At 63.5% G+C, this 40,634-nt stretch carries 40 protein-coding genes, 1 pseudogene and 1 riboswitch; of the genes and pseudogenes, 17 read left to right on the forward strand and 24 right to left on the reverse strand.

The features are described from left to right. Positions 1-106: 106 nt before the first annotated feature. The 3 genes from EOC94_RS13625 to EOC94_RS13635 all read right to left on the reverse strand — a co-directional run bounded on the left by EOC94_RS13625 (position 107) and on the right by EOC94_RS13635 (position 968). Positions 107-343 (reverse strand): DUF680 domain-containing protein, encoded by a 237-nt coding sequence (locus tag EOC94_RS13625; RefSeq protein WP_127291077.1) that lies wholly within the window; start codon positions 341-343, stop codon positions 107-109. Positions 344-415: 72 nt separating this feature from the next. Continuing rightward, complete coding sequence (locus EOC94_RS13630; protein WP_127206645.1) at positions 416-637, reverse strand: DUF680 domain-containing protein; 222 nt, start codon at positions 635-637, stop codon at positions 416-418. A gap of 127 nt (positions 638-764) precedes the next feature. Beyond that, on the reverse strand, positions 765-968 hold the full coding sequence (locus EOC94_RS13635) for a DUF680 domain-containing protein (protein ID WP_127291079.1): 204 nt from the start codon (positions 966-968) through the stop codon (positions 765-767). Positions 969-1,476: 508 nt separating this feature from the next. Then, positions 1,477-1,679, forward strand: a riboswitch (cobalamin riboswitch). 212 nt (positions 1,680-1,891) lie between these two features. Between EOC94_RS13635 and EOC94_RS13640 the strand changes: the two genes are divergently transcribed. Then, complete coding sequence (locus EOC94_RS13640; protein ID WP_126103957.1) at positions 1,892-3,139, forward strand: aromatic ring-hydroxylating dioxygenase subunit alpha; 1,248 nt, start codon at positions 1,892-1,894, stop codon at positions 3,137-3,139. Between the two features lie 24 nt (positions 3,140-3,163). Then, positions 3,164-4,264 (forward strand): hybrid-cluster NAD(P)-dependent oxidoreductase, encoded by a 1,101-nt coding sequence (locus EOC94_RS13645; RefSeq protein WP_126107274.1) that lies wholly within the window; start codon positions 3,164-3,166, stop codon positions 4,262-4,264. A gap of 72 nt (positions 4,265-4,336) precedes the next feature. Here the strand turns inward: EOC94_RS13645 and EOC94_RS13650 are convergent, their stop codons facing one another. The 6 genes from EOC94_RS13650 to EOC94_RS13675 form a co-directional block, all read right to left on the reverse strand. Then, positions 4,337-5,083: an FAD-binding oxidoreductase gene (locus tag EOC94_RS13650; protein WP_127291081.1), complete on the reverse strand. Its 747-nt coding sequence runs from the start codon at positions 5,081-5,083 to the stop codon at positions 4,337-4,339. Next, positions 5,080-5,691 carry a molybdopterin-dependent oxidoreductase gene (locus tag EOC94_RS13655; RefSeq protein ID WP_127291083.1) on the reverse strand — a complete coding sequence of 204 codons (612 nt, stop codon included), beginning with the start codon at positions 5,689-5,691 and terminating at the stop codon, positions 5,080-5,082. The genes EOC94_RS13650 and EOC94_RS13655 overlap by 4 nt, the downstream gene beginning before the upstream one ends. Positions 5,692-5,791: 100 nt before the next feature. After that, positions 5,792-7,330 carry a DegQ family serine endoprotease gene (locus tag EOC94_RS13660; RefSeq protein WP_127291085.1) on the reverse strand — a complete coding sequence of 513 codons (1,539 nt, stop codon included), beginning with the start codon at positions 7,328-7,330 and terminating at the stop codon, positions 5,792-5,794. 421 nt (positions 7,331-7,751) lie between these two features. Continuing rightward, complete coding sequence (locus EOC94_RS13665; RefSeq protein ID WP_127291087.1) at positions 7,752-8,477, reverse strand: MBL fold metallo-hydrolase; 726 nt, start codon at positions 8,475-8,477, stop codon at positions 7,752-7,754. A gap of 16 nt (positions 8,478-8,493) precedes the next feature. Then, positions 8,494-9,660 (reverse strand): diphosphate--fructose-6-phosphate 1-phosphotransferase, encoded by a 1,167-nt coding sequence (locus EOC94_RS13670; RefSeq protein WP_127291089.1) that lies wholly within the window; start codon positions 9,658-9,660, stop codon positions 8,494-8,496. A gap of 118 nt (positions 9,661-9,778) precedes the next feature. Next, positions 9,779-10,552, reverse strand: coding sequence for a L,D-transpeptidase (locus tag EOC94_RS13675; RefSeq protein WP_127291091.1), 774 nt, complete (start codon positions 10,550-10,552; stop codon positions 9,779-9,781). A gap of 205 nt (positions 10,553-10,757) precedes the next feature. On the opposite strand from EOC94_RS13675, the gene EOC94_RS13680 reads away from it, so the two are divergent. The 3 genes and pseudogenes from EOC94_RS13680 (at position 10,758) to xylB (ending at position 14,217) form a co-directional block, all read left to right on the forward strand. Then, entirely contained in the window at positions 10,758-11,381 is a 624-nt protein-coding gene (locus EOC94_RS13680; RefSeq protein ID WP_127291093.1) for a LysE family translocator, read from the forward strand. Between the two features lie 9 nt (positions 11,382-11,390). Then, positions 11,391-12,681 (forward strand): annotated as a pseudogene (locus tag EOC94_RS13685) (tetratricopeptide repeat protein). An 81-nt stretch (positions 12,682-12,762) separates the two neighbouring features. Beyond that, positions 12,763-14,217, forward strand: coding sequence for a xylulokinase (gene xylB / locus EOC94_RS13690; RefSeq protein ID WP_127291095.1), 1,455 nt, complete (start codon positions 12,763-12,765; stop codon positions 14,215-14,217). 194 nt (positions 14,218-14,411) lie between these two features. On the opposite strand, the gene EOC94_RS13700 is transcribed toward xylB, so the two are convergent. Then, positions 14,412-14,774 carry a nuclear transport factor 2 family protein gene (locus EOC94_RS13700; protein WP_095484430.1) on the reverse strand — a complete coding sequence of 121 codons (363 nt, stop codon included), beginning with the start codon at positions 14,772-14,774 and terminating at the stop codon, positions 14,412-14,414. 113 nt (positions 14,775-14,887) lie between these two features. On the opposite strand from EOC94_RS13700, the gene xylA reads away from it, so the two are divergent. Beyond that, the gene (xylA, locus tag EOC94_RS13705) at positions 14,888-16,213 is read left to right on the forward strand and encodes a xylose isomerase (RefSeq protein ID WP_127291097.1); all 1,326 of its coding nucleotides are present in this window, start codon (positions 14,888-14,890) and stop codon (positions 16,211-16,213) included. Between the two features lie 186 nt (positions 16,214-16,399). Further along, entirely contained in the window at positions 16,400-16,609 is a 210-nt protein-coding gene (locus tag EOC94_RS13710) for a hypothetical protein (protein ID WP_095484432.1), read from the forward strand. Positions 16,610-16,616: 7 nt separating this feature from the next. Here EOC94_RS13710 and EOC94_RS13715 read toward each other — a convergent pair whose 3' ends face one another. Next, entirely contained in the window at positions 16,617-17,597 is a 981-nt protein-coding gene (locus EOC94_RS13715) for a GlxA family transcriptional regulator (protein ID WP_127291099.1), read from the reverse strand. 126 nt (positions 17,598-17,723) lie between these two features. On the opposite strand from EOC94_RS13715, the gene EOC94_RS13720 reads away from it, so the two are divergent. The 7 genes from EOC94_RS13720 (at position 17,724) to EOC94_RS13755 (ending at position 25,627) form a co-directional block, all read left to right on the forward strand. Next, positions 17,724-18,635 carry a 3-keto-5-aminohexanoate cleavage protein gene (locus tag EOC94_RS13720; RefSeq protein WP_127204868.1) on the forward strand — a complete coding sequence of 304 codons (912 nt, stop codon included), beginning with the start codon at positions 17,724-17,726 and terminating at the stop codon, positions 18,633-18,635. Positions 18,636-18,661: 26 nt separating this feature from the next. Continuing rightward, complete coding sequence (locus EOC94_RS13725; protein WP_127204867.1) at positions 18,662-19,291, forward strand: HD domain-containing protein; 630 nt, start codon at positions 18,662-18,664, stop codon at positions 19,289-19,291. Next, entirely contained in the window at positions 19,288-20,385 is a 1,098-nt protein-coding gene (locus EOC94_RS13730) for a carnitine 3-dehydrogenase (RefSeq protein WP_127291101.1), read from the forward strand. Before EOC94_RS13725 ends, EOC94_RS13730 begins: the two co-directional genes overlap by 4 nt. Positions 20,386-20,389: 4 nt before the next feature. Next, entirely contained in the window at positions 20,390-21,553 is a 1,164-nt protein-coding gene (locus EOC94_RS13735; protein ID WP_127291103.1) for an acyl-CoA dehydrogenase, read from the forward strand. Between the two features lie 64 nt (positions 21,554-21,617). Next, entirely contained in the window at positions 21,618-23,696 is a 2,079-nt protein-coding gene (locus tag EOC94_RS13740) for an acetate--CoA ligase family protein (RefSeq protein ID WP_127291105.1), read from the forward strand. After that, positions 23,689-24,471 carry a carnitinyl-CoA dehydratase gene (locus EOC94_RS13745; protein ID WP_127291107.1) on the forward strand — a complete coding sequence of 261 codons (783 nt, stop codon included), beginning with the start codon at positions 23,689-23,691 and terminating at the stop codon, positions 24,469-24,471. The genes EOC94_RS13740 and EOC94_RS13745 overlap by 8 nt, the downstream gene beginning before the upstream one ends. Before the next feature lie 214 nt (positions 24,472-24,685). Further along, the gene (locus tag EOC94_RS13755; RefSeq protein WP_127291111.1) at positions 24,686-25,627 is read left to right on the forward strand and encodes an alpha/beta hydrolase; all 942 of its coding nucleotides are present in this window, start codon (positions 24,686-24,688) and stop codon (positions 25,625-25,627) included. A gap of 5 nt (positions 25,628-25,632) precedes the next feature. On the opposite strand, the gene EOC94_RS13760 is transcribed toward EOC94_RS13755, so the two are convergent. From EOC94_RS13760 to EOC94_RS13780, 5 genes are all read right to left on the reverse strand, one after another. Beyond that, entirely contained in the window at positions 25,633-27,291 is a 1,659-nt protein-coding gene (locus EOC94_RS13760; RefSeq protein WP_127291113.1) for an FAD-binding dehydrogenase, read from the reverse strand. Positions 27,292-27,393: 102 nt separating this feature from the next. Continuing rightward, positions 27,394-28,380, reverse strand: coding sequence for a Gfo/Idh/MocA family oxidoreductase (locus EOC94_RS13765; protein ID WP_127291115.1), 987 nt, complete (start codon positions 28,378-28,380; stop codon positions 27,394-27,396). 330 nt (positions 28,381-28,710) lie between these two features. After that, on the reverse strand, positions 28,711-29,286 hold the full coding sequence (locus EOC94_RS13770) for a YceI family protein (RefSeq protein ID WP_127291117.1): 576 nt from the start codon (positions 29,284-29,286) through the stop codon (positions 28,711-28,713). A 69-nt stretch (positions 29,287-29,355) separates the two neighbouring features. Continuing rightward, entirely contained in the window at positions 29,356-29,934 is a 579-nt protein-coding gene (locus tag EOC94_RS13775) for a cytochrome b (protein WP_127291119.1), read from the reverse strand. Between the two features lie 28 nt (positions 29,935-29,962). Beyond that, positions 29,963-30,853 (reverse strand): LysR family transcriptional regulator, encoded by an 891-nt coding sequence (locus tag EOC94_RS13780; RefSeq protein WP_127291121.1) that lies wholly within the window; start codon positions 30,851-30,853, stop codon positions 29,963-29,965. Between the two features lie 96 nt (positions 30,854-30,949). On the opposite strand from EOC94_RS13780, the gene EOC94_RS13785 reads away from it, so the two are divergent. Beyond that, positions 30,950-31,945 (forward strand): aldo/keto reductase, encoded by a 996-nt coding sequence (locus EOC94_RS13785; protein WP_127291123.1) that lies wholly within the window; start codon positions 30,950-30,952, stop codon positions 31,943-31,945. 303 nt (positions 31,946-32,248) lie between these two features. On the opposite strand, the gene pheT is transcribed toward EOC94_RS13785, so the two are convergent. The 8 genes from pheT to infC all read right to left on the reverse strand — a co-directional run bounded on the left by pheT (position 32,249) and on the right by infC (position 39,223). Then, on the reverse strand, positions 32,249-34,657 hold the full coding sequence (gene pheT / locus EOC94_RS13790; protein ID WP_127291125.1) for a phenylalanine--tRNA ligase subunit beta: 2,409 nt from the start codon (positions 34,655-34,657) through the stop codon (positions 32,249-32,251). After that, positions 34,654-35,091 carry a GFA family protein gene (locus tag EOC94_RS13795; protein WP_095484449.1) on the reverse strand — a complete coding sequence of 146 codons (438 nt, stop codon included), beginning with the start codon at positions 35,089-35,091 and terminating at the stop codon, positions 34,654-34,656. Before EOC94_RS13795 ends, pheT begins: the two co-directional genes overlap by 4 nt. Then, positions 35,088-36,173: a phenylalanine--tRNA ligase subunit alpha gene (gene pheS, locus EOC94_RS13800; RefSeq protein ID WP_127291127.1), complete on the reverse strand. Its 1,086-nt coding sequence runs from the start codon at positions 36,171-36,173 to the stop codon at positions 35,088-35,090. Before pheS ends, EOC94_RS13795 begins: the two co-directional genes overlap by 4 nt. A gap of 95 nt (positions 36,174-36,268) precedes the next feature. Next, the gene (gene rplT / locus EOC94_RS13805) at positions 36,269-36,670 is read right to left on the reverse strand and encodes a 50S ribosomal protein L20 (RefSeq protein WP_006201247.1); all 402 of its coding nucleotides are present in this window, start codon (positions 36,668-36,670) and stop codon (positions 36,269-36,271) included. A 38-nt stretch (positions 36,671-36,708) separates the two neighbouring features. Next, positions 36,709-36,912: a 50S ribosomal protein L35 gene (rpmI, locus tag EOC94_RS13810; protein WP_006201248.1), complete on the reverse strand. Its 204-nt coding sequence runs from the start codon at positions 36,910-36,912 to the stop codon at positions 36,709-36,711. Positions 36,913-37,088: 176 nt separating this feature from the next. Further along, entirely contained in the window at positions 37,089-37,745 is a 657-nt protein-coding gene (locus EOC94_RS13815; RefSeq protein WP_127291129.1) for an isoprenylcysteine carboxylmethyltransferase family protein, read from the reverse strand. A 145-nt stretch (positions 37,746-37,890) separates the two neighbouring features. Beyond that, positions 37,891-38,535, reverse strand: coding sequence for an isoprenylcysteine carboxylmethyltransferase family protein (locus EOC94_RS13820; RefSeq protein WP_126103981.1), 645 nt, complete (start codon positions 38,533-38,535; stop codon positions 37,891-37,893). Positions 38,536-38,686: 151 nt separating this feature from the next. Then, positions 38,687-39,223, reverse strand: a complete 537-nt coding sequence (infC, locus tag EOC94_RS13825) for a translation initiation factor IF-3 (RefSeq protein ID WP_095484453.1) — start codon at positions 39,221-39,223, stop codon at positions 38,687-38,689. A gap of 211 nt (positions 39,224-39,434) precedes the next feature. Here infC and EOC94_RS13830 point away from each other — a divergent pair, with 211 nt between their 5' ends. Both EOC94_RS13830 and EOC94_RS34560 read left to right on the forward strand, forming a co-directional pair. Further along, the gene (locus EOC94_RS13830; protein WP_126103982.1) at positions 39,435-40,199 is read left to right on the forward strand and encodes an alpha/beta hydrolase; all 765 of its coding nucleotides are present in this window, start codon (positions 39,435-39,437) and stop codon (positions 40,197-40,199) included. A 4-nt stretch (positions 40,200-40,203) separates the two neighbouring features. Further along, positions 40,204-40,634: benzoate/H(+) symporter BenE family transporter (locus EOC94_RS34560; protein WP_245465565.1), on the forward strand; the 431-nt coding region annotated here is incomplete at its 3' end.

Here is a 40,634-nt window from a genome sequence, read left to right on the forward strand (position 1 = left end):
CTGTTAGAGCGACGTGCGTCCAAGTGGACGCACAAAGTACGCTCTAACACTTTGAACCTACGCATCGTGCTTTCCGAAAATCGATTCCGATTTTCGGGCCGATGCGCTAGCGGCCGAACAGGTTCCGGTCGCTGCCTTGCGGGGCGGACTTCTGTACGTCGCCCGACGAATTGAGCAGCTTGTAGACCGGCGAGCCGGTGTTGCGTACCGAAGACGTCTGCGTGTTGTCGACGTTGACGGTCGCCTGCTTGTTGATGTCGGTCCCGCCAACATTGTCGTTGTTGGCAAAGGCGCTGCCGGCAGCAAGCAAAAGCGCGGCGGCGGTAAGAACGATCTTCTTCATTTCAGTGCTCCTGGATTTTCGTATCCCATCAGCGCGGCAGGCAAATGCCGCCGCTGCTGTTGGAACTGGCTGTTAGTTGTTGCCGAAGAGGTTACGGTCGCTGCCGTGGACGGGTTTCTCGTCGGACGGAACCGGATTCTGCGCCGAAGCGGAATTCTGAACCGAAGCCGTGTACGAGCTGTCGGCCGCAGCGGCCGGCTGGTTGGCGCCGTTCGATCCATAGTTGTCGCTACCGGCAAAAGCGCTGCCGGAGATGGCCAGAATGGCGGCGGTGGCAAGAACAATCTTCTTCATTTCCAATACTCCTGAATTTCTAAAGATCCCCAGCGGCGGACCTGCCGCCGCTCCGTCTTCTTGTTTGACCATGATCTTTTCCGAAAACCGGTTTCCACTTTTCGGGATCATGGTCTGGGATCAGCTGTTAATTGTTGCCGAAAAGGTTGCGGTCGGCGCCCTGGACGGCGGGCTTTTCAGCGTGAGCCGGCTTCTGACTGGAAGCAGTGTACGAGCTGTCGACCGCAGCGGTCGGCTGGTTGGCGCCGTTGGACCCATAATGGTCGCTGCCGGCAAAGGCGCTGCCGGTGATGGCCAGAACGGCGACGGCAGTAAGAGCAATCTTTTTCATTTTTGGTACTCCAGTATCTTAGTTTTCCGTCCGGCTAGCGGCGTGTCTTGGAAGGAATTCGCGTCGTTCGGACAGCCCCGATGTGGGAAGGCCATCCCGCAGATTCCAATCACGAAGTTGTTCCGTGTGGACCAAGAATCTACACCTTGAAATTGTACCAGACGCTTCTACAGGCGCTGCTTTATCTTTTATTTTCAAAGGTTTATGCCAAAGTCGCCATTTGACGATTTGACGGATTGGCGGACCTGCGTTCACAGCGTCATGCACGCATTGTCAACAGAAACGAACCGTTCGGTTCGATTTTAGAAGCGGCTAATAGTCACTTTTGGAAACTGTTAGCCTTCTTTGCCTCCGCCGCGGGTCGGAATTCGATGTCACGGCGGCCGACAATGGTGGCCGAAAAAATGGGTTTCAGCCCTGCAATTACCAACCTGCACGTTTCGCGGGCCGTGTCGCGCCGCATGGATACGATGTCGCTTTCATGCCGACAGTCAGCTGGCCGTCATGATTAGATGACGCCATCTCAGGTGCCGCTTGGTGACGACGAAGCGGAGAATTGGGAAGCCGGTCAAATCCCGGCGCTGCCCCCGCAACGGTGGTGGAGTTCAAGTCGCAACGGGAGACCACTGGGCCACAAGCCTGGGAAGGTGTCGCGACTGTCCGCAAGGACACTCCAGAGCCCGGAAACCAGCCCGAGGTGTCTAGACTCGACTGATCGCGGTGGGCGGTCAAGAGGTGGATGATGCATGTCTGGCCTGTCGCCGGCGTGCAAGCGATCCTTCCTCAATCACCACCAGTTCAGTCTTTGGAGCGACATGCGTCCATCTGGACGCATAAAGTACGCTCCAAGACTTTGAATTGCGCATCGTGCTTTCCGAATCGATTCCGATTTCGGGCCGATGCGACGGCTATGAGGACAGGACATGGATTCGCGCAACGACATGCTGAGGCTCTTGCACGGCCGCAGGCAAGGCTATTCGCTCGAGCAGCCCTTCTACACCGATCCCGATTTCTTCAAGCTCGACATGGAGCTGATCTGGTATCGCGATTGGCTGTTCATCGGCCACGATTGCGAGTTGCCGAAGCCGGGCAGCTACATCACCGCCCAGATCGGCGATTATCCGGTCGTGCTGGTCCGCGACCAGCAAGGCAAGATCAATGCCTTCCACAATTCCTGCCGGCATCGCGGCAGCCGCGTCTGCAACGCCGACAAGGGCACGGCGGCAAAGCTCGTCTGCCCCTATCACCAGTGGACCTATGAGCTGGACGGCCGGCTTTTGTTCGCTCGCCAGATGGCGGATGGCTTCGACAAGAGCCAGTTCGGCCTCAAGCCGGTGGCTTGCGAAAGTGTCGGCGGCTACATTTTCATCTGCCTGGCCAAGGAGCCGGCGGATTTCGCGCCGATGCGCGCCATGATCGAGCCTTACCTCCTGCCGCACCGACTGCGCGAGGCAAAGGTCGCCTTCGAATCGACCATCGTCGAGAAGGGCAACTGGAAGCTCGTCTGGGAAAACAACCGCGAGTGCTACCATTGCGCCGGCAACCATCCGGAACTGTGCAAGACATTCCCGGAAGCACCGACCGTTACCGGCGTGCAGGGCGCCGACAGCGATCCTGAGATGCTGGCGCACTGGGCCAAATGCGAGGCGGCGGGCCTGCCGAGCAAGTTCCGCATCGATCCGGCTGGGCAATATCGCGCCACCCGCGCACCGCTGCTGCGCGACGCCGTCAGCTATACGATGACGGGAAGGCGCGCGGTGAAGAAGAACCTTTCCGACAGCGTTTCGACCGACCGTGTCGGCTCGCTGCTGCTCTACCACTATCCGACGACCTGGAACCACATCCTCGGCGATCATGCCGTCACCTTCCGCGTGTTGCCGATCAGCGCCACGGAAACCGCCGTGACAACCAAATGGCTCGTCCATAAGGACGCGGTCGAAGGCGTCGATTACGACCTTGCCGAACTCACCCATGTATGGACCGAGACCAACGACCAGGACCGCCGCATCGTCGAGGAAAACGCCTTCGGCATCCTGTCGCCGGCCTATGAGCCCGGCCCTTATTCGGAACTGCATGAGGGCGGCGTCATCCAGTTCGTCGAATGGTACGCCTCCTTCATCGGACCGCGCCTTGCCGAGGACGGCCGGCCGGCGTTGCGCAGCGTCGCCTAGAGAAAGGTGAGAGGGATGAATGCGATGACGGACCTCGGGCTCTATCGCCATCTCGACGAAATGGCGCCCTGGAACGACCGGCTGCAGGTGCTGGAGGTGATCGGCGTCAGCGACGAGGCGCCCGACGTGAAGACCTTCACCTTCCGCTCCGACAACCAGACCTGGTTCCGCTATAAGCCGGGCCAATTCGTGACGCTGGAACTGCCGACCTCCGACGGCCCGCTGATGCGGACCTATACGCTGTCTTCCTCGCCGTCGCGGCCGTTCTCGATCGCGGTGACGGTGAAGGCGCAAGCCGGCAGTCTCGGCACGCGCTGGATGTTCGACAATCTGAAGCCCGGCGTTCACGTGAGGGCCTATGGTCCGACGGGTGACTTTTCGCTGCACAGCCATCCCGCGGCCAAGTATCTGTTCATTTCGGCCGGCTCCGGCGTGACGCCGATGATGTCAATGCTGCGCTGGCTGAACGACTGCGCGCCATGGACCGATGTCGGCTTCGTCAACTGCGCGCGAAAGCCCGAGGAGATCATCTTCCGCAAGGAGCTCGAACTGCTCGGCAGCCGCATGCCGGGTCTGACGCTTGGCTTCATGATCGAGGAACGGTCCAGCCGCGAGGGTTGGTTCGGCCATATGGGCCGGATCGACGCGATACGGCTGCCGCTGCTGGCGCCAGACTTCCGCGAGCGCGAAATCTTCTGCTGCGGCCCCGACCCGTTTATGCGTGCGGTGCGGCAGATGCTGGAGGCCACCGGCTTCGACATGGGCAACTATCATCAGGAGAGCTTTGCGGCCCCGATGGTGGAGGAAATACCGGCCCCGTTCGGTTCGCCGGCAGAGGGTGGGGTCGAAATACCTGCCGAAGCCGCAACGCCAATCCGCTTTTCGCTTTCGGATGTCGATGCCGACTGCGTTGCCGGCCAGACCGTGCTGCAGACGGCGCGCGCTTCGGGCGTGCGCATCCCGGCGGCCTGCGAGTTCGGCCTGTGCGGAACCTGCAAGGTGAAAAAGGTCTCGGGCACGGTCGAGATGAGCCACAATGGCGGCATCCTCGATCACGAGATCGACGACGGCTTCATCCTTGCCTGCTGTTCGAAGCCGCTGACGGCGATCGAGATCGAGGCATGACCGGCGGCCCTAAAGCGCGTCGCGTTTTGACCGGCCTTATGCGACGCGCTTTAGGTTGTTGCGCGACATGCATTAGACCCCGTAGCGCTCGGTGCGGATGAGGCTTGCCGGAACGCCGGCATCGATCAGCGCCTGGGCGGCGGCCGACACGAAGGCATTCGAGCCGCAGACAAAGGCGAACCTTGGTGGCGTGGGCAGCCGCACCATCGATTGCTCTATCATTGCAACGTCGATCCGCCGAGAATAGTCCGCCGGGCGCCGGGCCGGCTCGCGCGTCAGCGTCAGCACCAGATCGAAGCCGTCCCGGCGATCATGGAAATCGATCAGCTCGTCGCGAAAGATCACCTCGTCCCAGATCCGTGCGGAAAACACCAGCGTGGCAGGCACCGCCGATTTGCGTGCGGCGCGATGGCGGATCATCGCCATCAGCGGCACCACGCCCGACCCGCCGCCGACCAGCAGAAGCGGGCCGCCGTCACTGTCGGACCAGACAAAGTGTCCGCCGAGCGGTCCGCGCAGCTCGACCTCGTCGCCGACTGCCGCGACCTCGTGGAAGAATGGCGAGACCTCGCCATCATCGAGCCTTTCGATCGCCAGCTCGATCGTCTCGCCGGCTTCCGGCGCCGAGGCAATGGAGTAGGAACGGCGCGCCTGATAGCCATCCGGCGCCGTCAGCCTGACATCGACATGCTGCCCGGCACAATAGGCGAAGGGCCGTGACGGCCGGAGAAAAAAGCTGGTGACGCGCGGCGTGCGCTTTTCGATGCGGGTGATGGTGACCGTCTGCCAGGGCGATTGCGCCGCCGGGCCGTCGCTCATGGATCGCCCGTATAGCGCTGCTCGCGCCACGGGTCGCCATAGATATGATAGCCACGCAGTTCCCAGAAACCTGGCTCGTCGCGCTCGGTGAACTGCAGCCCGTTCAGCCATTTGGCCGACTTCCAGAAATAGAGATGCGGAACCAGCAGCCGCGCCGGGCCGCCATGGTCCGGCGTGATCGGCTTGCCTTCGTAAAGCAGCGCCACCATCGCCTTGCCGGCGGTGAGGTCCTTCGTCGGCACATTGGTGGTGTAGCCGTCGAAGGACAGCGCCAGCGTGAAGCCGGTCGGCGGCTCGATGCCGGCATCCGCCAGAATATCGTCGACCAGCACGCCTTGCCACGCCGTGTCGAACTTGGTCCATGCGGTGACGCAATGAATGTCGCGCGTCATCTTGGTCAAAGGCAGCGCGTTGAACTCCGTCCAATTCCACTTCTTGATCGGCCGCGGTCCGTGCTTGAGCGTGAACGACCACTCCTCGGTGCGCACACGCGGCGTCGGCCCGGCCGACAGCACCGGGAACCCTTGCTCGAGATACTGCCCCGGCGGGATGCGCGCAACCGCATCCGTCGGGGGCTTTCGTCCTGAAGAGAAGCCGCGGGTGACCATCGAGACAATCCATGCAGGTTGAAGCCAACCTGCGCTAGTCTTCTCGAAGATGCTCTGACGGGCAACCGAAATCTTGGCCGCGACCTCGCGCCAATGCGCTTCAGCCGGCGGCGAAGGGCACGGCGACGAAGATCTGCGCGTCGCCCCGTTCGACGAGCAGGAGCACGGACTTCTTGCCAGCCTTTCCGGCCTGCGCGATCGCCTGGTCCGCCTGCCTGGCGTCCCTCACCGGCGCCTGATTGACGGCGATGATGATGTCGCCCGGCTGGATCCCGGAAGCCGAGGCCGCCTTGTCAGGATTGACGCTCTCGACCAGCGCGCCGCGCTGGTTGGGCGCCAGGTTCATCGCCTGTCGGACATCCGGGGTGACGTCCATCAGGCCGAGGCCGATCGCAGGAGCACGAAGGCCTTGCTGTGCGGACGGTGTCTCTGGTCCGCCGCCGGCCGATGCCGTCTCCACATCGTCTCCATTGCGCCCGACATCGACGGAAATCTTCACATTCTGCCCTTTACGCCAGACACCCAGCGTTTCCGTCTCGCCGGGCGAGACATCGGCAACGGCACGCGACAGGTCCTTGGGATCCTTTATCTGCTGACCGGCGAAGCTGGTGACGACGTCGCCGGTCTCAATCCCGGCTTTTGCCGCCGGCGAGCCGTCGCTGACCTCGGAAACCAGCGCACCGCTGGGCTGACCGAGGCCGACGGCGCTCGCCACGTCGGGCGTCACCGGCTGAATCTGGACGCCGAGATAGCCATATTGGATGGAGCCGCCCTTCATCAGCTTGGCGACCACCTTTTGCGCCTGGTCCGACGGGATGGCGAAGCCGACGCCGACGCTGCCGCCATTCGGCGAAAAGATTGCCGTGTTGATGCCGACGACGTTGCCGCTCACATCCATCAGCGGACCGCCGGAATTGCCGTGGTTGATCGGTGCGTCGATCTGAATGAAGTCGTCAAACGGCCCGCTGTGCAGATCGCGGCCGCGCGCCGAGACGATGCCTGATGTAACCGTGGTGCCGAGGCCGAACGGATTGCCGAAAGCGAGCACCTGGTCGCCCGGCATGAGCTTGTCGGAATCGCCCCATTTGACGGTCGGCAAAGTCTTGTCGGATTTGATCTTGAGGACGGCGAGGTCGTTCTTGGCGTCGCGGCCGACCAGCTCGGCGGGAAGCTCGGTGCCGTCGTCGAGCGTCACCTTGATCGACGTGGCGCCATCGATGACGTGATTGTTGGTGACGATGGTGCCGTCAGCTGCGACAATGAAGCCGGAGCCGAGCGCCTCTGCGCGAGGCGCCTGCTGCTGCGGCGGGGTCCTGGGGCCGGGCAGCCCCTGGTCGCCGAAGAACTGGCGGAAATAGTCGTCGAAGGGTGAACCGTCGCCGAAGGGAGCAGCGTCGCTCATGGTCTCCGACTGTGCCTTCATGACGGTGGTGATCGTCACCACTGCCGGCTTGTCGGCCGCCACGATCGGGGCGAACGATCCATTGGGCACCGTCATGCCGGTGACGGGAGGGGTCACTGTTTCTGCCAGGGCGCCATTCAGCTTGGGGGCGAGCGGCAGGATGAAAGGGCTGACGATCAATGCGGCGCCCAGCAAGGCGGCGACGCGATGTCTGCGAAGAATGTGGATGGGTGACATGGCCGTTGTCCGGGCGAGAAATTGGTCGGGCACCGTGGCGTTCCGGCTGGGAAACCGCCCATTCGGCGTGTCGAGGGTCGCCTTGCCTGTCTCGCCTGGCAGGCAGCCGACCGATCGACAGCCCCCGCATCTAGGGCGGCGATCGTGGTTTCCAGATGATATTACGAAGATTTAATATAACGGCCTGGCACCGGCCTGCCGCGATGGCGCCGAAACCCGAAAACAAAAAACCCGCCTCAACGGCGGGTCGCTGGCGCAATCAGCACCGACCCGGCAAAAGAGCATGAACACCTCTGGCCCTGCTTCCGGCGTTGACGACTGGCGAAAGCCGTGGCGGCATCCAATCTCCCCCCTTGCGGAGGAGATCAGCAGCTTCGCCGACGGCGCCTGCCCGCATCTCTTCCCGTCCTGCCGGAGCCTCCTATGCGCCGATCCCGTCAGTCCGCCTGAGATAGCCGTTAGCGATCTCGCGCATCCGTTTGGCGTCGAAGCTCGGGCCGTGGCCGCCGTGGCCGACGCGTATCGGCAGGTCGAGCAGCCGCTGCATAGTTCGGCGATAGGCGACGCGATCGGAATCCGGCAGGTCGTCGATCAGCATGGCGTCGTAGATGGCGTCGCCGGCGAAGAACAGGCCGTCGGCCTCATCGAACAGCGCGATCGAATCAGGCGAATGGCCAGGCAGATGCAGCACGCGGAACCGCCTATCGCCGAGGTCGACCAGATCGCCCTCGTCAAGCGTCCGCGTCAGCGGCGCCGGTGGGATTTTGTAATCGGCTGCTTTCCAGCCGGGCGCCGGCAGCTTGGAGACGGCGCCGTCGAGATCGTGGAACATGTGGGCGTAGGTGACCGCCTCGTCCATGCTGTCGAAATGCGCGGCACTCATCCTCGGCCCTGCCCGCAACGGGAATTCGTGCAGCGAGCCGACATGGTCGAGATGGATATGGGTGGCGACGACGAGCAGCGGCTTGCCGTCAGGCGTGTCGATCTCAGGCGCCAGCGGCCGGATGCCCATGCCGGTGTCGACGAGCAGGTCGACGTCGCGGCCGCGCAGATGCCAGATATTGGCGCGCACGAAATCATGCACGAACGGCTCGGTCAGCATCGTCGTATGGGCGTCGACTTCCGTCTTGCTGAACCAGTCAAGCATCAGGAGATATCCGGCATCAGACGAACGGCTTCCCGACCTTGTATTTTTCGGGGACCAGGCGCTTCAGATAGGCCATGCCCGCATCGGAGAGCTGGTTGACATCCGGCAGCATGAAATCGTCGGGCATGTGGCGCGTCTTGCCGGCGACGTTTTTCAGCGGCACTTTCCTCAGCACGGTTTTCTTGCCGTCATATTGCAGCGCTACCGATCCGCCGCCCTCCTCCGCCACCTTGACGGCGAAAGCGCCGGCGTCGAAGGCTTCCTGCGCATCGACGGCGCTGATGGCGCCGACATAGCCGCGCGGCATGTAGCCGAGCGCATCGACGCGCGCCCGCTTGCCCGGCAATCCTTCGGCCAGCGCACGCTCGAGAGCGGCCGGCAGGTCGCTGCCCGACAGCTTGACGTTGCCATGCGCATCGCGCTCCAGTTTGTCCGGCGGCACCAGACTTTCGACTAGCGCCTTGCCGTCGGCGGTGCTGACGCCTTCGGAGACGGCGACGATACAGCGCTTATGGCGATCGAGCGTGGCGCGAACATCGTCGATGAAGGCCGCAGCCGAGAACGGGCGCTCCGGCACATAGACGAGATGCGGGCCGCTGTCGGGGTCAAGCTGCCATGCGGCAGCGGCGGCGGTGAGGAAACCGGCGTGCCGGCCCATGACGATGCCGACATAGATGCCGGGCAGGGCACGGAAATCGAGGTCGACCGAGAGAAAGGCGCCGGCGACAAACTCGGCCGCCGAAATGAAGCCGGGCGTGTGGTCGTTCTCCTCGAGATCGTTGTCGATGGTTTTCGGCGCATGGACGAAAGCCATCTTGCCGCCGGCGGCGTCGGTCAGGATCTGCTGCGTGCCCGACGTGTCGTTGCCGCCGATGTAGATGAAGGCGTCGGCGCCGGCCTTCTTCAGGCCGTTGAGGATGACCTCGCAATAGGCGGCATCCGGCTTGTCGCGGGTCGAGCCAAGGGCGGCGCTCGGCGTTGCCCCGATCAGCCGCAACCGGTCCTCGGCAATGGCGGAAAGATCGACATAGTTGCCGTCACGAATGCCCCGCACGCCATGGATGGAGCCTAAAACCTTGGCGCCGGGATGCCGCTTGCGGATCTCGAGCGCGGCGCCCACCATCGTCTGGTTGATGACGGCGGTCGGGCCGCCGCCTTGCGCGATCACAAAAGTTCCGGACATGCTTCACGTCTCCCGAGCAGTGGCTTTGCAGGCACATTCGCCTGTCTTGCGAGATCACGCAACGGGAGAGTCGAGCGGCCGCGCCAGCCGCTATGAAGTCAGACGACAACCGGGAGGGTCAGACGACGACGACCGGGTTCTTCCTGGAGACGCGGCTGTAGAGGTCGATGATGTCCTGGTTGATCAGGCGAACGCAGCCGGACGACATCGCCTGGCCGATGCTCCACCATTCGGGCGAGCCGTGGATGCGGTAGCCGGTGTCCTGGCCATTCTGATAGATGTAGAGGGCGCGCGCGCCGAGCGGATTTTCGAGGCCGCCGGGTTGTCCGCCTTGCCATTTCACCAGCTCCGGCTTGCGGGCAATCATCTCGGCCGGCGGCGTCCAGACCGGCCATTCCTTGCCGTACTGGATGTTGGCGCGGCCGGACCAGCGGAAGCCTTCCTTGCCGATGCCGACGCCGTAACGGATCGCGTCACCGCCGGGCTGCACCAGATAGAGCAGCCGCTCCTGCGAATGGACGACGATGGTGCCGGGCTGCTCGCCGGTCGGGTCGACGACGATCTGGCGGCGGAATTCCGGCTTGACCTTGAGGTAGGGCACTTCCGGCAGCGTGAAGCCGCCATCGGTGACGGAGGCATACATCACACCAGGGCCGGTGATGTTCTTGTCGACGCTGATGCTCGGGCGGATAGGGGTGATCGCGCCAGTGGTGACGCCGTCGAGCTGCAGCGATGGCAAATCGAGCGTCTGGCTGCAGCCGGCAACCCCGAGCAGCGCCAGCGCACCGGCGCCGGACAACACCGCGCGGCGGGAAAGCTGGTTTTCGGAAATTTCGATTTCGACGGCGTCGCCATTGTACGGCGGCGTCAGACCTTGCGGCAACTCACGCATGTACCCAAACCCTACGCTATCGGCGGGAAACACGGTCCGGCCGGATCGATGGTATTTTCACCAATCATGGTTGAAAAAGCGTGAAGACGTCTTGCCCTACCTTAACCTCTGGCCGAGCCCGTCGTGCCGTCTATTTCAATGCTGCCCCTTTACATCTTCGCGGGGTCGAGGATTTATCCTCTTCTTTGAGCTCAAGGAGACGAGCATGTCCTTCGAAAACTGGGCCGCCTTTGCCGCGGCCTCGACGATCCTTCTTGTCATTCCCGGCCCGACCATCCTTCTGGTCGTGTCCTATGCGCTCGGCCAGGGCTGGCGCACGGCGCTGCCGATGGCGGTCGGCGTGGCGTTTGGCGACCTCACGGCGATGACGCTGTCGATGCTGGGCATCGGCGCGCTGCTGGCGGCGTCGGCCACCGTGTTCACGGTGCTGAAGGTGATCGGCGCCGGCTATCTGATCTATCTCGGCGTAAAGCTGTTTCGCGCCGGTGGCACGCTCAGGGCCGAGCCGCGCCTGGATGCGGTGTCGTCGGCCAAGATGATGGCGCATGCCTGGCTGGTCACCGCGCTCAACCCGAAAAGCATCACCTTCTTCGTCGCCTTCTTGCCGCAGTTCCTCGACCGGCATGGCGGTTTCTGGACGCAGATGCTGATCTTCGAAACCACCTTCCTGGCGCTCGCCTTCGCCAATGCCTTCGGCTATGCGCTGATCGCCGCAAGGGCGCGCAACGTGGTGCGCAATCCCCGGGCGATCCGTATCTTCAACCGCACCGGCGGCACGCTGCTGGTCGGCGCCGGCATCGCCACGGTGGCGATGCGCTCGGGCAATTGAGGACATGACATGGCAGTCAGGGACGCATTCGGCCTGACTTTTTCGGGCGCGACCGAAGCCGGGTTCTCGCCCTACAGCCAAGCTGTCCGCGAACTGCAATGCTTCATCGGCGATCCGGTCGGCTCGGTCGACCGAGCCATCGCCGAGGATCCCGGCTTCGTCATGGCGCATGTGTTCAAGGGCTATCTCTTCGGCCTCGCCACCGAGCGCGAGGCGACTGCTGTGGCCAGGACATGCCACGAGGCGGCGCTGCCGCTTGCCGCGACGACGCGTGAGCAGGCGCACGTCGCAGCACTCGGCCATCTTGCAGCAGGACGCTGGCATGAAGCCGCCCGTCTGCTCGAGGATATCGCGATCGAGTTTCCGCTCGACGCGCTGGCGCTGCAGACCGGGCACCAGATCGATTTCTTCACCGGCAACGCCCGCATGCTGCGCGACCGCATCGGCCGCGCGCTGCCGTCGTGGCAGAACGGCATGCCCGGCTATCACGCCATACTCGGCATGCAGGCGTTCGGGCTGGAGGAAATGGGCGACTATGCGCGCGCCGAAAAGCTTGGCCGCGCAGCAGTCGACATCGAGCCGCGCGACGGCTGGGCGCAGCACGCCGTCGCCCATGTCATGGAGATGCAGAGCCGGCAAAAGGACGGCATCGCTTGGATGCGCGCCAACCCCGAAGCGTGGACGCAAGAGAGCTTCCTGCAAGTGCACAATTGGTGGCATCTGGCGCTGTTCCACTACGATCTCGGCGAGACCGACCAGGTGCTGGCGCTTTATGATGGGCCGATCTACGGCGAGCGCTCGACGCTGGCGCTCAATATGGTCGACGCCTCGGCGATCCTGTGGCGATTGCATCTCGGCGGCGTCGATATCGGCGATCGCTGGGCGGCGCTTGCCGCCAACTGGGCCAAGGCAAGCGCCGGCAACTATGCCTTCAACGATGCCCACGCGATGATGGCCTTCGTCGGCGCCGGCCAAGAAGCGCCGGTTCGCACCTTGCTCGAGGCGCAGCGCGAGGCCATGCACGGCAACGACGACAACGCCGCCTTCACCCGGGACGTCGGCCATCCCCTGACGCTCGCCGACAGTGCGCCTCATCCGGCCAATCCGGGCGATTGCCCACCGCTTCGGCGGCAGCCACGCGCAACGCGACGTCATCGACCTGACGCTGATCGAGGCGGCGCTGCGTTCCGGTGACCTAGCGTTGGCAAGGGCGCTTGCTGCGGAACGAGCGCTGGCGCGGCCGGACAGTCCGCTGTCGGCACTGTTCTCGCGGCGGGCGGCCGATTTGTCGGAGAATTGACCGGAGGCGGATCTTGTCTTAAAAACTGCCAAGTCAGATTTTTTCGAGATCCGAAAAAATTAATGGCATTGGGAGGACACCATGTATCTCGGCCTCGATCTGGGCACGTCGGGCGTCAAGGCGCTTTTGATCGATGCCGGGCAGACCGTCATCGGCTCCGGCCATGCTTCACTCGACGTGTCGCGGCCGCATCCCGGTTGGTCGGAGCAAAATCCCGCCGACTGGATCCGCGCCTGCGAGGAAGCGATCGCCGAGCTCAAGGCATCGCATCCAGGGCAGCTCGCCGCCGTGAAGGGCATAGGCCTGTCCGGCCAAATGCATGGCGCCACCTTGCTCGACGCCGGCGACCAGGTGCTGCGTCCCTGCATCCTGTGGAACGATACGCGCAGCCATGCCGAGGCGGCCAAGCTCGACGCCGATCCGCGCTTTCGCAAGCTCACCGGCAACATCGTCTTCCCCGGTTTCACCGCGCCAAAGCTGGTCTGGGTGAAAAACAACGAGCCTGATATTTTCGCCAAGGTGGCAAAGGTCCTGCTGCCGAAGGATTTCCTGCGGCTCTGGCTTTCCGGCGAACACATTTCGGAAATGTCTGACTCGGCCGGCACATCCTGGCTCGATGTCGGCAAGCGAGGCTGGTCTTCCGACCTGCTCACTGCCACGTCGCTTGATGAGAAGCAGATGCCGTCGCTGGTCGAAGGCACTGAGAAGGCTGGCGCCTTGCGCAGCGAATTGGCCTCGAAATGGGGGATGCAGGCCGGCATCCCGATCGCCGGCGGCGCGGGCGACAATGCGGCCTCGGCCTGCGGCATGGGCACGGTCGCAGCCGGCCAGGCCTTCGTCTCGCTTGGCACGTCAGGCGTGCTGTTCGCCGCCAACGCGTCCTATCTGCCAAACCCGGAAAGCGCGGTGCACACGTTCTGCCATGCGCTGCCCGGCACCTGGCACCAGATGGGTGTCATCCTGTCGGCAACCGATTCGCTCAACTGGCTGTCGGAGATATCAGGGAAAGGGCCCGGCGAGCTGACCGCCGAACTCGGCGATGCGCTGAAGGCGCCGACCGGCGTGTCCTTCCTGCCCTATCTCTCCGGCGAGCGCACGCCCCACAATGACTCGGCCATTCGCGGCTCGTTTACCGGGCTCGCGCATGAAACCAGCCGTACCGTGTTGACCCAGGCCGTGCTGGAGGGCGTGGCTTTCGCCTTCCGGGACAGTCTCGAAGCCCTGGCCAAGGCCGGCACGACGCTGACGCGGGTGACGGCGATCGGCGGCGGCTCGCGCTCGCGCTACTGGCTGAAGGCCATCGCCACCGCGCTCGGCCTGCCCGTCGACGTTCCCGCCGACGGCGATTTCGGCGCTGCCTTCGGTGCAGCCCGGCTCGGCATGATCGCGGCGACAGGCGCCGATCCGCTCAGAGTGTGCACGGCGCCGGCCACCGATGCCACCATCGAGCCGGTCGCCGCGCTAAGCAACGCCTATGCGGATGCCTATCAGCGCTACCGGGCGCTTTATCCGGCGATCAGGGCTGTAACCGCGTGAGCGAGGGTTTACCCCCCTCTGGCCTGCCGGCCATCTCCCCCTCAAGGGGGGAGATCGGCAGCGTCGACGGCTATGCCAGTCTTGCGAGATCGGTGATTGGCGAAAGCAGAAAAGACAGCCCATCTCCCCCCTTGAGGGGGAGATGGCCGGCAGGCCCGAGGGGGGTGCTTGGCGCCCGCCTTACCCAGAAGTCTTCACTGCGCCGGAACCTTGTCGAGAAAGCCGGTGACGCTTTTCAAGCGGCCATTCTCGATGACGCCGATGTCGGTGCCTTCGATGACAGAATCAGTGCCTTCCGGCCCGAGATTCCACGAGAAGCGGATCGTGTCGCCAAACCCGTCCGGCTTGCCCTTCAACGAAAACCGGAAGCCGGCAAAACGCTGCTGGACGCCATCGATCAGAGCGGCGACGCCGTCATGGCCGTCGCCCTGCATGATCGGGTCGCGGTAGCTGACGTCCTCGGTGAAGGTTGCCTTGAGCAAGGCTTGCCGGCGAGCCGCATCGCTCTCGTTCCAGGCGGTGATGTAGTTTTCGGCGATCGTGTTGAGGTCGGTCATGGTCTGTCTCCGTTGTTGAGTGGCTTTGACACGACCCTTTTCACCCAGCGCCAGCGCGAAACCAATTACGCCTGAGGTAATCAGGACAGAACCATGCGAGAGGACAGACAAACATGACCAGCGGCTTTTTCGGCGACATCATGACGATCAAATACGAAGGACCGGATTCTACCAATCCGCTAGCCTACCGCTTCTACAACCCAGACGAGGTGGTCGCCGGCAAGCGGCTGGAGGACCATCTGCGCTTTGCCGTCGCTTACTGGCATTCGTTCGCCTGGCCGGGCGGCGATCCGTTCGGCGGACAGACGTTCGAGCGGCCATGGTTTGCCAAGGCCGGCGGCACCGACACGATGGAGTTGGCCAAACTCAAGGCCGACGTCGCCTTCGAGATGTTTTCGCTGCTGGGTGCGCCTTACTTCTGCTTCCACGATGCCGATGTGCGGCCGGAAGGAAAAGACTTTTCTGAAAGTGCCGCGCGGCTCGACGAGATCGCCGATTACTTTGCGACGAAGATGAAGCAGACCGGCGTCAAGCTGCTTTGGGGAACAGCGAACCTGTTCTCCAATCGCCGCTTCATGTCGGGGGCGGCCACCAATCCCGATCCGGATGTGTTTGCCTACGCGGCAGCGACGGTGAAAAGCTGCATTGACGTCACCAAGCGTCTGAAAGGCGAGAACTACGTGCTGTGGGGCGGCCGCGAGGGCTATGAGACCCTGCTCAACACCGATCTTGCCCGCGAGCAGGAACAGGCTGGCCGCTTCCTCAACCTGGTCGTCGACTACAAGCACAGGATTGGCTTCAAGGGCACCATCCTGATCGAGCCGAAGCCGCAGGAGCCCACAAAACACCAGTACGACTATGACGTCGCCACGGTCTACGGCTTCCTGAAACGCTTCGGACTTGAGAAGGAGGTCAAGCTCAACATCGAACAGGGCCATGCGATCCTGGCCGGCCATTCCTTCGAGCATGAACTGGCGCTGGCCAATGCGCTCGGCATCTTCGGCTCGATCGACATGAACCGCAACGACTACCAGTCGGGCTGGGACACCGACCAGTTCCCCAACAATGTGCCGGAGATGGCGCTGGCCTATTATCATGTCCTGCAGGCCGGCGGCTTCAAGACCGGCGGCACCAATTTCGACGCCAAGCTGAGGCGTCAGTCGCTCGATCCGCAGGATCTTTTGATCGCGCATATTGGCGGCATGGATTGCTGCGCACGCGGCCTCAAGGCCGCCGCGCGCATGGTCGAGGACAAGGCGCTGTCGGGACCACTGGCCGAACGCTATGCCGGCTGGAACTCCGCCGAGGCCAAGGCAATGCTTTCGGGCAAGCGCACGCTGGAGGAAATTGCCGAGCGCGTCGTCAAGAAAAAGATCGAGCCGCAGCCCAGATCCGGCCGCCAGGAACTGCTCGAAAATATCGTCAATCGTTATGTCTGAAGTGCCGTACCGGCGGGTTTCCTGACTGATCCGCCGGCCGAAACAGCATTGCAGCGAGGGCAGAACCGACGACAAGGTTTTGCCTCGCACCGCCCCTCAATCGCCTCGCTCTTGCCTTCAAACAGCCGTCACGAACCTCCTATAGTGTGGCTCGTGGCGGGAACAGAAAGAAGGAGGCGAAACGATATGCAGCACGAACGCGAAATCGACGCCCTGCTCTCATCTGGCGAGGCCGGATCGATCATCGACCGGCTGATGGCGCTGCCGCATCCGAAGCATGGTGCGCGCAGTGCAAACGAATGGGATCGCGCGGTCGCCAGCCGCTTCGAGACCCACCTTGCGAGACAGATGCGCTCGCAGATCGACGGCAACAGCGACCGCCAGGACGCTGCCTAATCCCCCATTATCTCTGACGCAGCCTGACCGGCGCTTCGCCGAAAGCTCTTGAAAACGCCCTGGAAAATGCCGCGGCGGACGAGAATCCTGTCCGCCCGGCAATATCGGCCATGGCCACGCGCGTGTCGACCACCAGCCGGCGCGCGGCACCCAGCCGCAGCCTGAGATAATAGGCGCCCGGCGTTTCGCCGATCGATTTGCGAAAAATGCTTTCCAAGGTTCGCGCAGTCACCCCGGCGCGCTTTGCCACCGCGGCAATGGTCAAAGGCTGGTCGACATGGGTTTCCATCAGCCGGATGGCTTGCGCCAGCCGCGGATCGTAGCCGTCGAGGCGGCCGAGCGAGACCAGCGGCTGCGCATCGGTCGCCGCCCGCGCCTGGTCGTAGATGAAGACACTTGCCACATCGAGCGCGACGGCCATGCCGAGCCGCGTGCGAATCAGATGCAGCATCAGATCGAAGGTCGGCGAGGCGCCGCCGGAGGTGAAGACCGGCCCGTCGATGACGTAGCGGTCCGGGCGTACATCGATGCCGGGAAAAGCCGACGAGAAATCCTCCATGTCCTCCCAGTGGGTGGTGGCGCTGCGCCCTTCCAGCAAGCCCGCGCGGGCAACCAGCCACGTACCGGCCTCGACACCGCCGCAGGCGCGCGCGGCGCGCGCCGCACGGCGCAGGCCGGAAAGCAGAGCTGATGTGGCATAGTTCTGCGTGCCGAAGCCGGCGACCACAACAAGCATATCGGTTGTGTCCGCTGCATCGAAGCGGCCGCTGACCGCAACCGGCAGGCCGCATGTTGTGAGCGGCGCTTCGCCGGTCACCGAAACCAGCCTGAAATCGAACAGCGTCTCGCCGGCAATACGGTTGGCGGCGCGCAGCGGATCGACGGCCGATGCAACGCACATGATCGACGAGCCGGAAAACACCAGCAACGTCACCTTGAGCGGCGCGCGCTCAGCGCGAAAGATCGACGGCTTTTCGCTTTTTATCATATGGCCTTCGTAAAACGCAAAACAGTTTCCGGCAAGTCAGGCATTGTTGCCATCTGCTCGATTGGGCCCATGTTTGATTGGGCCATGTTTGATCGGAACCGTCTGTGCTGATTGGGAGAAAAGTCCATGCCGCTTGCGATGAACCGTGAGGTTTTCATTACCTGTGCCGTGACCGGGTCCGGCAGCTCGCAGGACCGCAGCCCGCATGTGCCGCGTTCGCCCAAGCAGATCGCCGATTCGGCCATCGATGCGGCAAAGGCGGGTGCGGCGATCGTGCACTGCCATGTGCGTGATCCCGAAACCGGCAAGCCTAGGCGTGACGTGCATCTCTACCGCGAAGTGACCGAGCGCATCCGCGCGGCAGACGTCGACGTGGTGCTGAACCTGACCGCCGGAATGGGCGGCGACATGGTGTTCGGCTCGCCGGAAAACCCGCTGCCGCTGAACGAAAAAGCCACCGATATGGGCGGCGCCACCAACCGCGTGGAACACGTGCGCCAGTGCCTGCCGGAAATCTGCACGCTCGACTGCGGCACCATGAATTTCGCCGAGGCCGACTACGTGATGACCAACACGCCCGGCATGCTGCGCACCATGGGCGGCATGATGACGGCGCTCGGCGTCAAGCCGGAGATCGAGGCCTTCGACACCGGCCATCTGTGGTTTGCCAAGCAATTGGTCGAGGAAAAGGTGCTGGATCCGGATGCTCTCGTGCAATTGTGCATGGGCGTGCCATGGGGCGCGCCGGATGATCTCAACACCTTCATGGCCATGGTCAACAACGTGCCGTCGAGCTGGACCTGGTCGGCCTTTTCCATCGGCCGCAACCAGATGGCCTATGCCGCCGCCGCGGTGCTGGCCGGCGGCAATGTCCGCGTCGGGCTCGAGGACAATCTCTGGCTCGACAAGGGCGTGCTGGCCACCAACGCGCAGCTGGTCGAGCGGGCGGTCAGCATCGTGTCGAACATGGGCGCGAGGGTCATCGGCCCGGATGAAGTGCGCAAGAAGCTCAACCTGACGAAGCGCGCGCCGCTTTGAAGGGAATCGGTAGGGAGGAGCCGCCGATGAAGACCGTGAAATTCACCGCCATGAAGGACGGCGACCGCGAGGATTACGCCTTCCTCACCGAGCACGAGATCGACTATGCGGCGAAGACCGGCGAGCGGCTGCTTGACGCGCTTGTCCAGCTCGACGAGGGGCTGTCCGGCTACAAGATCACCCGGCTTGGCCATTCGCTGCAGGCGGCGACGCGCGCATGGCGCGACGGCGCCGATACCGACTGGATCGCCTGCGCGCTGCTGCACGACATCGGCGACATCTACGCACCCTACAATCACGACGAATATGCGGCTTCGATCCTAAAACCTTTCGTGCGCGAGCAGTGCACCTGGGTGGTGGAAAAGCACGGCGACTTCCAGCGCCTCTATTACGCCCACCATCTCGGCGGCAATCCGCATGCGCGCGACCGGTTCGCCGGCCATCATTATTTCGACGACTGCGATGAGTTTTGCGAGGGCTGGGACCAGTCGAGCTTCGATCCGGACTACGAGACGCTACCGATCGACTTCTTCCGGCCCTTCGTGCTCGAAGTGTTTGCGCGCAAGGCCTATGACCCCACCGTGATCCGCGCCGGCGAGCGAGTGCCTCTCATCGATTCCAAAGTAGCCAGGACAAGAACCGGAGCCTCCGCATGAGCATCATCACCAAGGCAGCCGCCATCGGCGGCGGCGTCATCGGCGCCGGCTGGGTGGCGCGGCTGCTCTTGAACGGCATCGACGTGGCGATCTTCGACCCCGACCCGGAAGCCGCGCGCAAGGTCGGCGAAGTGATGAAAGGCGCACGCCGCGCCTACAAGCAGATGCTGCCCGGCGGCCTGCCAAAAGAGGGCAAACTGACCTTTGCCAAGACCATCGCCGACGCAGTCGCCGATGCCGATTTCATCCAGGAAAGCGTGCCCGAAAGGCTAGACCTGAAGCACCGCGTGCTGGCCGAGATCGACCTTTATGCGCCGGCCAACGCCATCGTCGGCTCGTCGACCTCCGGCATCAAGCCGACCGACATGCAGGTGGCGATGAAGAAGCATCCAGAGCGGCTGGTCGTCGGTCATCCGTTCAACCCGGTCTACCTCTTGCCGCTGGTCGAGATCGTCGGCGGCCAACAGACCTTTCCCGAGGCGATCGAGGTTGCCAAGGAGATGTATGCCTCGATCGGCATGAAGCCGGTGGTGATCCGCAAGGAGATCGAGGCGTTCGTCGGCGACCGCCTGCTGGAGGCGGCATGGCGCGAGGCGCTGTGGCTGATCAAGGACGGTATCTGCACGGTCGAGGAACTCGACGACATCATGCGCTATGGCTTCGGCCTGCGCTGGGCACAGATGGGCATGTTCCAGGTCTATCGCGTCGCCGGCGGCGAGGCCGGCATGCGCCATTTCATGGCGCAGTTCGGGCCGTGCCTGAAATGGCCGTGGACCAAGCTGATGGATGTGCCGGAATTCAACGACGAGCTGGTCGACCTGATCGCCACCCAGTCGGACGACCAGGCGCATGGACTGTCGATCCGCGAGCTCGAAAAGATCCGCGACGACAATCTGGTCGCCATCATGGATGCGCTGTCGAAGCAGAACAAAGGCAAGGGCTGGGGCGCCGGCGCCTTGCACAAGGACTATACCAAGCAACTCGCCAAGCTTGCGGCGAAGAAGCCCGCCACTTCCAAGGCGGCCGAGAAGGCTAAGGCGAGCAAGCCGGTGAAGGCCAAAGCTGAAAAGCCGAAGAAAAAGAAGAAAGGCTGAGACCATGGATTTTGGTCTTTCGGAAGAACAGAAACTCATCGTCGAGACGACGCGCGCCTTCGTCGAGAACGAACTCTATCCGCATGAGCGCGAAGTCGAACGTACCGGCGTGCTGCGTCGCGAGCTGATCGAGGAGATCAAGGCCAAGGCGATCGAAGCCGGGCTCTATGCCGCCAACATGCCGGCGGATGTCGGCGGCGCCGGGCTCGATACGGTGACCTGGCTGCTCTACGAAAAGGAGCTTGGCCGTGCCAATTATGCGCTGCACTGGACCTGCGTGGCGCGGCCCTCCAACATCCTTTTGGCCGGCACGCCGGAGCAGCGCGAGAAATACCTTTATCCCTGCATTCGCGGCGAGAAATGGGACTGCCTGGCGATGACCGAGCCGGGCGCCGGCTCCGACCTGCGCGGCATGAAGGCGACCGCGGTCCAGGACGGCGACGACTGGGTGTTGAACGGCACCAAGCATTTCATCAGCCATGCCGATCTCGCCGATTTCGCCATCGTCTTCATGGCCTCGGGGGAGGAAGAAACTTCGCGTGGAAAACGCAAGAAGATCACCGCCTTTTTCGTCGACAAGGGCACCAAGGGCTTTGCCGTGCGCGACGGCTACCGCAACGTGTCGCATCGCGGCTACACCAATGCCATCCTCGAATTCGACGATTGCCGGCTGCCTGGAACCCAAGTGCTCGGCGAGGTTCACAAGGGTTTCGACGTCGCCAATTCATGGCTCGGCGCAACCCGCCTGCAGGTCGGCGCGACCTGCCTTGGCCGTGCCGAGCGGGCGCTTGGCCATGCCATCGAATACGCCGCGCAGCGCCAGCAGTTCGGCCAGCAGATCGGCAAGTTCCAGGGCGTGTCGTTCAAACTTGCCGACATGGCAACCGAATTGAAGGCTGCCGATTTGATGGTGTTCGAAGCCGGCTGGAAGTACGATCAGGGCACCGTCACCGATCAGGACATGGCCATGGCCAAGCTGAAGGCCACCGAAATGCTCGCCTTCGTCGCCGACGAGGCGATCCAGATCCACGGCGGCATGGGGCTGATGGACGATTTGCCGCTGGAGCGCATCTGGCGCGACGCCCGCGTCGAGCGCATCTGGGAAGGCACGTCGGAAATCCAGCGCCACATTATCTCGCGGGCGCTGCTGCGCCCGTTTGGGGCTTAGAGCATGATCCCAAAAAGTGGAATCCGGTTTTTGGAAAAGATCATGATCAGACGAAAAGATGACCATGCACAGACTTGAACGTCTCCTGCGTCCACGCTCCATTGCCGTGTTCGGCGGCGCGCAGGCGGCTGCCGTCGTCGCGCAATCGATCAAGATGGGCTTTGCCGGCGAGATCTGGCCGGTGCACCCGACCAAGGACGAGGTCGCCGGGCGCAAAGCCTATCGTTCCGTGGCCGACCTGCCCGGCGCTCCCGACGCTGCCTTTGTCGGCGTCAACCGGCATTTGACCATCGAGGTGGTCAAGGCGCTGGCCGAACGCGGCGCTGGCGGCGCCGTCTGCTTTGCCGCCGGCTTTCTCGAGACCGAGGCCTATGACGAGGACGGCGAGCGGCTGCAGGCCGAACTGGTCGCAGTGGCCGGCCAGATGCCGATCATCGGGCCGAACTGCTACGGCCTGATCAATTATGCCGACGGCGCGCTTTTATGGCCCGACCAGCATGGCGGCATCAGGCTGGTCGAGGGTGGCCGCGGCGTTGCCATCATCACACAGTCCTCCAACATCGCCATCAACATGACCATGCAGAAGCGCGGCCTGCCGATCGCCTTTCTAATGACCGCCGGCAACCAGGCGCAGACCGGCCTTTCCGAAATGGCGCTCGGCCTGATCGAGGACGACCGCGTCACTGCGCTCGGCCTGCATATCGAGGCCTTCGATTCGGTGGCCGGCTTCGAAAGGCTGGCGGCGCGGGCGCGTGAGTTGAGAAAACCAATCATCGCCATGAAGGTCGGCCGCTCCGAGCAGGCGCGGCAAGCGACGGTCACGCATACCGCATCGTTGGCCGGCTCCGATGCAGCTTCCGGCGCCTTCCTGAGGCGACTCGGCATCGCCCGCGTTGATTCCATCCCTGCCTTCATCGAGGCACTCAAGCTCTTGCACGTCACCGGCCCCCTGCCCGGCTACCGGCTGTCGTCGATGAGCTGTTCGGGCGGCGAGGCATCGGTCATGGCCGACAGCGCCGAAGGCCGCTGGGTGAACTTCCCGGCGCTGACCGCCGAGCACCGTGCGCACGTCAAATCGACGCTCGGGCCGCTGGTTGCAGTGGCTAACCCGCTCGACTACCACACCTTCATCTGGAACAACGAGCCGGCGATGACCGCCACCTTCACCGCCATGGTGTCGGGCGGCTTCGACCTCAACATGCTGGTGCTCGACTTCCCGCGTCCCGACCGTTGCTCGGACACCGACTGGTGGGCGACGCTACGTGCCTTCGAATCGGCGCTGAAGACCAACAAGGCGCGGGGCGCGATCGTCTCGTCGCTGCCGGAGAACCTGCCCGAGGAATACACCGCCGGACTGACGGCGCGCGGCATGGTGCCGTTGTTCGGCATTTCCGAGGCCATGGACGCCGCCCAGGCGGCAGCCTTTATCGGCTGGGCCTGGCGCGAGCCGCAGGCGCAGCCGATCGACACCTCCGCTTCCGGTGCACCGAGTGGCGACCATGTCACACCTGATGAGGCCGAGGCGAAAGCACGGCTGATCGAGGCCGGGCTTCCCGTGCCCAGGGGCGAACGCGCCGGCAACGCCGTCGAGGCGGTGATCTCGTCGATGGCGCTCGGCTTTCCGGTAGCGCTGAAGGCATTGGGCGTCACCCACAAATCCGAGCTTGGCGCGGTGCGGCTCAACCTCAGGGATGCCGAATCCGTCAGCACCGCCGCCCATGATCTCGAGCCGCTCGGCACCGGCCTCTATGTCGAGCGCATGGTGCGCGACGGCGTCGCCGAGCTGCTCGTCGGCTTCACCCGCGACCCGATGTTCGGCGCGGTGATGACGCTCGGCACCGGTGGCGTGCTGGTCGAGCTGTTGCGCGACAGCGTCACGCTGATGCTGCCGGCGACACGCGACGACATCGAGGCGGCCCTGCGCGGGCTCAAATTGTTCCCGCTGCTCGAAGGCTATCGCGGTCGGCCGAAGGCCGATGTCGCGGCGGCCATCGATGCAATATCAGGCATCGCCGCCTTCGTGCAGGAAAATGCCGGCGAGATCGAGGAACTCGACATCAATCCGCTGATTGTCTGCGCGCAAGGCAAAGGCGCCTGGATCGCCGACGCGCTGCTGGTGCTTGGAGAGAAAAAGAATGTCTGACGTCATTTCAACGCGCCGCGAGGGCACGATCCTAGAAGTCACGCTCGACCGGCCCAAGGCCAATGCCATCGATCTGAAGACCTCGCGGCTGATGGGAGAGACGTTCAAGGCGTTCCGCGACGATCCGGATCTGCGGGTCGCCATCGTCAGGACTGCCGGCGACAAGTTCTTCTGCGCCGGCTGGGACCTGAAGGCTGCGGCCGGCGGCGATGCGGTCGACGGCGACTATGGCGTCGGCGGGTTCGGCGGGCTGCAGGAACTGCGCGACCTCAACAAGCCGGTCATCGCCTGCGTCAACGGCATGGCGGTCGGCGGCGGCTTCGAGCTGGCGCTGTCCTGCGACCTCATCTACGCCTCCGATCATTCCTCCTTCGCGCTGCCCGAAATCCGCGCCGGCACGCTTGCCGATGCGGCGACGATCAAGCTGCCGAAGCGCATCCCCTATCATGTCGCCATGGATCTTTTGCTCACCGGCCGCTGGATGGATGTCGCAGAGGCGCATCGCTGGGGCCTGGTCAATGAGGTGCTGCCTAAGGACAGGCTCGAGGACCGCGTCTGGGAGGTCGCACGGCTGCTGGCCGGCGGTCCGCCGCTGGTCTTCGCCGCGATCAAGGAGACGGCCCGGGTCGCCGAATCGCTCACCTTCCAGGACGCGATGAACCGGGTGACGCGCAGGCAGCTGCCGACCGTCGATGTCCTCTACGGTTCGGAGGACAACATGGAAGGTTTTCGTGCCTTTGCGGAGAAGCGCCAGCCTGTGTGGAAGGGACGATAACGTCGGAGATGATGGCGCGAGGCACCCCCCTCTGCCCTTCCGGGCATCTCCCCCTCAAGGGGGGAGATCGGATGTCGCGAAGGCTTTCGTCAATCTTCTATGTCGCAGGGAAAGCGCCGAGCCCGAAGCTGCCAATTTCCCCGCTTGAGGGGGAGATGCCCGGCAGGGCAGAGGGGGGTGCCTGGGCGCCGTCGTCGCAGGTTGGTCTCCTCCCATGACCGACTACAATAAGCTGATCGACGCCGAGACCTGGGCCTTCATCGAGCGGACCAATTCCTATTACCCGCCTGACACGATCGACTACACGATCGATCAGCAGCGTGAAATCTACGACCGCATGTGCCGTGAGTTCTCTGCCGGCTATCCCCAAGGCGTGACGGCGGAGACCACCGCCATTGCCACGCCCTCTCATCCCATCCCGATCCGCGTCTATCGCACACCGGCGCCGGAAGCGGCGGCGATGGTGCTTTATTTCCATGGCGGCGGTTTTATCCTCGGCGGACTCGACAGCCATGACGACGTCTGCGCCGAGCTTTGCAGCCGCACCGGCTATGAAGTGGTTTCGGTCGACTATCGGCTAGCGCCGGAACATCTTCATCCGGCTGCCTTCGACGATGCCATCAGCGCCTTCGAATGGGCGGCGACAACTTATAAGCGCGCGATCCTGCTTTGCGGCGACAGCGCCGGCGGCAATCTCTGCGCCTCCGTCAGCCACGCAACACGCGGCCATGCGCGAAGGCCGATCGGCCAGGTGCTGATCTATCCCGGTCTTGGCGGCGACCGCTCGCAAGGGTCCTACGTGGCCCATGCCGAAGCGCCGTTGCTGACGGTGCGCGACCTCGATTTCTACACGAATATCAGGACTGGCGGCGAGGACCGCACCGGCGATCTCACTCTGTCGCCGCTGGCCGATGCCGATTTTGCCAATCTGCCGCCGACCGTGCTGATCACCGCGCAATGCGATCCGCTGTCGTCAGACGGAGAGGCCTATCGCGACCGCATCGTTGCGGCGGACGGCCACGCCTACTGGTTGGAGGAGCCGGGGCTGGTGCATGGCTATCTCAGAGCCAGGCATACGGTCGGCCACGCCCGTTCGAGCTTCACCCGCATCGTCGACGCTGTGTCGGTTCTGGGACGCGGCGAATGGATCTGGTGAGGGCTCTACCCCACCCCGCGTGACGCGGCGCGGCCGGCGCTGCGGCCGGAAAAAATGCAGCCACCGAGAAACGTGCCTTCCAGCGCTGCATAGCCATGCATGCCGCCGCCGCCGAAACCGGCGGCTTCGCCGACGGCATAGAGCCCTTCGATCGGCTGGCCCTCGGCATCCAGCACTCGGCTGCCGAGATCGGTCTGCAAGCCGCCCAGCGTCTTGCGGGTCAATATGTTGAGCCTGACCGCGATCAGCGGGCCATTGGCAGGATCTAGCATCTTGTGCGGCCTGGCCGTGCGGATCAGCCGGTCGCCGAGATAGGCGCGAGCGCCGCGCAGGGCGGTGATCTGCATGTCCTTGGAGAACGGATTGTCGAGCTGCCGGTCACGGGCGCGGATTTCGCGCTCGACCTGGCGAAGCTCAAGCAGCGGCTCGCCACCGACAAGCGCGTTCATGCGGGCGACCAGCGCCGGCAAATCAGGCTCGACGATGAAATCCTCGCCCTTCTCCATGAATGCCTTCACCGGACCGGGAACGCCTGATGTTGCGCGGCCGAGCACCTGGCGCCAGCTCTTTCCAGTGAGATCGGAGTTCTGTTCGGAGCCCGACAGCGCGAACTCCTTCTGAATGATTTTTTGGGTCAGGATGAACCAGGAATAGTCGAAGCCGGTGCCCATGATGTGGCTGAGCGTGCCCAGCGTGTCGAAGCCGGGATAGAGCGGCACCGGCAGGCGCTTGCCGCGGGCGTCGAGCCACAGCGATGACGGGCCGGGCAGGATGCGGATGGCATGGTCGGTCCAGAGCGGCGCCCAGTTCTTGATGCCCTCGACATAGTGCCACATGCGGTCGCGGTTGATGATGCTGCCGCCGGCCGCCTCGGTGATCGCCAGCATGCGGCCGTCGACATGGTCAGGAACACCGCTGATCATGCGCCTGGGCGGCGTGCCCAGCCGCTGCGGCCAGTTTTTCCGGACAAGCTCGGGATTGCCGCCGATGCCGCCGGAAGCGACGATGACCGCTTGCGCCTTGAGCTCGAAATCGCCAGCGATTTCGCGCGAACTCTTGCGGCCGCGCTCGACATCGCTCGGCGCCAACATGTCGCCGCGAACGCCGTCGACGACGCCGCCCGTCCTTGTCAGTTCATTGACGCGGTGGCGGAATCTGAAGCGGACCAGCCCGCTCTTCTCGGCCTCGCGCACGCGCTGAACGAACGGCTCGAGCACGCCGGGCCCGGTACCCCAGGTGACGTGGAAGCGGGGCACGGAATTGCCATGGCCGACGGCGTTGCCGCCGCCGCGCTCCGCCCAGCCGACCACGGGAAAGAACTTTATGCCGCGCTGCATGAGCCAGGAGCGCTTTTCGCCGGCGGCAAAGCCGACATAGGCCTCGGCCCAGCGTCGCGGCCAGAGATCTTCCGGGCGGTCGAAGGCGGCGGTGCCCAGCCAATCCTCGAGCGCCAGATCATGCGAATCGCGGATGCGCATGCGCCGCTGCTCGGGCGAATCGACGAGGAAGATGCCGCCAAGCGACCAGAATGCCTGGCCGCCGAGCGACTGTTCCGGCTCCTGGTCGACGATGATGGTCTTCTTGCCGGCTTCGGCCAGCTCGGCCGCGGCGACGAGGCCGGCAAGGCCGGCGCCGACAATGATCACATCGGCATCGTCAGCCATTCTCTCCTCCCCGGGGCTCTCCTCTCCGGCTTTGATTCTTTGGTTTGTCGCAGGTTCTTGTCGCAAAACCGTGGGGACACTTTTGCGGAACCTGCTTAGTTATCAGACCGTCTCCCAGCCTTCCTTCTCGCCGGCGCGGAAGATGGCGTCGATGACCTTCTGGTTGAGCACCGATTCTTCCAGCGTGAAGACGCGGTCCGTGCCGCCCTGTGCCGCCCGCGCGAAGGCCTCGACCTCCAGCCGGTACTGCTGCATGCCGGGGAAGCGGAACACTTGCGCCTCGCTGTGTTTCTGGTTGTGCAGCTCAATGCGATGATGATCGTAGATACCGGCGTTGAATGGCGAAAGCACCTCGATGAAGCCCTTCTCGCCGTGGAACACCATCACCTGCCGCGCCGCCATCTGCGTCGACAGGTAGAACGACAGTTCGAAGTCGCCGAAATCAGCGCGGATCGAGGAGTAGATGTCGGTGCCGAACGTCTTGTCGCGCTCGATCGTCGCCTGGACGCGCAGCGGCTCCTTGCCCGTCGAAAAGCGCGTCGACACTGTCGGATAGACACCGATGTCGGGCAGCGCGCCGCCGCCGAGGTCGAGCTGGTTGCGCATGTTGGCGGGATCGACATTGTAGTAGGAGAACGCGCCCTGGACATGGCGCAGCCGGCCGATGGCGCCGTTGGCGATCAGCTCGCGCACCTTGATCCATTGCGGGTGGTAGACGACCATGAAGGCTTCGCAGACCAGCACGTTTTTGGCATCGCGCAGCTTGATTAGCGGCGGAATGTCCTTGGCATCGAGCGCCAGCGGCTTTTCGACCAGAACATGCTTGCCGGCTTGAATGGCCTTCGCAGTCCATTCGACATGCTGCGCGGTCGGCAGCGGAATGTAGACGCCGTCGACCTCCTTGGATGCGAGCAGCTCGTCATAGGAACCGAAAGCATGGGGCGCGCCGAAACGATCGGCCAGGGCACGGGCCTTCGACAGGTCACGGCTGGCGATGGCGGACAGCACGCCGTTCTCCGCCTCGACTATTGCGGGCAAAAGATGCTCGCGGCCGATCTTGGCCGTCGACAAAACACCCCATCGGAACATCCGGTTTCTCCCTCTCGATTGCAGACGACGAGGTTTGCCCTAATTCAGGAGAAAAGCCAATCAGACACTGGCTCGTCGATCCGCACTTTCGTCATCCTCGGGCTTGACCCGAGGATCCATGCCGCGACAGTCGCCGAGGAATGCGACGAAACAGAATTCTGAACCGTTGCAACGCTTTGATGTCCCGGCATGGATCCTGGGGTCTGCGCCGCGTCGCTTCGCTCCTTGCTCCGCCCCAGGATGACGAAGTGAGAGATGTCTCTGCCAATAGCGAAAGTATGCGATGTGCGAACGAAAGGAACGACCAGTCAAACCCACCGCGCAGAGGTACTAACCTCGCCTGCCGGTCAGCGTCATGTCGAAGTCGACGACGTTTGAATAGATCGGTGTGCCGACATCCATGCCGTAGCGCGACCGCAGCACCTTGCCGGTGACATGGAATTTTATCGTGCCCGCCTTGAGGCCGCTAAGCTCGGCAGTGAACTTTTCCGGAAAAGTCTTGCCGCGCGCCGTCAGCCGGCCGGTGATAAGGGCTGACGTCTCGCCGGTGCGTTTCACGCTGGTCGAGCGGAACTGGATTTCCGGGTTGTTGGCGGCGTCGACCACCGCGTCGGAGCGAAGGAAGGCGTCGATGCGGCTCTGGCCGGTGCCGACGCTTTCGGGAAAGATGGTGATATTGACACGCGAGCGCCCGACATCGCTGTTGTCGATGCGGATGCTGCCCTTGAAACGGGCAAAGGCGCCGTCGAATCCGCCGCCACCGAGCTTGCCGATCGAGAAGCGAATGCTCGAACCGGCCGGGCTGATCGTGTAGCTGCCGGCGGCATCACCAAGGGTGACCGCCGCGAAAACAGGCATGGCAAGACAAGTGGCGACCGCCGCAAATCCGAGGATGCGCGCATACATGGATTGATCCTTTTCTTGCAGGCAACGCGTTCTCCGCGCCTCACCCCGTGAACGAATGAACCGCTAGCTCTATTCCGCCTCGTGATTTGACGAAGGCCGGACCATGCGCGTCAGCACCGCGTCCTTCAGCCAGAAATGATGGCGCAGCGCCGCGGCGATATGCAGGGCGACAAGTCCGATGCCAGCATAAGCGAGATACCAATGCGTTGAGATCCAGAAGCTTTCCGCCGTGTCCGATTCCGCGAGTGGCAGGTCCGGCATGACGAACAGGTTGAACGGCACGCTCGGTATCTCCAGCATCGACACTGATACCAGCGCCCAGCCGGACAGAGGCAGCGCAAGCTGAAACGCGTAGAGCGCGAAATGAACGAGCGGCGCCGCCCGGCGCTCGAAGCGTCCGACTGAGCGTGGCAGCGCCGGCACCGCATTGCCGAGCCGCCAGGCAATGCGCAGGATCACCAAGCCGAGCAGCAAGAAACCGAAAGATTTGTGCTGCTGGATCAGCTCGAAGGCGGTGCGCTGGCTGGACACCCGCATCATGACGAAGCCGAGCACGAACTGGCCGATGACGATCGCGGCGATCAGCCAATGGAGGACGATCGCCGCCCAGCCATAGCGGGTGGTGTCGTTTGTGATCAATGCGGGCATGGGAAGTGAACGCCGGCGAGCCCGGCTTTCATCCGGCTATCTTGAAGAAATCGACAAAGGCCCTGAGCGCCGGCCGCATCTGGCGGCGGCTCGGATAGTAGACGAAAAAACCGTCGAAGGACGGGCACCAGTCCTCCAGCACGCGAATGAGTCGGCCGGTGGCCAACGCCTCGCGGACATAGTCCTCGAACAGGAAGGCAAGGCCGGCACCGTCGACTGCCGCATTGGCGACCAAATGATCCTCATCGAGGATCAGTGGCCCCTGCACCGCCATCTCGATCGCCTCGCCGTCCTTCTCGAACTCCCAGCGGTAGAGGATGCCGCTGGAGAAACGGAAACGGAGGCAACGATGACCTACGAGATCGTGCGGATGGCGCGGTCTGGGCATGGTCGCGAAATAGGATGGCGCGCCGACGACGGCGCCGCGAAGGTTTGGCCCGATGCGCACCGCGATCATGTCGCGCTGCAGGCTCTCACCGAGCCGTACGCCGGCGTCGAAGCCGCCTTCGACCACATCGGTGAAGCGATCCTCGATGACGATCTCCAGCACGACGTCCGGGTAGGCCGATGCAAAGGCGCCGAGCCGCGGCGTCAGCGCCAGGTGGGCTGCGGTGCGCGGCACGGTCAGCCTGAGATTGCCGGCCGGCCGGTCGCGCGCCTCGACCGCCGCTTCCAGGGCGAGGTCGATTTCGGACAATGCCGGCCTCAGCCGCTCGAGCAGCTGGGCGCCTTCCTCGGTCGGGGCGACGCTACGCGTGCTGCGCGCCAGGAGCCGCACGCCAAGACGTGCTTCCAGGCTCGATACAGCATGGCTGACTGCGGATGGCGCGATGCCGAGTTCCCTGGCGGCGCCGCGAAAGCTGCCGCACTGGGCGACGGTTGCCAACACTACAAGCTGTGAGAGGTGAGTTCGGTTCATTGCTCTATTCTTTAGAACAGCCCGTGCGAAAGAGAGCCGATTATCGAACGCGCTGCAAGGCGCTATCTCCGCCGCATCACAACAAGGAGACGCGTGATGCAAACCCGCAAGCTTGGAAATGAACTTGACGTCTATCCGGTCGGCCTCGGCTGCATGGGGATGAGCTTCGGCTATGGCGGCCAGCCGGAGGCCGGCGCGATCGCCACGCTGCGCCGCGCCGTCGAGATCGGCGTCAATTTCTTCGACACGGCCGAGGTGTATGGGCCTTACGAGAACGAGATCCTGCTCGGCAAGGCGTTGAAGCCGGTGCGCGACGAGGTGACGATCGCGACAAAGTTCGGCTTCAAGATCCTGGAAGAAGGCAATGGCGTCGAGCGCATGGCCGGCGTCGACAGCCGTCCCGAACACGTCAAGGCAGTCGCCGAAGCCTCATTGAAGCGGCTGGGCATCGAGGTGATCGATCTCTACTACCAGCATCGTGTCGACCCCAATGTGCCGATCGAGGATACGGTCGGCGCCATGGCCGAGCTGGTGCGCGAAGGCAAGGTGCGCGCGCTCGGCCTGTCGGAGGCGAGCGCGGCGACCATTCGCCGGGCGCATGCCGTGCATCCGATATCAGCCGTGCAGAGCGAATACTCGCTGTGGAGCCGCGATCCGGAAGAAGAGGTGTTTGCCGTCTGCCGCGAGCTCGGCATCGGCTTTGTGCCTTACAGCCCGCTCGGCCGCGGCCTGCTGACCGGCACGATCGCCAAGCCAGAGGCTCTCGGCGCCGACGACTGGCGCCTCACCCTGCCGCGCTTCCAGGCCGACGCCATGGCCGCCAATGCGGCTGTTATCGCCACGCTGGAGACAATGGCGGCGGAGAAGGGCGTCACGCCGGCGCAGTTGGCGCTCGCCTGGGTGCTGCATCAGGGCGATTTCATCGTGCCGATCCCCGGCGCGCGAAAAATCCGCCATCTGGAGCAGAACGCGGCAGCGGCACAGGTCGCGCTGAGCCAAGCCGAGGTGGCGGCCATCGGCGACGCGTTGTCGCCGGAAAAGGTGGTCGGCAAGCGCTACACCGAAGCGGCGCTGGCGCTGGTGAATGGATAAACGGCGGGCTGGATGAAAATTCAAAGGGGGCGGCTTCGGCTAGGGCAATCGCCTCAGGCTTGAGTTCGCCCCCCTCATCCGGGGCGAGCCGCTTGTCTCGCCGCCGTCCAGCCTCGCGCGGCTCTCCCTTCTCCCCTTGTGGGAGAAGGTGTCGCCGAAGGCGACGGATGAGGGGTGCTCCAGCTTGGCACCGCCGCACTCCGTCCAACACCCCTCATCCGTCTTGGCGCTGCGCGCCAATCCACCTTCTCCCACAAGGGGAGAAGGCAAAAGCCGGCGCGGCGCCCCTTCTTGTTTCCAAATTTATGCTCGCAGCACGCCACCGGTCTGCTTGTGCACATTCTCAACGATGCGCTTGGCCAGCGCCTCGAAATCCTCGTCGGTCAGCGTCTTCTCCACCGGCTGGATCGACACCTCGATGGCGATCGATTTCTTGGCAGCACCCAGCGATGCCCCTTCGAACACGTCGAAGACCGAGACATTGGTGATCAGCTTCTTGTCGGCGGCAAGGGCGGCGCGGGTTAGCGTGGCGGCTTCGACCGCTTTGTCGACGACGAAGGCGAAATCGCGCTTGACCGCCTGGAAGGCGGACAGCTCCAGCTTCGGCTTTGTCCGCGTCGGCTTGGCCTTCGGCTCGGGCACGGCGTCGACGAAAACCTCGAAGCCGCAAAGCGGGCCGGAGACATCCAGCCCCTCCAGCGTCTTCGGATGGAATTCGCCGAACGTCCCCAAAATGACTTTAGGCCCGAGCTTGATCGTGCCGGAACGGCCGGGATGATACCAGGCCGGCCCGCCGGCCTCGATCTGCAGCCGCTCGACCGGCGCGCCGCAGGCTTCGAGCGCGGCGATCGCGTCGGCCTTGGCGTCGAACACGCCGACCGGACCGGCATTGCCGGCCCAGTTGCGGCCGGAGCCGTCGAGCTTGGCCGTGCCGCGCCGCACACCGGCAGCGACGCGCCGCTGCTGGTCGGCCGCATCGCCCTCATAGGTGCCCGACACTTCGAACAGCGCGACATCGCCGACGCCCTTGTCGGCATTGCGCTGGGCTGCGGCGATCAGGCCCGGCAGCAGCGACGGCCGCATGTCCGACATGTCGGCGGCGATCGGATTGGCGAGCTTGAGCGCTGTTTGGCCGCCACCGAACAGTTCGGCATGTTTTGCCGGAATGAACGACCAGGTGACGGCCTCCATCATGCCGCGCACCGCCAGCGCCCGCTTGGCCGCCCGGGTGCGGATCTGCAGCACGGTCAGGATCTTGGCGTTGACGGCATCATGGGCGCCGAGCGGCTGCGGCGCGATATTGTCGACGCCATGGATGCGCATGACCTCTTCGACCAGGTCGGCCTTGCCGTCGACATCCGGCCGCCAGGACGGGACCGCCACATTGACGACATCGCCCGCGCCTTCCGGCTTGAAGCCGAGGCGGTTCAGGATGCCGAGGCTCTCGTCCCTCGGCACCTCGATGCCGGTCAGCCGCTTCACTTCCGACAGCGGGAAGGAAACGATCTTCTCGACATGGCCGGCATAGCCGACGACTTCGGTTTCGGTCGGCGTGCCGCCCAAGAAATCCAGCACCAGTCTGGTCGCCAGCTCCACGCCGGGCACCATGAATTCAGGGTCGACGCCGCGCTCGAAGCGGTAGCGCGCGTCGCTGATGATGCCGAGCGTCCTGCCGGTGCGGGCGGTGGTGATCGGGTCCCAAAGTGCCGATTCGATCAGCACGTCAGTGGTGTTCTCGTCGCAGCCGGAATGCTCGCCGCCCATTATGCCGGCGATCGACTCGACGCCGTCCTGGTCTGCTATCACGCACATATCAGGCGTCAGCGTGTATTCGCGGCCGTCGAGCGCCAGCACCTTTTCGCCGTCGCGCGCTCGGCGCACGACCAGGTTGCCGGCGACCTTGTTCGCGTCGAACACATGCAAGGGCCGGCCGCGGTCGAAGGTGACATAGTTGGTGATGTCGACCAGCGCGCTGATCGGCCGCAGACCAATGGCGATCAGCCTTTGCTGCAGCCATTTCGGCGACGGGCCGTTTTTCACACCGCGCACCAGGCGCAGCGCAAAACCGGGGCAGAGCTCCGGCGCCTCGATCGTCACCTTGACCGGCGTCTCGCCCTTGCCGGGGATCGCCTCGACCGGCGCTGCCTTCAGCGTGCCGAGCCCGCTTGCCGCGAGATCCCTGGCAATGCCGTACACGCTGGTCGCATCCGGTCGGTTCGGCGTCAGGTTGATCTCGATCAGCGGATCGTCGAGATGCGCATAGGCGGCGTAGCTGATGCCGACCGGCGCATCTTCCGGCAGATCGATGATGCCGTCATGCTCGTCAGAAAGCTCGAGCTCGCGCTCGGAGCACATCATGCCATGACTTTCTACGCCGCGGATCTTGCCGACCGTCAGCGTCACGTCGATGCCGGGAACATAGGTGCCGGGCGCTGCAAAGGCGCCGATCAGGCCCGCGCGGGCGTTCGGCGCTCCACAGACAACCTGCACCGGCGGCTTGCCGTCGCCGGTGTCGACGGTCAGCACGCGCAGCCGGTCGGCGTCGGGATGCTGCACCGCCGTCAGCACCTTGGCGATGACGAAGGGTTTCAGGCTCGCCTTGTCGTCGACATGCTCGACTTCGAGGCCGATCGAGGTCAGCCGCTCGACGATTTCGGCCAGCGAGGCGTCGGTCTCGAGGTGGTCCTTGAGCCAGGAGAGAGTGAATTTCATGACTGTGTTCCGTCTGGTCTTTGCCCGTCAGGCCTGGGCACGCTGGTCTTCAGATGGCGCGGCAAGTCGTCCGGCATGTGCACGAAGGGAAGCTGCTCGCGTACATGGGCGTGGTGCATCGGCTTGAAATAGGCCGGCATGTCCATGGCGCCGAGCATAAAATAGATGTGGTCGGCCAGCCGCTCGTCGACATAGGCGATCGGCGAGCCGCAGACACCGCAAAAGGAGCGCGTCACCGACCCGTTCTCGAACATCTTCAGCGCCTTGCCCGTAAAGGCGACCTGCTCAGTCAGGAACCCGACGAAGGCCGACACCGGCGCGCCACTGGCCCGCCGGCAATCGCCGCAATGGCAATAGCTGACATGGTGCGGTTCGGCCGAAGCCTCGAACCGCACGGCGCCGCAGCGGCAGCCGCCGGTGTGGGCCGCTGTCATGCGCTCAAGCCTGCGAATAGCGTCGGCATGTCGAGCGGCCGGAAGCCGTAATGCGACAGCCAGCGCACATCGGCGTCGAAGAAGGCGCGCAGGTCCGGCATGCCGTATTTCAGCATGGCGATGCGGTCGATGCCCATGCCCCAGGCAAAGCCCTGATACTCGTCGGGATCGAGCCCGCCATATCTCAACACATTGGGGTGGACCATGCCGCAACCGAGGATCTCCATCCAGTCGGAGCCTTCACCGAAGCGCACCTCGCCCGGCCGCGAACGGTCGCACTGGATGTCGACCTCCATGCTGGGTTCGGTGAACGGGAAGAAGGACGGCCGGAAGCGCATCTTGACCTGTGGCACCTCGAAGAAGGCCTTACAGAACTCCTCCAGCACCCATTTCATGTTGGCGACATTGGCTGTCTTGTCGATCACCAGACCCTCGACCTGATGGAACATCGGCGAGTGGGTGGCATCGGAATCCTGCCGGTAGGTTTTTCCGGGAATGACGATGCGGATCGGCGGCTTCTGCGCCTCCATGGTGCGGATCTGCACCGGCGAGGTGTGGGTGCGCAACAGCTTGCGCTCGCCCTTCTCGTCCGGCTGGAAGAAGAAGGTGTCGTGCATCTCGCGCGCCGGATGGCCTTCCGGGAAATTCAGCGCGGTGAAATTGTAATAATCGGTCTCGATATCGGGACCTTCTGCGATGGCAAAGCCGAGGTCACCGAAGATGGCGGCGATCTCGTCGCTGACCTGGCTGATCGGATGGATACGACCGCGCTCGGCCGGCGATTGCCGCACCGGCAGCGTGACGTCGACCTTTTCCGCCGCGAGCCTGGCTGAGATCGCCACGTCCTTCAGCTCGGCGCGGCGCGCTGTAAGCGCCTCGGTGACGCGGTTCTTGAGGCCGTTGATAGCCGGGCCTTTTATCTGGCGCTCTTCTGCGCTCATCGAGCCGAGCGTCTTCAGCATTTCTGAGACCGAGCCCTTCTTGCCGAGCGCTGAAACACGCACGGCTTCGATCGCCTGCTCGTCGGCGGCCGACGCAATGTCGGTCATCAGGGAATTTTCGAGAGTTTCCATGTCACTCATGTTTCAGACTCGATTGGAAGCAAAGAAAACCCGCGCCAGCCGTGCCAGCGCGGGTTCCCCAAAATCAGAATTGCGAATGCTTGGGAAGCGCTGGCTTAGGCGACAGCGCTTTCAAAAGCGTTCGGCGTGGTGTTCTTGAGGTATTCAAGCGCGACCTTCGCCTTAGCCACAAGTGCGGCAAATGCCTGCGGCTCGTGGATGGCCATATCCGACAGGATCTTGCGGTCGATCTCGATGCCGGCCTTGTTGAGGCCGTCGATGAAGCGGCCATAGGTCAGGCCATGCTCGTGGGTCGCGGCATTGATGCGCTGGATCCACAGAGCGCGGAACGAACGCTTGCGGTTCTTGCGGTCGCGGTAGGCATACTGCAGCGACTTTTCCACCGCCTGCTTGGCGATGCGGATGGTGTTCTTGCGACGGCCGTAGAAACCCTTGGCGGCTTTCAGGACCTTCTTGTGCTTGGCGTGCGAGGTGACGCCTCTTTTTACGCGTGCCATGTCATGATCTCCTTAAAACGCTGTCCAGACCGAATGCCTTAGAGGCCGTTCGGCAGAAAATTCTTGATGACCTTCTTGCCATCCGGTTCAGCCAGAACCATCGTGCCGCGGGCATTTCGAATGAACTTGTTGGAACGCTTAATCATGCCGTGACGCTTGCCGGCCGCAGCCGACAGGACTTTACCCGTACCTGTGATCTTGAACCGCTTCTTGGCGGCTGACTTGGTCTTCATCTTGGGCATTTTGCTACTCCGTTTATATGCGCATCATCGCGCTTTTTGTTCGCTTCAGGCCGACCAAAGCCCGAAAAGCAAATGAAACCGCCACGGCATGCCCTGCCGGGCGGTTTTTGGGAACGGCGGTCCTATACGTCAAAGCGGGCCGGCGCGCAACACCCAGTGCTCAGCAACACCAGCACTCATGGGAAACGGAACAGCACCGGCAGTATGCCCGACTGTTGGGCGCCGTCGATCAACTCGAAAAACGGCAAGGCAACGAGGAACACCAATCCGTCCAGCAGCGTCGTGCGCAGCAGGCGCGGCTTGAAGCTGCCGGTGTCGCCTTCCTGATACAGCGAAAGCTTCGGGAAGAAGCGCGGCACCCGCGCCACATAGGCCTGGAATGGAGTGCCGAGTGCTTCCTTCAGGAACTTCTCCTCGCGCAGGATGACGACATGAAAGGCGGCGGCGCAAATCACCGCGAAGCCTACCGTCGCGGTGATCGAGCCCATCTGCGCGCCGACGCCGGCGGCAGCCATCGAGGAGAAGACATAGAGCGGATTGCGGGTAATCGAATAGGGTCCGCCGGTGACCACCTCGGAGGATTTGCGTCCGCCGATATAGAGCGTCGACCACAAGCGCCCGACAATGCCGAGAAAGATCAGCAGGATGCCGACCATTTCGATCGTTTCGTGCGGCACGCTTTCGGGAGGAAAGGCAGATTGGCCGAACAGCAGCGCCACGAACATGACGAGCACGAGCACGGCAAGCACCATCCTGCGCGCGTGCTGGTAGCTGCCCAGCGCACGCTTGGCCTGCACTTGTTCGGCCTGCGCCGATTTAACTTCATTGAGCATGTCGGGAATCCGATCGTCGAGGAACTTTGCCGGCGATCGCAGCGTCTGGCTAAGAAAACAGGCGCCCCGCCGATCGCCGGGACGCCTTTGTAGGATAATTCAGGCGGATTTAATGCATGTCGCCTCTTTTGCCGGCATCCGCAGCTCAATACAGCCAGAAGAGGACGGGAATTACACCGCTTTCCTGTCCGGACTCGATGAGTTCGAAAAACGGTATGGAAGCCAGGAACATCAAGCCATCGCGCAGCGTGTGATTGAAGACGCGCGGTGTGAAGGTGACCTCGGCCTGATCGCGAAAAAGCAGGGGATTGGGAAAAAACCGCGGCACCCGTGCGATGTAGTCCTTGTACGGCGCCCCGAGCACGGTGGTCAAATGCCGTTCCTCGCGCAGCGTGACGATGTAGAACGCGGCCGCGCACAAAACCGCCGACGCCACCGAGACGATCACGCTGCCGGTCTGGGCGCCGATGCCGGCGGCCGCTACGGTAGAGAAAAAATACAAGGGGTTGCGCATCACCGAATATGGGCCGGTAGCAACCACTTCGGCCGACTTGCGATCGCCGATATAGAGGATCGACCAGAGCCGGCCGCCGATCCCGATCAGTATCAGGGCGACGCCGTACTGCCCCTCTATGCGTTCGTGGCCAAGCTCATCGTGCGCGGAGCCGCCGAAGATCAGCAAAGCGCAAAAAACGCCAACCAGCAGCGCCAGCAGGATGCGCCGGCGCCGCTGATAGCGGCCCATTTCGTCGAACGACTTTTCGATCGGAGAACGTGCCGCAGCGGCCATGGAACAATCCTTTGCCGCGAGGACCGGCAACCAGGTTCCTTGTCGATGCAACTTGCGGAGAAATCATGGGCAACTTGCGGAGAAATCATGGCGAAGACAAAAACAAAAACAAAAGGCCGCCGAAGCGGCCTTTGCTTTGACGGAATCGCTTTTAGCGGGGTGCCAGCACCATCATCATCTGGCGGCCTTCGAGCTTCGGTTCGGCTTCGACCTTGGCGATCGGCGCCACTTCCTCGCGAACCTTGTTCAGAAGCTGCATGCCGAGTTCCATATGCGCCATCTCGCGGCCGCGAAAGCGCAATGTCAGCTTGACCTTGTCACCTTCTTCGAAAAACCGCCGGACGGCTTTCATCTTGGTCTCGTAGTCATGACTGTCGATGTTGGGGCGCATCTTGATCTCCTTGATCTCGATGACCTTCTGGTTCTTGCGCGCCTCGGCCGCCTTCTTCTGGTTGGCGTATTTCAGCTTGCCGAGATCGAGGATTTTTACGACGGGCGGCACCGCGTTGGGCGATATCTCAACCAGATCGAGCCCAGCCTCTTCGGCGAGCAACAATGCGTCGTTGATGGAGACATCGCCGTGGTTCTGGCCTTCGGCGTCGATAAGCTGGACCCGGGGGACCCGGATGTCACGGTTGGAGCGCGGGCCCTCCTTGGTGGGCGCCGTTGCTTTGAAAGGTCTGCGAATGGTCGTGGTCTCCTTGAGCCGTTTCGTTCAGGATTTTCAGTTCAGATTTGTGAACGCGCCAATGTGGTGAGCGCGCGGCCGGAGTCAATAGCACAGCGTTCACAGGAAATCACCTGTTCCCTGACCGCAGCCTGCACCAAACGAAGAAACTTGCCGAGCGCTTTTCGTTGAACCGCCAGCCGTGCCAAAAGACCTGCCTGAGGAGTTAGCCATGACCGCACCGATTTTTCTCGACGTCGACGGAACCAGCATCGCTGTCAGGCGCGCTGCGGGTGCTGCACCAGGCATTGTCTGGCTCGGCGGCTACAAGTCGGACATGCTGGGCACCAAGGCCGAGAAGCTGTCGGAATGGGCGAGCGGGCAAGGTCGTGCTTTCCTGCGCCATGATTATTCCGGCCATGGCGAATCGGATGGCGCCTTTGCCGACGGCACCATCTCGAAATGGCTTTCGCAGAGCCTCGCTGTCTTCCGCCATTTCACGCAAGGCAGACAAATCCTGGTCGGCTCGTCGATGGGCGCATGGATCGCGCTGCGCATGGTTCAGGAATCGCACAAGGCAGGCGAGAACCGCATCGCCGGCCTGGTGCTTCTGGCTCCGGCGCCGGATTTCACCGCCGAGCTGGTCGAGCCGGCGCTGACCAAAGCGCAGAAGCGAGACCTTGCCAAAAAGGGTTTTTTCGAGGAGCCGTCGAACTATTCGGCCGAGCCTTACGTCTACACCCGAGCGCTGATCGAGGACGGCCGCAACAACCTGACAATGACCGGGCCAATCGACACCCATTGCCCCGTCCACATATTGCAAGGGCTGGCCGATGCTGACGTGCCGTCGAGCCATGCGCTGAAGCTGGTCGGCCTGCTGCCGGCCGACGACGTCACGCTGTCGCTGATCCCCGACGGCGATCACCGCCTGTCGCGGCCGCATGACCTCGACATGCTGGTACGTGCGGTCGACGCCATGGTGCGGCAGGCGGGGTAGAGACATGCGCATTTCCATTCCGGTATCCGCCTTCGTCGCGGCGATCGTCGGCTTCGGCGGCACGCTGGCCATCGTCATCGCCGCCGCCAAGGCGGTCGGCGCGACGCAGGTCGAAACCGCGAGCTGGGTGACGGCGATCTGCCTCGCCATGGCGATCGAGAGCCTGTGGTTGTCATGGCGCACCAGGATGCCGGTCATCGCGGCATGGTCGACGCCGGGGGTGGCGCTGATCGCGGCATCGAGCGGCTTTTCAATCGGCGAGGCTGTCGGCGCCTTCATAGTCACCGGGATTTTGCTGATCGCCACCGGCCTGTTCAGGCCTTTGACCAAGCTGATCGCCAGGATACCGGCCTCGGTCGCGTCGGGAATGCTTGCCGGCATCGTCGTCACCTTCGCCATCAACGCGGTGAAGGCCATTCCCGCCGACCCGTGGCT

This window comes from Mesorhizobium sp. M6A.T.Ce.TU.016.01.1.1, assembly GCF_003997065.1.
GTDB classification, from domain to species: Bacteria; Pseudomonadota; Alphaproteobacteria; order Rhizobiales; family Rhizobiaceae; genus Mesorhizobium; species Mesorhizobium mediterraneum.

Excerpts from the sequence above, each read along its gene's own strand:
- EOC94_RS13635 (WP_127291079.1), bottom strand. The coding sequence starts at position 968 with ATGAAAAAGATTGCTCTTACTGCCGTCGCCGTTCTGGCCATCACCGGC.
- EOC94_RS13725 (WP_127204867.1), top strand. The coding sequence starts at position 18,662 with ATGAAGACCGTGAAATTCACCGCCATGAAGGACGGCGACCGCGAGGAT.
- EOC94_RS13760 (WP_127291113.1), bottom strand. The coding sequence starts at position 27,291 with ATGGCTGACGATGCCGATGTGATCATTGTCGGCGCCGGCCTTGCCGGC.
- EOC94_RS13730 (WP_127291101.1), top strand. The coding sequence starts at position 19,288 with ATGAGCATCATCACCAAGGCAGCCGCCATCGGCGGCGGCGTCATCGGC.
- EOC94_RS13720 (WP_127204868.1), top strand. The coding sequence starts at position 17,724 with ATGCCGCTTGCGATGAACCGTGAGGTTTTCATTACCTGTGCCGTGACC.
- EOC94_RS13765 (WP_127291115.1), bottom strand. The coding sequence starts at position 28,380 with ATGTTCCGATGGGGTGTTTTGTCGACGGCCAAGATCGGCCGCGAGCAT.
- rplT (WP_006201247.1), bottom strand. The coding sequence starts at position 36,670 with ATGGCACGCGTAAAAAGAGGCGTCACCTCGCACGCCAAGCACAAGAAG.
- EOC94_RS13775 (WP_127291119.1), bottom strand. The coding sequence starts at position 29,934 with ATGCCCGCATTGATCACAAACGACACCACCCGCTATGGCTGGGCGGCG.
- EOC94_RS13700 (WP_095484430.1), bottom strand. The coding sequence starts at position 14,774 with ATGACCGACCTCAACACGATCGCCGAAAACTACATCACCGCCTGGAAC.
- EOC94_RS13820 (WP_126103981.1), bottom strand. The coding sequence starts at position 38,535 with ATGGCCGCTGCGGCACGTTCTCCGATCGAAAAGTCGTTCGACGAAATG.
- EOC94_RS13740 (WP_127291105.1), top strand. The coding sequence starts at position 21,618 with ATGCACAGACTTGAACGTCTCCTGCGTCCACGCTCCATTGCCGTGTTC.
- EOC94_RS13675 (WP_127291091.1), bottom strand. The coding sequence starts at position 10,552 with ATGCGTGAGTTGCCGCAAGGTCTGACGCCGCCGTACAATGGCGACGCC.
- EOC94_RS13680 (WP_127291093.1), top strand. The coding sequence starts at position 10,758 with ATGTCCTTCGAAAACTGGGCCGCCTTTGCCGCGGCCTCGACGATCCTT.
- EOC94_RS13625 (WP_127291077.1), bottom strand. The coding sequence starts at position 343 with ATGAAGAAGATCGTTCTTACCGCCGCCGCGCTTTTGCTTGCTGCCGGC.
- EOC94_RS13630 (WP_127206645.1), bottom strand. The coding sequence starts at position 637 with ATGAAGAAGATTGTTCTTGCCACCGCCGCCATTCTGGCCATCTCCGGC.
- EOC94_RS13785 (WP_127291123.1), top strand. The coding sequence starts at position 30,950 with ATGCAAACCCGCAAGCTTGGAAATGAACTTGACGTCTATCCGGTCGGC.
- EOC94_RS13660 (WP_127291085.1), bottom strand. The coding sequence starts at position 7,330 with ATGTCACCCATCCACATTCTTCGCAGACATCGCGTCGCCGCCTTGCTG.
- EOC94_RS13650 (WP_127291081.1), bottom strand. The coding sequence starts at position 5,083 with ATGAGCGACGGCCCGGCGGCGCAATCGCCCTGGCAGACGGTCACCATC.
- xylB (WP_127291095.1), top strand. The coding sequence starts at position 12,763 with ATGTATCTCGGCCTCGATCTGGGCACGTCGGGCGTCAAGGCGCTTTTG.
- EOC94_RS13710 (WP_095484432.1), top strand. The coding sequence starts at position 16,400 with ATGCAGCACGAACGCGAAATCGACGCCCTGCTCTCATCTGGCGAGGCC.
- EOC94_RS13645 (WP_126107274.1), top strand. The coding sequence starts at position 3,164 with ATGACGGACCTCGGGCTCTATCGCCATCTCGACGAAATGGCGCCCTGG.
- xylA (WP_127291097.1), top strand. The coding sequence starts at position 14,888 with ATGACCAGCGGCTTTTTCGGCGACATCATGACGATCAAATACGAAGGA.
- rpmI (WP_006201248.1), bottom strand. The coding sequence starts at position 36,912 with ATGCCCAAGATGAAGACCAAGTCAGCCGCCAAGAAGCGGTTCAAGATC.
- EOC94_RS13770 (WP_127291117.1), bottom strand. The coding sequence starts at position 29,286 with ATGTATGCGCGCATCCTCGGATTTGCGGCGGTCGCCACTTGTCTTGCC.
- EOC94_RS13640 (WP_126103957.1), top strand. The coding sequence starts at position 1,892 with ATGGATTCGCGCAACGACATGCTGAGGCTCTTGCACGGCCGCAGGCAA.
- EOC94_RS13815 (WP_127291129.1), bottom strand. The coding sequence starts at position 37,745 with ATGCTCAATGAAGTTAAATCGGCGCAGGCCGAACAAGTGCAGGCCAAG.
- EOC94_RS13795 (WP_095484449.1), bottom strand. The coding sequence starts at position 35,091 with ATGACAGCGGCCCACACCGGCGGCTGCCGCTGCGGCGCCGTGCGGTTC.
- EOC94_RS13830 (WP_126103982.1), top strand. The coding sequence starts at position 39,435 with ATGACCGCACCGATTTTTCTCGACGTCGACGGAACCAGCATCGCTGTC.
- EOC94_RS13745 (WP_127291107.1), top strand. The coding sequence starts at position 23,689 with ATGTCTGACGTCATTTCAACGCGCCGCGAGGGCACGATCCTAGAAGTC.
- EOC94_RS13665 (WP_127291087.1), bottom strand. The coding sequence starts at position 8,477 with ATGCTTGACTGGTTCAGCAAGACGGAAGTCGACGCCCATACGACGATG.
- EOC94_RS13715 (WP_127291099.1), bottom strand. The coding sequence starts at position 17,597 with ATGATAAAAAGCGAAAAGCCGTCGATCTTTCGCGCTGAGCGCGCGCCG.
- EOC94_RS13735 (WP_127291103.1), top strand. The coding sequence starts at position 20,390 with ATGGATTTTGGTCTTTCGGAAGAACAGAAACTCATCGTCGAGACGACG.
- EOC94_RS13755 (WP_127291111.1), top strand. The coding sequence starts at position 24,686 with ATGACCGACTACAATAAGCTGATCGACGCCGAGACCTGGGCCTTCATC.
- pheT (WP_127291125.1), bottom strand. The coding sequence starts at position 34,657 with ATGAAATTCACTCTCTCCTGGCTCAAGGACCACCTCGAGACCGACGCC.
- pheS (WP_127291127.1), bottom strand. The coding sequence starts at position 36,173 with ATGAGTGACATGGAAACTCTCGAAAATTCCCTGATGACCGACATTGCG.
- EOC94_RS13670 (WP_127291089.1), bottom strand. The coding sequence starts at position 9,660 with ATGTCCGGAACTTTTGTGATCGCGCAAGGCGGCGGCCCGACCGCCGTC.
- EOC94_RS13780 (WP_127291121.1), bottom strand. The coding sequence starts at position 30,853 with ATGAACCGAACTCACCTCTCACAGCTTGTAGTGTTGGCAACCGTCGCC.
- EOC94_RS13655 (WP_127291083.1), bottom strand. The coding sequence starts at position 5,691 with ATGGTCACCCGCGGCTTCTCTTCAGGACGAAAGCCCCCGACGGATGCG.